At 36.5% G+C, this 57,671-nt stretch carries 25 protein-coding genes; all 25 read right to left on the reverse strand.

The window, feature by feature from the left end:
* On the reverse strand, positions 1-1,257 hold a 1,257-nt coding region (locus IPI59_16230; protein MBK7529031.1), incomplete at its 3' end, for a hypothetical protein.
* Positions 1,258-2,295: 1,038 nt separating this feature from the next.
* Positions 2,296-3,990 (reverse strand): T9SS type A sorting domain-containing protein, encoded by a 1,695-nt coding sequence (locus tag IPI59_16235; protein MBK7529032.1) that lies wholly within the window; start codon positions 3,988-3,990, stop codon positions 2,296-2,298.
* A complete protein-coding gene (locus tag IPI59_16240; GenBank protein ID MBK7529033.1) occupies positions 3,965-4,831 on the reverse strand; it encodes a M4 family metallopeptidase in 867 nt (288 codons plus the stop codon). Before IPI59_16240 ends, IPI59_16235 begins: the two co-directional genes overlap by 26 nt.
* A 155-nt stretch (positions 4,832-4,986) precedes the next feature.
* Complete coding sequence (locus IPI59_16245) at positions 4,987-5,619, reverse strand: hypothetical protein (GenBank protein ID MBK7529034.1); 633 nt, start codon at positions 5,617-5,619, stop codon at positions 4,987-4,989.
* A 1,475-nt stretch (positions 5,620-7,094) separates the two neighbouring features.
* Complete coding sequence (locus IPI59_16250) at positions 7,095-7,235, reverse strand: hypothetical protein (protein ID MBK7529035.1); 141 nt, start codon at positions 7,233-7,235, stop codon at positions 7,095-7,097.
* Between the two features lie 73 nt (positions 7,236-7,308).
* Complete coding sequence (locus tag IPI59_16255; protein ID MBK7529036.1) at positions 7,309-9,285, reverse strand: T9SS type A sorting domain-containing protein; 1,977 nt, start codon at positions 9,283-9,285, stop codon at positions 7,309-7,311.
* Between the two features lie 209 nt (positions 9,286-9,494).
* Positions 9,495-10,130 carry a hypothetical protein gene (locus tag IPI59_16260; protein MBK7529037.1) on the reverse strand — a complete coding sequence of 212 codons (636 nt, stop codon included), beginning with the start codon at positions 10,128-10,130 and terminating at the stop codon, positions 9,495-9,497.
* Between the two features lie 1,013 nt (positions 10,131-11,143).
* Complete coding sequence (locus tag IPI59_16265) at positions 11,144-11,719, reverse strand: cytochrome b/b6 domain-containing protein (GenBank protein MBK7529038.1); 576 nt, start codon at positions 11,717-11,719, stop codon at positions 11,144-11,146.
* A 146-nt stretch (positions 11,720-11,865) separates the two neighbouring features.
* Positions 11,866-13,023, reverse strand: a complete 1,158-nt coding sequence (locus IPI59_16270; GenBank protein ID MBK7529039.1) for a hypothetical protein — start codon at positions 13,021-13,023, stop codon at positions 11,866-11,868.
* Between the two features lie 2,083 nt (positions 13,024-15,106).
* The gene (locus IPI59_16275) at positions 15,107-15,355 is read right to left on the reverse strand and encodes a hypothetical protein (protein ID MBK7529040.1); all 249 of its coding nucleotides are present in this window, start codon (positions 15,353-15,355) and stop codon (positions 15,107-15,109) included.
* On the reverse strand, positions 15,352-16,149 hold the full coding sequence (locus IPI59_16280) for a cation transporter (GenBank protein ID MBK7529041.1): 798 nt from the start codon (positions 16,147-16,149) through the stop codon (positions 15,352-15,354). Before IPI59_16280 ends, IPI59_16275 begins: the two co-directional genes overlap by 4 nt.
* Before the next feature lie 212 nt (positions 16,150-16,361).
* Entirely contained in the window at positions 16,362-17,663 is a 1,302-nt protein-coding gene (locus tag IPI59_16285) for a TIGR00341 family protein (GenBank protein MBK7529042.1), read from the reverse strand.
* Positions 17,656-18,807 (reverse strand): Na+/H+ antiporter NhaA, encoded by a 1,152-nt coding sequence (gene nhaA / locus IPI59_16290; GenBank protein ID MBK7529043.1) that lies wholly within the window; start codon positions 18,805-18,807, stop codon positions 17,656-17,658. The genes IPI59_16285 and nhaA overlap by 8 nt, the downstream gene beginning before the upstream one ends.
* Before the next feature lie 3,315 nt (positions 18,808-22,122).
* A complete protein-coding gene (locus IPI59_16295) occupies positions 22,123-23,484 on the reverse strand; it encodes a hypothetical protein (protein MBK7529044.1) in 1,362 nt (453 codons plus the stop codon).
* A gap of 11,697 nt (positions 23,485-35,181) precedes the next feature.
* Positions 35,182-35,883 (reverse strand): hypothetical protein, encoded by a 702-nt coding sequence (locus tag IPI59_16300; GenBank protein MBK7529045.1) that lies wholly within the window; start codon positions 35,881-35,883, stop codon positions 35,182-35,184.
* A gap of 175 nt (positions 35,884-36,058) precedes the next feature.
* Positions 36,059-36,652: a hypothetical protein gene (locus IPI59_16305; GenBank protein ID MBK7529046.1), complete on the reverse strand. Its 594-nt coding sequence runs from the start codon at positions 36,650-36,652 to the stop codon at positions 36,059-36,061.
* A gap of 2,590 nt (positions 36,653-39,242) precedes the next feature.
* Entirely contained in the window at positions 39,243-41,291 is a 2,049-nt protein-coding gene (gene cadA / locus IPI59_16310) for a cadmium-translocating P-type ATPase (protein ID MBK7529047.1), read from the reverse strand.
* Between the two features lie 12 nt (positions 41,292-41,303).
* Entirely contained in the window at positions 41,304-42,593 is a 1,290-nt protein-coding gene (locus IPI59_16315; protein MBK7529048.1) for an efflux RND transporter periplasmic adaptor subunit, read from the reverse strand.
* Between the two features lie 6 nt (positions 42,594-42,599).
* Complete coding sequence (locus IPI59_16320) at positions 42,600-46,967, reverse strand: CusA/CzcA family heavy metal efflux RND transporter (GenBank protein MBK7529049.1); 4,368 nt, start codon at positions 46,965-46,967, stop codon at positions 42,600-42,602.
* 416 nt (positions 46,968-47,383) lie between these two features.
* Positions 47,384-47,638, reverse strand: coding sequence for a hypothetical protein (locus tag IPI59_16325; GenBank protein ID MBK7529050.1), 255 nt, complete (start codon positions 47,636-47,638; stop codon positions 47,384-47,386).
* A gap of 102 nt (positions 47,639-47,740) precedes the next feature.
* The gene (locus IPI59_16330) at positions 47,741-48,751 is read right to left on the reverse strand and encodes a DUF262 domain-containing protein (protein MBK7529051.1); all 1,011 of its coding nucleotides are present in this window, start codon (positions 48,749-48,751) and stop codon (positions 47,741-47,743) included.
* Position 48,752: 1 nt separating this feature from the next.
* On the reverse strand, positions 48,753-49,430 hold the full coding sequence (locus tag IPI59_16335) for a hypothetical protein (protein ID MBK7529052.1): 678 nt from the start codon (positions 49,428-49,430) through the stop codon (positions 48,753-48,755).
* 4,095 nt (positions 49,431-53,525) lie between these two features.
* Positions 53,526-54,761, reverse strand: a complete 1,236-nt coding sequence (locus IPI59_16340) for a TCR/Tet family MFS transporter (GenBank protein MBK7529053.1) — start codon at positions 54,759-54,761, stop codon at positions 53,526-53,528.
* A gap of 881 nt (positions 54,762-55,642) precedes the next feature.
* On the reverse strand, positions 55,643-56,413 hold the full coding sequence (locus IPI59_16345) for an aminoglycoside 6-adenylyltransferase (GenBank protein MBK7529054.1): 771 nt from the start codon (positions 56,411-56,413) through the stop codon (positions 55,643-55,645).
* Between the two features lie 284 nt (positions 56,414-56,697).
* Positions 56,698-57,666, reverse strand: a complete 969-nt coding sequence (locus IPI59_16350) for a PKD domain-containing protein (protein ID MBK7529055.1) — start codon at positions 57,664-57,666, stop codon at positions 56,698-56,700.
* Between the last annotated feature and the right edge of the window lie 5 nt (positions 57,667-57,671).

Genomic DNA, 57,671 nt, shown 5'->3' on the forward strand with positions numbered 1-57,671 from the left:
ATCGCCATCGCCAAAAATAAATATTTTACTAATCAAAGAATAACCAGCATAATTATTCAGGGGAAACGGAAGGTGCGCCCAAACATGTAAGCGTTTATTATCATCTATATTCTTGCTTTGAAAATATTCTTTTGCCAGCTTCATGCCGTAAAATATAGAGTTGGCAGCAGCACTTTTACCACTTAAAATACTATCATTGTAGCAATATTTTACCTCTTGAAACAAAGGTGCCCCACCCGCATCAAGTACACTTGCATCTACTATATTTATAGTGTCATTTATTTTATAACTAATACTACCAAGCGAATCTAATAAAAGTGGAGATAACCGATAAACTATAGTATCGCCAACTTTACAACTATCCGCATAAATGGCTTGGCAATCATTATAAAGTGTTGGCACAACCACCATACGATGATCAATAAAAGTGCTATCAAGTTTAGTAGTACAAAGTGTTGAACATGTGGTGGTATTTGCGATTGCATTAATGCTATCAGCTGCACATTTATAACACACATGAGCAAATTTGTAGGGAGTATGACTTTCAACTAAGCCTGTTAAAGCATTAACAACATAGGTGCCAGACTTTTCCCCTAAAATAAACCAAAAAGAATACGTAATTCTTTGTCGAATTGGGTCGACCTTTAAATCAGAATAGTTAAGCATGTACTGTATGGTTCGCGTATAAGCTTCGGCTGGGGTATTGCGTTCTTTTAGCACTAACATTGCCGCTTCCTCCTTGCTTAACATACCTGTGGTGTCTATATTTAGGTGGGGGTAGTAAGTGCCTACTAATCGCACAATTTTACCTTTATCATATGTTAGCATAATTCGACTACCCTCAACCTTGATACCTTTGTAATATTGCACATAGTTATGGTCTTCTTGAAATCGACAAGCTGAATAGATACTGCCTCCTGGCTGCTTGCCTTCAAAAACAAGGTTAACATCTTTTTGTATTGGAAACAATTTTTCTTCCCCAAATAAGTCTTGCCATTTAGTGGCAATACAATTTTTGTCAGTCGTGTCAAGTACGTACAAAAAGTTGAAAGTCGTATAGTTGTGACTACCACTTTTTAGTTTAGGGCATAAAGTTTTAGGTTGATTTTCAACAGTAATTGGTTGTTCAATAGCCTTTGTTTTGGTTTGCTGGGCAACAAGTAAGGTTTTTTTTGCACCAAAGGCTATACAGCCTGCAATTACCAAAGTAGTGCTTAAAAACAGCAATAAAAGGCGGGTGTGAAATTGGTTTTTCATGATTTTACCACAGTTGTTTGGGTTTTATAATTTTGCATAACGGAAAAGGCTTTGCGTTGGGCGGCCTACGAAGGACAAATTTACAATACATTTTTAAGTTTTATTAGAAAATTCTTCCCTTGAAATAACACTTCCGCCCGCCTAATCGTAAAGCCATTGTTATATAAATGTTATTTTATCTGCCTGCAAGTTTATACTTTCCAGATACTTTAGCACGACAGTCGGCACACTACTTCCCTTGCTGGCCGAGTTAATAGTTCCGGAAAACTACTAAGTTTTCAAGCGACCTACAAAATTGCAAATTTTCACCGTGTTTTCCTATAAATTTTTCTGATAATTTTATATAACGGAAAAGGCTTTGCGTTGGGCGGCCTACGAAGGACAAATTTACAATACATTTTTAAGTTTTATTAGAAAATTCTTCCCTTGAAATAACACTTCCGCCCGCCTAATCGTAAAGCCATTGTTATATAAATGTTATTTTATCTGCCTGCAAGTTTATACTTTCCAGATACTTTAGCACAACAGTCGGCAAACGACTAACCGTGCTGGCCGAGTTAATAGTTCGGAAAACTACTAAGTTTTCAAGCGACCTACAAAATTGCAAATTTTTACTGTGTTTTCCTATAAATTTTTCTGATAATTTTATATAACGGAAAAGGCTTTGCGTTGGGCGGCCTACGAAGGACAAATTTACAATACATTTTTAAGTTTTATTAGAAAATTCTTCCTTGAAATAACACTTCCGCCCGCCTAATCGTAAAGCCATTGTTATATAAATGTTATTTTATCTGCCTGCAAGTTTATACTTTCCAGATACTTTAGCACAACAGTCGGCAAACGACTAACCGTGCTGGCCGAGTTAATAGTTCCGGAAAACTACTAAGTTTTCAAGCGACCTACAAAATTGCAAATTTTCACTGTGTTTTCCTATAAATTTTTCTGATAATTTTATATAACGCCCAGCATGTACGTCATACCCGAAATGTAATGGAGGGTTGGCGTACATGCATTGTTATGCAAAGTTTTATTTAATCGTTAGCGTGTTAGTGTAACAAATTTGGTAGCAACTGTTTTATTTGTGGTGGTTAAGTGGCAAATATATATACCATCGGTTAATTGGGCGGTACTAACTGGTAGTTGGTGCAACCCAGCTTCATATGGTTGGTTGCTAACAATTTGTTGTACTTTTTTGCCCGATAAATTATAAATAGCTACACTAATGTTTTCGGCTTGGGGTAACATAAACTGCAAATATCCGGATTGGTTTGTAACCGGATTTGGATACGCTATTAGTTTTATTTCATTTGTGTTGTCATGCTGTTGCATTTGTTTATTGTTCAACACAAATTGGCATTTACTGCTTGGGTTAATGGTTTGTTGGTTGCTGCTTTCGTGGGTAAGGTAAAACGAAAAAACGGGGTTGTTTATGCTTAATTGGTTGGTGGTTGTTTTACCGCCACTGGTTAAAATGGTGGTTTTAATGGCTATGGGTTGCCGCTCGTAAGCCGCAAAGGGTATGTTTAGCAATTTGGCGGTGGCATAATTATCAATTCGCACCTCGCGTTGGGTTAGAAGCGTTATACCCTCGCCTTGCTGCCCAGTTTGTACCCAATTATTCCAAAGTTGGGGACTTAAAATTAGGCTAATTTCAAGGCTATCGTTGCTGCCTTGCACCCCCAAACCATTGGCTATTTGTTGGTAAACGATGTTTAAATTGGCTGCTGCTGCGTTGTTGTTGCAAATAAACATAACGCTTGGGTTGCCCGCCACGGTTGGCGGAACACCCATGCCAACACCCATCCCCGGATTTAAGAAGAACAAGTTTTTGGTAACAATATTATTGTTGTAAATAACATTGTGGGTTATGTTGTCGAATGTTTCATTCCGGATGGGGTCGGCTTCGGATAATAACCTTGCTAATAAACAAATTTCGTATTTTGGTTCGCCGTCTAAGGGGTCAATTTCGGGCAGTATCCAACAACTATCCGGATGGGCGTAAAAGGGTAGGTTGGGGTTTACAAAATTGGGTGGTGTCCAGGTTGTCCATCCGGTAAAAAAGCTGCTTGGGTTAATAGCAGGTATCGTTACAGGACTTGTTGCTATTTCATCGCCAAGATAGCAGGTGTAATCTCCGGCGGTAAAATACCAGTCTATCCAGTTAAAGTCCCAAAGTTCGCCGCTACTGGCCATGGTGTAGTAAAGGTGTAGTTGTGCGGGGTCGGATATAAGGTTGGGGTGGGCGTTGTAAATAGTAAAACCAATGCGATTGCTATAGGCAGGTTCGGGTGGGGCGCTGGCGGCCAAATAGCAACTGTCGTTTTGGGGGCAAACCCAAATATCGGGGCTGTTCCAAATATCGTTCCAACCCAACCAATCGTCGCATTCGGTATTGGGTTCAAAGCCTTGGTCGTTGTAGCAGTCGCGCATACGCAGGTCAATAAAACATAGGCTTTCGTCTTCGGTAAGTAGGGTGGTTTTGCCGCCGGGTATGTTTAACCCCAAACCAACGGCTTTTAACGCCCTTATGGTTTGTTTATGGGCCGTGCAGCTAATAGTTTGGGCAGCAGCAGCCATGGCTACGGCAAACTTTTCAAAAGAAGGTATTTTTATACTGTCTCGGCTCAAGGTGTCTAATCCCTTAATCAGCACCATTTCGGCGGTGTCAATGGTTAGGGGTTCAACGGTTATGCTATCGGTGGCGTAGTTAAATCCGGTGCCACCATCTGCCAATAAATAAAACCATTTGGCTACTATGCGGCATGGTTATAAATTGCTTGGGCTGTGGTATCCCAATTAGAAGCGGTATTGTTGTAATATAAGGCTTGCGGGGTAGGGTGTTTTCGGGGTGGGCAAGGTCGCGGGGTAATAGGTCGGTTTGGGCAGGTATTACTACCGCATCGCCTATAACCCAATCTACAATGCCAAAAGCATGTTTGCGTACTAAAGTGCTAAATATATCGGCTACGCCTTCGTGAATGGCACCTGCCTGATAGCGGAGTGTTGCGGTATCGTGTGTTATGTGATTACCCATACTAAACTTGTTAAATAATATGGCATGGGCGTATTCATGCGCTACTATATCAATAGAAACGGGGGCGGTCATAATTGTATCGTCCCCACTTCCAAAGCCGAAATGTTTTAACTTTTGATCCCAAAACACCTCATTTCCAAATGGGTCAAAAGGAGACTCAGGGAAATGTACTAACGCTTTCAATGGTGCTTTGTAATCAATGGCTTTTGTCGCAAAATAGTTTCGCGATGTTTGTAAGTTATGCCATGCTGTTGTGGCTATGGTGTTTTTTTTACTTATACTACTGTCGGTATAACACCAAAATATTTTTTGTACTTTTGGTCCACCATAATACTTGCTACCGTCGTAAATATTTATCGAATCATTGATGGTTAAATTAGTCGTGTCCGGTGCCATCCGGTAAACGATTTTATTCCCTGCATTACATTCATCTGCTAATATAGTTTGGCAACCGTTATACAATGTAGGCACACCTACCATAACGCCATCTGTAAATACCGTGCAAATATTGGTACTACAGGTATCTTGGCAATTAAACATTGTAGTTGCGTTGCCAACACATTTATAACAATCTGTTAGATACGTCCCACCCCAATCGGGTACATACTTTATAAATTTACCGTTCGTAGCATTAACAAAATAACCCCCATTTTTTTTTAATTTTTGGGATATAGAATGCATAATAAATGGTGTTACTAACTGGGGTTTATTAAGGGACGAACATTTTCTGAGCTATGCGCTTGCCATGCTGCGGTATTAAACCCTTCATAAATTTCGGCGTGGTCATAGGCTATTTTTACCGCTTCTTCCCTACTTATCATACCCGTTGTGTCTATGTTTAGGTGGGGGTAGTAAGTGCCTACTAATCGCACAATTTTACCTTTATCATATGTTAGCATAATTCGACTACCCTCAACCTTGATACCTTTGTAATATTGCACATAGTTATGGTCTTCTTGAAATCGACAAGCTGAATAGATACTGCCTCCTGGCTGCTTGCCTTCAAAAACAAGGTTAACATCTTTTTGTATTGGAAACAATTTTTCTTCCCCAAATAAGTCTTGCCATTTAGTGGCAATACAATTTTTGTCAGTCGTGTCAAGTACGTACAAAAAGTTGAAAGTCGTATAGTTGTGACTACCACTTTTTAGTTTAGGGCATAAAGTTTTAGGTTGATTTTCAACAGTAATTGGTTGTTCAATAGCCTTTGTTTTGGTTTGCTGGGCAACAAGTAAGGTTTTTTTTGCACCAAAGGCTATACAGCCTGCAATTACCAAAGTAGTGCTTAAAAACAGCAATAAAAGGCGGGTGTGAAATTGGTTTTTCATGATTTTACCACAGTTGTTTGGGTTTTATAATTTTGCATAACGCCCGGGCTTTGCGTTGGGCGGTTTACGAAGCACAAATTTACAATACATTTCCAACTTTTATTAGAAAATTCTTCCCTTGAAATAACACTTCCGCCCGCCTAACCGTAAAGCCATTGTTATATAAATGTTATTTTTATCTGCCTGCAAGTTTATACTTTCCAGATACTTTAGCACAACAGTCGGCAAACGACTAACCGTGCTGGCCGAGTTAATAGTTCCGGAAAACTACTAAGTTTTCAAGCGACCTACAAATTGCAAATTTTCACCGTGTTTTCCTATAAATTTTTCTGATAATTTTATATAACGGAAAAGGCTTTGCGTTGGGCGGCCTACGAAGGACAAATTTACAATACATTTTTAAGTTTTATTAGAAAATTCTTCCCTTGAAATAACACTTCCGCCCGCCTAATCGTAAAGCCATTGTTATATAAATGTTATTTTATCTGCCTGCAAGTTTATACTTTCCAGATACTTTAGCACAACAGTCGGCAAACGACTAACCGTGCTGGCCGAGTTAATAGTTCCGGAAAACTACTAAGTTTTCAAGCGACCTACAAAATTGCAAATTTTCACCGTGTTTTCCTATAAATTTTTCTGATAATTTTATATAACGGAAAAGGCTTTGCGTTGGGCGGCCTACGAAGGACAAATTTACAATACATTTTTAAGTTTTATTAGAAAATTCTTCCCTTGAAATAACACTTCCGCCCGCCTAATCGTAAAGCCATTGTTATATAAATGTTATTTTATCTGCCTGCAAGTTTATACTTTCCAGATACTTTAGCACAACAGTCGGCAAACGACTAACCGTGCTGGCCGAGTTAATAGTTCCGGAAAACTACTAAGTTTTCAAGCGACCTACAAAATTGCAAATTTTCACCGTGTTTTCCTATAAATTTTTTCTGATAATTTTATATAACGCTGGGCTTTGCGTTGGGCGGTTTACGAAGCACAAATTTACAATACATTTCCAACTTTTATTAGAAAATTCTTCCCTTGAAATAACACTTCCGCCCGCCTAATCGTAAAGCCATTGTTATATAAATGTTATTTTATCTGCCTGCAAGTTTATACTTTCCAGATACTTTAGCACAACAGTCGGCAAACGACTAACCGTGCTGGCCGAGTTAATAGTTCGGAAAACTACTAAGTTTTCAAGCGACCTACAAAATTGCAAATTTTCACCGTGTTTTCCTATAAATTTTTCTGATAATTTTATATAACGCCCGGGCTTTGCGTTGGGCGGTTTACGAAGCACAAATTTACAATACATTTCCAACTTTTATTAGAAAATTCTTCCCTTGAAATAACACTTCCGCCCGCCTAACCGTAAAGCCATTGTTATATAAATGTTATTTTTATCTGCCTGCAAGTTTATACTTTCCAGATACTTTAGTACGACAGTCAGCACACGACCAACCGTGCTGGCCGAGTTAATAGTTCCGGAAAACTACTAAGTTTTCAAGCGACCTACAAAGTTGCAAAGTTTCACTGTGTTTTCCTATAAATTTTTCTGATAATTTTATATAACGCCTTGGCACACCCGCAGGGCGGTAGCCTTGTCGGGTGTGCATTGTTGGGCGAAGTTTATATTTATATACATTAAAACAAATGCAACATCATGCTTTGTGTTTTAATAAATAATTATTATTGTTTAATTATTGTCCATGTTTTGGTTTTGTTACAGTATATTAACTGTAACCAATAAGCCCCCGGAGGAAAATCGTTTGTATTAAATGTTATTTCGCTATTTTCATTAAAATTGACCAGCTCGTTATATAATTCACTAACAAGCATACCTTGTTGGTTATATAAACGTACCTGAGCGGTTGTGCTGCTACTTGGGGCTTGACAACCAGTTGGTGGTAGAATAATAAATTTAAAGTTTAGCTGCTGTGTAAATGGATTAGGGCTAATTACACTCGGCCCTGTTCCACAATTATGGCAATCATCAACAGTTATATTTAGGTTTTCTACTGTAAAAGTATGTATTCCAATGCAATCGCCGTCTGTAATTGTAACAGTATAATTACCTGCTGACAAGTTCTGTATTTTAGCACTACTTGCCCCATTACTCCATGCGTAGTTATAAGTAGCTGTATCGTTTTTAAGGTGCAGTTCTATTTTTCCGTGACTACCACCATTATAGGTATGGGTTATAGTAGCATCGGCTTTAACTTGGCTTATTAACGTAATTGTCTGCGAACCAAAACATCCGGATATATTGTCCCAAACATCGAATTTATAGGTTCCGGCACTTAAATTATCTAAAGTTAATCCCAAAAAGTCGGTATAACCTGTATAAAATTCTAAACTATTTTTATACATTTTATAATAAAAACAGGTAGTTCCTGCCAAATAGCTATTGTCTAAATAAATAATTCCGTTATTGCTATCACAGTCGGGGTGGGCATACGAAGTGCTAATTAACATGCTGTCAATAGCGCATCCGGCTTGGGCGTTCACAAACAAGGTACGACTAAGTTCATAACAGTTAGTACCGTCATTAATGGTTAAGGTAATTGTTTTTAACCCCGCAGTTTCCCAATGAACTTCGTGAGGGCCAAATTGCGTAGTATTGGTTCCGGATGTTATAATGCCGCCATCGAAGTTCCATAAATAGTTAAAATTGGGTTGGTCTGTGGTATCTTCAATAGAAACAATAACTGGTACCATCAATAGTACGCCAAAATCATCTTCAGCAATGGTGCCGCTATCTAAGTTGCAGGTAATGTTTACATCTATGTCGCCTATTGGGGTTGGGTTATAACAAGTAGCCACGCTACACGGCACTAAGGGGCAATTAACAAAACTTACAGGTACCAAGGGTTTGTAGGCGCATAATGGAATTGGTTTTTTAGAAAACGCCACTACGGTATCAACTCCGGTATTGGCTGGGTCGTTGGTAATATCTACAATATTATACTTTGCAGCAGTATCGGCAGCACTACCATAGTACATAAGGGTGGGTTCGTTTACATGTTTTAATCGAAAAAAATGCCCCAATTCGTGCAAGGCTACGCTCTCGAAATTAAACTGGTTAAGTTTTAAGGTATCGGGCGAGCCATAATACCACGACTTGCCATTTTTGTAGTGGCTTTTAAATCGAATTACGGCATTATATATATATTTCACCGAATCAATACCCATAGTGCCTATGCGGTGTTTACTTGAATAGGCTGTAGTTTGCCCCAAAGTTGTGGTATCGGTAGTAAGTTTATTGCATACCGTATCGGAAAATGATACGTATAAAACTCCCTTTTCTACATCTTTAGCTTGTTTTATACATAGTGTTTTGGGCGTACAGCACTCTTCAATTTTTACGCCAGTAGCACAACGCCATTTTTCAACAGCCCGCCTAAATGCTGTTAATGCCTTGGTATTATTATAAAAGCTGGTATCGTACACTATTCTATAGCCCCCGTCTATTAACCCCGCTAAATGAATGTGTTTGGTTGTGCCGCTAATGGCAGTATTAGACAAAGAGTAGGGAATGACTAAACGCTTGGGCGATTTGGCGTAATCATCAAATGCATCTTTAATTGAAATATAGCCGCTTCCTATTGCAACTATTTTAATAGTAGTTGGAGTAGGTTTTACAGTTACTTCCGATGGTATATTCACCGTTATTAAGGTGTCTGTCCATGTAATTAAATTATTAGGAATAAGTACCGAGTCTATACCCCCATCATCGGCAGTCCGGAGATAAACTTCGCCTACACCACCATTAAACTTGCCCTTAATTTTTGCTATTGAGTGTTTGTTTAGCAGCCCCGCCGGAACCGTATCGGGACTAATACTTTCAATAATAGGTTTTGCTTGTTGTTTGCTATTTAGCGCACTTTTTTTTTACATTTCACCTCTTTGCGCTCAATATACAATTGTTGGGTGGTATTTACTATGGGGGGGTAAAATTTATCGGTGTGTGAGTCTTGTAAGGGTTTCGATTTGCTTTCCCATTCTTCAAGCGTCATGTTGTAAGCGAGTATTTGGCTTAGTTTTAATATTTTTGCAGGGTTAGCTACGGGGTGGGGTTGGGTTTCGGGTGTAAAAAAGAAAATGGCAAATTCATTATCGGTATAACCCGCATTATATTCGGTTTCAGCAATTATGGGTTCACCTTCATCAAAACATATCCACCCTCTTTGGTGCATAAACTCAATGGTGTCGCGGGCTTGCCCTTTAAATGTTTTATACACTTCAACCGATATAAGGTCGTATCTTAAAATACAGCCGTTTGGTTCGGTTTTCATTCTAAAAGGTTTACTGCTAATTACCCGCCCCTCAACAATGGTGGTGGCTTGGGTTGTCCATTGGGGTATAAGGGTTAGTGGGTCAACGCCGTTAAAAGGTCGGGGGGTGCAATAAACAATATCGGGCGCGGGTTGGGGGTTATTAGTTTGTGCCTGTAGGGTGTAGTGGCTAATAATTAAGGTTAAAACCACAAGGTTAAAAAATAAATTTTGCATAGGTGTAAATTGGTTTGATGTGAATAAAGAAAAAACGTTTAACCGGTTATATCGGGCTATTATTAATTTCGCCCAACGGAAAAGGCTTTGCGTTGGGCGGTTTACGAAGCACAAATTTACAATACATTTCCAACTTTTATTAGAAAATTCTTCCCTTGAAATAACACTTCCGCCCGCCTAATCGTAAAGCCATTGTTATATAAATGTTATTTTATCTGCCTGCAAGTTTATACTTTCCAGATACTTTAGCACAACAGTCGGCAAACGACTAACCGTGCTGGCCGAGTTAATAGTTCCGGAAAACTACTAAGTTTTCAAGCGACCTACAAAATTGCAAATTTTCACCGTGTTTTCCTATAAATTTTTCTGATAATTTTATATAACGGACTACGCATAAAAGTAGTAGCGCAGCTTTGATTAAATGTACTGAACTTAATGCTAACCCACCAAGCTGCACAAAACATTTTTTAATAAATTTCTGTGTTTAAAAAATTTTTGTGCGGCGCTGCTGCTATGAAACACTGAAATTGGAGAACCTTAGCGCTATTACTTTTTATGCGATGTTATAAGTAGTTTTTAGCCACATTAACTTCTTAGTCCTTTTATTGGTCTAATGTGCAGGTCTTCGTGTAAGTTCCCCACTGTGTATTGAGAGCGTCACAAGCAGCTGAAGCGTCATTCTCGTTCTTTGCTTCAACGTTTTGGTAATCTTCAAGTGAACTTCCATCAGATAAATTTTCCTGTATACAATGACAAGTGAAGTCTTTTGTGCACGATCCCGTTCCAACAACAAGACCAACAAAAAAAATGAAATTTCTAACCTTTGATTTCATAACGAACTATTTTTAGTAAATGTAATAAACGTGAATTACTTATAACGTTTTGCAGATTTGCGATGGGCGGGATTTTTACCACTGAACTTTATGCGGAGCACTAAACTTTCGGCTACCACTAAACTGTCTGCGGAGCACGAAACCCCGCCTATTGCAAATGTGCTGTTATGCCTTCGTGCTTTATTTTTGTTTTGTTCCACTCACTATTCTTGAAATTATACCTGGTTGCGTAGTAAATTCTGCAATCAAAACACCTCCCAAATGGATAATCAGGAAAGGTATCAGATAATAAATAGAAAGAACATGAATTTCCTCCATAATATTCTTCATATTTTTCGGGCCGAATTCAATTGTCAATCCTGTAATTAGCGAAATTGCCAAACCAGCATAAAAAATTAGATAAACCCAATACTGAAATTTTACTTTTAAAGAAAGTTGCTTATCTAAAGGGTTCGCAAATTTCATGTTGCCAAAAAAAGGAAGAGTCAGTCTTAAACAAAACAATCCTGTTAAAATATAGCCCGTATAGATGTGCCAATCCCACATTGGTTTCCTAATTTGTTTTGCAAGCACAATCACTTCTTCACGAGATAATGTTTTGTCAGTAGCGGCAAGATAATTTTGAATGATGTCGGCCACATGTTCTTTATTCATCCATGTTAATCTTAGAAAAATTGTTATTAACAAAAAAATCAGACAAAAGGCTATCGCCCAGTGCATTATTCGGTAAATAATCGTGTAGTTTCTATTTTCCATAAATTATTGTTTTATAGTAATCCGTTGTTTCGTCATAGCATGAGGCATAACGGGGGCATGGACGCTGTGCCGCCGTGCGTTGGCTTTGAGCGTTGGGCTTCGGCGGCATAGGCGACCATGCTTTGTTAGCGGTTTTTTATTCCGATTCAGGCGAACAACTCCTTTATTTTTTCTTCTATGTACTCACGAAATGTTTTCTGTTCTCCGGGGTCGAAATAAAAGTATTTTTCATACAGTATTTTCTTGCAATAGAACCATGCAATTATTGACGACAGTAAAAAAACTATGATATTGTGAGCCTTCCAAAGTGAAAATGTCCCAATCAAAACAACAAGTGCATAGCCGCTTGCCAATAAAATTATCACAAGTGGAACAGAAAATTGGAGAAAAATGTCGGCTATCGTTCCAATTATTTTTATCTTACCAAAATTAAATTTCCCAAAGTGCTTCCTCCATGCTATCCAAATGGAAAAAATAAGATTGGAAAAGAATATAGTTTTCAATGCTTGTATCCAAAACTCTTGACTATCCTTTGGTATCGGAATAGTTGTTTTAAAGGATGAGTTTGAAAAATTATAGTAGATAAATTTTGGGAAATATTGAGCACTAACATCGCAGACATACATCACGTTGTATTCAGGGCGCATTTGAAATGAGGCACCATAAAGTAGCCCTATCCATATTGCTGAAATGACAATGTTAAATTGAAGGACTGACAGTAAAAACCTGATTTTAAAAAAATATCTGAATAGTATTAAAATACTTGTTATGGTCAAAATTGGAAAATAATACTTCGTCCGAATTGTTTTTAAGTAAGTAAAGAAATTGAAATACAAGTCACTCAAACTACTGAATTTTGGTTTCGGTGGGCAGTAAATTTGCATTTTATCAAATTTAAATGCAAAATTATCGGCTCGAAACAAACGAATAGTATCGTTAATTCTACTATTTTTATTTATTTTTTTCAGTAATACTTGGTCGCATTTTAATTGCATGGAAAAGGTGTCAAGCCTGTCTCCATTTATTGTCATAATTATTTTATCCTCCGTTGGGGTGAAAAATCGCATGCTTTCTTTAAGTGTATGGATTGAGGTGTCTTCAATCACGCTTTTGATTAAAACCCCTTGGCTGAAATCAGCCGTTAATCCATCTTTCTTTCTTATAAAATCCCAGAAAACTTTCCCTTCTGCGCTTGTTCTAACCCAAGCCCCAAAAATTGTTTTTTCACAATCTTCTTTCTTTTGCCCCAAGATTGTATTCGATGAAAATAGAAGAAGGATGAAAATTATTATTATTTTATTCATTTTGTTTTATCTTTTTTGTTACCGCTAACGGAAAAGGCTTTGCGTTGGGCGGCCTACGAAGGACAAATTTACAATACATTTTTAAGTTTTATTAGAAAATTCTTCCCTTGAAATAACACTTCCGCCCGCCTAATCGTAAAGCCATTGTTATATAAATGTTATTTTATCTGCCTGCAAGTTTATACTTTCCAGATACTTTAGCACAACAGTCGGCAAACGACTAACCGTGCTGGCCGAGTTAATAGTTCCGGAAAACTACTAAGTTTTCAAGCGACCTACAAAATTGCAAATTTTCACCGTGTTTTCCTATAAATTTTTCTGATAATTTTATATAACGGAAAAGGCTTTGCGTTGGGCGGCCTACGAAGGACAAATTTACAATACATTTTTAAGTTTTATTAGAAAATTCTTCCCTTGAAATAACACTTCCGCCCGCCTAATCGTAAAGCCATTGTTATATAAATGTTATTTTATCTGCCTGCAAGTTTATACTTTCCAGATACTTTAGCACAACAGTCGGCAAACGACTAACCGTGCTGGCCGAGTTAATAGTTCCGGAAAACTACTAAGTTTTCAAGCGACCTACAAAATTGCAAATTTTTACTGTGTTTTCCTATAAATTTTTCTGATAATTTTATATAACGGAAAAGGCTTTGCGTTGGGCGGCCTACGAAGGACAAATTTACAATACATTTTTTAAGTTTTATTAGAAAATTCTTCCCTTGAAATAACACTTCCGCCCGCCTAATCGTAAAGCCATTGTTATATAAATGTTATTTTATCTGCCTGCAAGTTTATACTTTCCAGATACTTTAGCACAACAGTCGGCAAACGACTAACCGTGCTGGCCGAGTTAATAGTTCCGGAAAACTACTAAGTTTTCAAGCGACCTACAAAATTGCAAATTTTCACCGTGTTTTCCTATAAATTTTTTCTGATAATTTTATATAACGGAAAAGGCTTTGCGTTGGGCGGCCTACGAAGGACAAATTTACAATACATTTTTAAGTTTTATTAGAAAATTCTTCCCTTGAAATAACACTTCCGCCCGCCTAATCGTAAAGCCATTGTTATATAAATGTTATTTTATCTGCCTGCAAGTTTATACTTTCCAGATACTTTAGCACAACAGTCGGCAAACGACTAACCGTGCTGGCCGAGTTAATAGTTCCGGAAAACTACTAAGTTTTCAAGCGACCTACAAAATTGCAAATTTTCACCGTGTTTTCCTATAAATTTTTTCTGATAATTTTATATAACGCCCTGGGCTTTGCGTTGGGCGGTTTACGAAGCACAAATTTACAATACATTTCCAACTTTTATTAGAAAATTCTTCCCTTGAAATAACACTTCCGCCCGCCTAACCGTAAAGCCATTGTTATATAAATGTTATTTTTATCTGCCTGCAAGTTTATACTTTCCAGATACTTTAGTACGACAGTCAGCACACGACCAACCGTGCTGGCCGAGTTAATAGTTCAGAAAACTACTAAGTTTTCAAGCGACCTACAAAGTTGCAAAGTTTCACTGTGTTTTCCTATAAATTTTTCTGATAATTTTATATAACGGAAAAGGCTTTGCGTTGGGCGGCCTACGAAGGACAAATTTACAATACATTTTTAAGTTTTATTAGAAAATTCTTCCCTTGAAATAACACTTCCGCCCGCCTAATCGTAAAGCCATTGTTATATAAATGTTATTTTATCTGCCTGCAAGTTTATACTTTCCAGATACTTTAGCACAACAGTCGGCAAACGACTAACCGTGCTGGCCGAGTTAATAGTTCCGGAAAACTACTAAGTTTTCAAGCGACCTACAAAATTGCAAATTTTTACTGTGTTTTCCTATAAATTTTTCTGATAATTTTATATAACGCCCGGGCTTTGCGTTGGGCGGTTTACGAAGCACAAATTTACAATACATTTCCAACTTTTATTAGAAAATTCTTCCCTTGAAATAACACTTCCGCCCGCCTAACCGTAAAGCCATTGTTATATAAATGTTATTTTTATCTGTCTGCAAGTTTATACTTTCCAGATACTTTAGTACGACAGTCAGCACACGACCAACCGTGCTGGCCGAGTTAATAGTTCCGGAAAACTACTAAGTTTTCAAGCGACCTACAAAGTTGCAAAGTTTCACTGTGTTTTCCTATAAATTTTTCTGATAATTTTATATAACGTTTTGCGGCTTGGCGAAGGGCGGGATTTTTAGCACAAAAGTTCATACGAAGCACAAATGTTTGATTAACCACGAATGTTTCTACGATGCACGAAACCCCGCCTTTTGCCAAACCGCTGTTAGCAGTAGTGGTTCTTTGTTCTTCCGTCATTTTGATAGTTTTAGAATTTTAAATGCTCCTTGTCCAACGATGAAAAATACTATTGTCCCAACGATAAGGTCGGGATATTTTGAGTTTGTCAAGTAAACAAGTCCGCCAGCAACAATTACTCCGAGATTTACGATTACATCATTAGATGTGAAAATCATACTTGCTTGCATATGTGCTTCCTTGCTTTTGCTTTTTTGTAATAGATATAAGCAAAGTCCATTGCCGATAAGTGCAAGAATTGAAATAATAATCATTGTCTGAAATGCTGGAACTGCTTCCATTCCTAAAAATCGTCTTATAACTTCAATGAAACCGAAAACGGCAAGTGTCAATTGTAAATAACCTGCTGATTTTGCGATGTTCTTTTTTCGTGTCATTGTCCCACCAACTGCAAAGAGTGCAAGTCCGTAAACAATGCTATCGGCAAGCATATCCAAACTATCCGCCACAAGTCCCATTGAATTTGAAATAAAACCTGTCGTTAGTTCAAGTGCAAAAAAGAAAAAGTTAATCGCTAAAACCTGCCAAAGTAATTTTCTTTCTCTGTCTGTGTTCTCTGTTGTAGCTGTGTAATTGTCTACCGAAACGCTGTCAATAATAGAAGTGTCAAACTTTAAGTTGTCAAGTCGCTGAAAAATTTGGTCGTGGTTGTCTGTATGAAAAACGGTCAGTTGTCTGTTTGCAATATCAAAGTCTAACGAGTTGATGTTTGTCAAGTCGGCAAGTTTCATCCGTATCATTTGTTCTTCGGATGGGCAGTCCATTTTTGATATTTTAAATGTCGTTTTCTGCATTGTCTATCGTTGTCGGTTGGGTCGTCCTACCATTACTGCTAACGTCCGGCAGCTTGGCGATGTGGCGGCAATTTAGTACAAAAGTTTAATAGAAGTACTATCGCTCAACCTTGCACTTCTGCTTAATAGCAGCACTTCACCCGCCATATTGCCAAACTGCTTGTTACCTGCACACCCTTTTAAGATTGTTTATTGAATACTTTGCGGAACAACTAATTTTTATCAAGTTCAACCAATTTAATATTATTCGTACTTAATTTTTGAATTAACCATTTTTTGAGTTTTAAAGTATCTATTTCTTCTTTCTCTTGATGATGAAATAGCACTACTGTTTCAATCTTAGCACTATCAGAATTAGGAAATAGTAGAAATTTTCCAATTGATACGTTTTTAGCTTCAGGAAAAAGAATTCCTATCTCTTTGTAGGTTTCTGTATCATCGAACTTAAATTCTTTTATTTCATTCTGCAAATTGTTAATAATAATGTCCTTTTCGCTGAGTGCTTTGTTCTGAGTACCTAATTCGTTTAATATTTCTTTTTTCAAGTCCTGCGTACCTTGTTTAAATATTAGTGAAGTATTGAAAATTTGATACTGATTTAAACGATGATTCAATTGCTTTTCTTCCTCATTACTGAACCTTTTTGATAAAAAAGCCAGCTCTATTTTTTTAGGACTTGTATTATATTTTATTTCTTTGAAGATAATGGTATAACCATTAGCCGTAAATTCATTTTCAATAAATTTTGAAACATTATCATTAAACTGTTTTTCTTTCAGTAAGTTATAGGCTAAATAAAAACTGGGAACTATCATCAATAAGAGAAGGAAAGAAATCCCGTATCTTATTTGTTTTTCAAATCTTATGTTCTTAAATTGAACCGGTGTGTATTTTAGATATCGAACAATAAAATAAGTGGCAATACATATGAAAAAACAATTAATACTGTATAAATAAAATGCACCAAAGAAATAGGAATAATTACCCATTGCTAAACCATATCCAGCCGTACAAAGTGGCGGCATTAATGCAGTAGCAATCGCTACCCCGGGAATAGGATTGCCTTTTTCTACCCTTGTCAAAGCTATTACACCGACTAACCCACCAAAAAAAGCAATTAACACATCATAAATAGTAGGTGATATTCTGGCTAACAATTCCGGTTGAGCGTCTTTGAATGGACTAATAAAAAAATAAATAGCAGAAACCACTAAACTGACTATGGTTGCAATTAATAAATTTTTACCACATCTTTTAAGAAGTTCAAAATCAAATACAGCTAAGGCGAATCCAGCACCTACTATTGGTCCCATTAAAGGCGAAATAAGCATGGCGCCAATTACAACTGCTGTTGAATTAACATTTAAACCAACGGATGCGATAACTATCGCACATGCCAATATCCACAAGTTTGAACCCCTGAAAGAAATACTCTGCTTTATATTTTCTAAAACGGATTCTCTTTTTTCTTCGCCTTGATGCAGGCTGATGAAATCAAACATTTTATTACTCATCTTGTGAAATAGTATTGGTTAGCGTTATCTTTAAAAAAAAGTATCCTATCGTCCCGGCTATAAACGATGACATCAGAATAACTAATTTGGAATTATTTATGACTGTGTCATTGTCGAAAGCAAGCAAAGAAATGAAAATGGACATTGTAAATCCAATGCCTGCTAAAAGTCCTACACCAAAAATTGATTTCCAATTTAGGTCTGTCGGAAGTTTGCAAAGTCCCAATGAAACAGCTAAAAATGTCAAAAGGAAAATTCCCAATGGTTTACCTACAATTAGTCCCAGTGCAATACCTAAACTATTATTTTCAGTCAAGGTTTGGGCTATGTCGCCACTAAAAACTATTGCTGTGTTGGCTAATGCAAAAATTGGAAGGATGATAAATGCAACTGGCTTATGTAAAAAGTGTTGCAAAATGTATGAAGTTGATTTTTCGTCTCCGTTGCCAAATGGAATTGCAAAAGCCAAAAGAACTCCTGTAATGGTGGCGTGAACGCCTGAATGAAGCATAAAATACCACATTGCAACACCACCAATTAAGTAAGGAATTAGGTTTCTAATTTTCAGTCTGTTAAAAACCAAAAGCAAAGCAAAAATTCCTAATGCTATGAAAAGGTTTGTCCAAAGTAAGGTTTTGGTATAGAAAATAGCAATGATAATGATTGCTCCCAAATCGTCAATAACAGCAAGTGCTGTTAAAAATACTTTTAGAGAAGTAGGCACTCTGTTGCCTAATAAAGATAAAATGCCCAAAGCAAAAGCAATGTCTGTCGCCATTGGAATACCTGCACCTGATTGTGTCGCAGTTCCATAGTTGAAAAGTAGGAAAAGTCCGGCTGGTAAAAACATTCCACCAATTGCTCCAAAAATTGGCAGTAAAGCGTCTTTAAGTTTTGAAAGTTCACCAATGTAAATTTCTCGTTCTAACTCTAAGCCAATGAGTAAAAAGAAAATTGCCATTAGTCCGTCATTTACCCAATGTTCAATGCTGTGTCCTTGAAATTGTGTTTGCCAAAAATGGTGGTAGTCTGTCCCAAAAGTTGAGTTGGCAACTACCAAAGAAATAATAGTGCAAGCAATTAAAACAAGCCCGCCTGATTTTTCACTGTCAAAAAAGTCCTTAAATAATTTTGTTACTCTCATTTATTTTGTCTGTCTGTTGAATATTTGCAGGGTGTTTGTTAGGGTTGCAGGTAACGCCCGGGCTTTGCGTTGGGCGGTTTACGAAGCACAAATTTACAATACATTTCCAACTTTTATTAGAAAATTCTTCCCTTGAAATAACACTTCCGCCCGCCTAACCGTAAAGCCATTGTTATATAAATGTTATTTTTATCTGCCTGCAAGTTTATACTTTCCAGATACTTTAGTACGACAGTCAGCACACGACCAACCGTGCTGGCCGAGTTAATAGTTCCGGAAAACTACTAAGTTTTCAAGCGACCTACAAAGTTGCAAAGTTTCACTGTGTTTTCCTATAAATTTTTCTGATAATTTTATATAACGCCCGGGCTTTGCGTTGGGCGGCCTACGAAGGACAAATTTACAATACATTTTTAAGTTTTATTAGAAAATTCTTCCCTTGAAATAACACTTCCGCCCGCCTAATCGTAAAGCCATTGTTATATAAATGTTATTTTATCTGCCTGCAAGTTTATACTTTCCAGATACTTTAGCACAACAGTCGGCAAACGACTAACCGTGCTGGCCGAGTTAATAGTTCCGGAAAACTACTAAGTTTTCAAGCGACCTACAAAATTGCAAATTTTCACCGTGTTTTCCTATAAATTTTCTGATAATTTTATATAACGCCCGGCTTTGCGTTGGGCGGTTTACGAAGCACAAATTTACAATACATTTCCAACTTTTATTAGAAAATTCTTCCCTTGAAATAACACTTCCGCCCGCCTAACCGTAAAGCCATTGTTATATAAATGTTATTTTTATCTGCCTGCAAGTTTATACTTTCCAGATACTTTAGTACGACAGTCAGCACACGACCAACCGTGCTGGCCGAGTTAATAGTTCCGGAAAACTACTAAGTTTTCAAGCGACCTACAAAGTTGCAAATTTTCACCGTGTTTTCCTATAAATTTTTCTGATAATTTTATATAACGCCCGGGCTTTGCGTTGGGCGGTTTACGAAGCACAAATTTACAATACATTTCCAACTTTTATTAGAAAATTCTTCCCTTGAAATAACACTTCCGCCCGCCTAATCGTAAAGCCATTGTTATATAAATGTTATTTTATCTGCCTGCAAGTTTATACTTTCCAGATACTTTAGCACAACAGTCGGCAAACGACTAACCGTGCTGGCCGAGTTAATAGTTCGGGAAAACTACTAAGTTTTCAAGCGACCTACAAAATTGCAAATTTTTACTGTGTTTTCCTATAAATTTTTCTGATAATTTTATATAACGGAAAAGGCTTTGCGTTGGGCGGCCTACGAAGGACAAATTTACAATACATTTTTAAGTTTTATTAGAAAATTCTTCCCTTGAAATAACACTTCCGCCCGCCTAATCGTAAAGCCATTGTTATATAAATGTTATTTTATCTGCCTGCAAGTTTATACTTTCCAGATACTTTAGCACAACAGTCGGCAAACGACTAACCGTGCTGGCCGAGTTAATAGTTCCGGAAAACTACTAAGTTTTCAAGCGACCTACAAAATTGCAAATTTTCACCGTGTTTTCCTATAAATTTTTCTGATAATTTTATATAACGGAAAAGGCTTTGCGTTGGGCGGCCTACGAAGGACAAATTTACAATACATTTTTAAGTTTTATTAGAAAATTCTTCCCTTGAAATAACACTTCCGCCCGCCTAATCGTAAAGCCATTGTTATATAAATGTTATTTTATCTGCCTGCAAGTTTATACTTTCCAGATACTTTAGCACAACAGTCGGCAAACGACTAACCGTGCTGGCCGAGTTAATAGTTCCGTAAAACTACTAAGTTTTCAAGCGACCTACAAAATTGCAAATTTTCACCGTGTTTTCCTATAAATTTTTCTGATAATTTTATATAACGGAAAAAGGCTTTGCGTTGGGCGGCCTACGAAGGACAAATTTACAATACATTTTTAAGTTTTATTAGAAAATTCTTCCTTGAAATAACACTTCCGCCCGCCTAATCGTAAAGCCATTGTTATATAAATGTTATTTTATCTGCCTGCAAGTTTATACTTTCCAGATACTTTAGCACAACAGTCGGCAAACGACTAACCGTGCTGGCCGAGTTAATAGTTCGAAAACTACTAAGTTTTCAAGCGACCTACAAAATTGCAAATTTTCACCGTGTTTTCCTATAAATTTTTTCTGATAATTTTATATAACGCCCCAGGCTTTGCGTTGGGCGGTTTACGAAGCACAAATTTACAATACATTTCCAACTTTTATTAGAAAATTCTTCCCTTGAAATAACACTTCCGCCCGCCTAACCGTAAAGCCATTGTTATATAAATGTTATTTTTATCTGCCTGCAAGTTTATACTTTCCAGATACTTTAGTACGACAGTCAGCACACGACCAACCGTGCTGGCCGAGTTAATAGTTCCGGAAAACTACTAAGTTTTCAAGCGACCTACAAAGTTGCAAAGTTTCACTGTGTTTTCCTATAAATTTTTCTGATAATTTTATATAACGGAAAAGCTTTGCGTTGGGCGGCCTACGAAGGACAAATTTACAATACATTTTTAAGTTTTATTAGAAAATTCTTCCCTTGAAATAACACTTCCGCCCGCCTAATCGTAAAGCCATTGTTATATAAATGTTATTTTATCTGCCTGCAAGTTTATACTTTCCAGATACTTTAGCACAACAGTCGGCAAACGACTAACCGTGCTGGCCGAGTTAATAGTTCCGGAAAACTACTAAGTTTTCAAGCGACCTACAAAATTGCAAATTTTACTGTGTTTTCCTATAAATTTTTCTGATAATTTTATATAACGCCCGGGCTTTGCGTTGGGCGGTTTACGAAGCACAAATTTACAATACATTTCCAACTTTTATTAGAAAATTCTCACTTTGAAATAACACTTCCGCCCGCCTAATCGTAAAGCCATTGTTATATAAATGTTATTTTATCTGCCTGCAAGTTTATACTTTCCAGATACTTTAGCACAACAGTCGGCAAACGACTAACCGTGCTGGCCGAGTTAATAGTTCCGGAAAACTACTAAGTTTTCAAGCGACCTACAAAATTGCAAATTTTCACCGTGTTTTCCTATAAATTTTTCTGATAATTTTATATAACGGACACGGCTTGGCGATGTGGCGGTATTTGAAAATCGTCAGCCCGGAACCGCTGCTGAATAAAGTTACAAAAGTTCATTGTTAATTCTGTTGCTCATTAGTATTCCGTCGGCTGGAACTGAAGCTCAATAGCGAACAAAAAGTTGAGCATATATTCGTCGCCCCGCCATATTGCCAAACCGCCTGTTGTGCGAAGTATTATTTACGGATAGCCGCCTCAATTTTCTCCATTGAAATGTAATCGTCAAATAACACTTCTCCATCATTATATTTTTTCAAAATGAACTCGTATTCTCTTTTTGTAATGAAGTCGCCGTCGTGGTAGTGGTAATCGTTTGAAACTATAACAGAGTTTTCATTTGAAGTGTCTACCAATATGAGATAATTGTAGTTTGAAGAACTGTATCCTATATTGGTTCTGTAATAGATAAATTTTGAAACTCTATATTTTTTGGTCAGAGAACTATTATCTTTTAATAATTCAACTGAAAGTCCTGTATTTTGTGAAAGGATATTATATAATTTATCTTCATACTTTTGTAAAAAATGACTGTCAGAAAGTAAGTTTCCTAACTCCTTAGATTCATAAGAACTTGAGGAACAGTAAAGCACTATGATTTTGGGGGTTGAATTTTTTAATGTTTTGTCAAACTCGCTTGTCCACCTCGGAATAATATAGTTATAGTCATAAATGGTGACTTTTGGGCTTGCCAAATCTGTTTCCGAATCCATATCACCAACTAAATCTTGCACCTTAGTACGACTAACCATTTCTTGGTCGTTGAAAAAAACTTCTTTACGAAGTCTGTCAATTAATTTTTGTTCCTCCAATGGCTCACTTTTATATTTAATAGCTAAATATTCAATGGCTTTTTTTAGTTTCATTTCATTGTCATCCTCTTTAGGCTTTGAACTGAACAGTTCAACAAGAATTGATAGCATTAATGACAACGTTAAATAGAAACCGTAGATGGTAAACAAAATTGTCCCATAGATTAGGAAGTCGCCTTTTGCAAAAAAAAGTGAAATGAGTAAGATAAAGTAGGAGGCAAAGAAGTTTGTTAATGGGTTGCTTGAAATAGTAACCTTTGATTTGGATTTTACCCATTTCCCAATTCTGGCAACATTTGATATGTTTATAGAAATAGTCAAAGAAAAAAAGAACCATAAATAAATTATTATGCTTTTTGATTCAGTGCCGTTAGTCTGTAGAAAAGAAAAGAGTCCGATAAATGTAGCAAACAAGAAAGTGATTGCGATGAGATAAAACTGTCTCCAAAAACTTGATTTAACGTCAAAATCTTTTAGGAATAATGGGATGGCAAGTGTCAAACCGCTAAGACCTGCTGTGATTTGGCAAATGCTTTGAATATCTGTCTCTGATATAGCATAGGCGACTTTAATTACAACGAGAATAATTAACAATGCAGTAATAGTCAGCGAAGAAATAAAAGTGGCTGTATAGAACGATTTGTCGGAAATTATAAATCCCGATTTAAGTTTTTCTGGCAACGGCTGATGTTGCCCTTCGTTGTTATTTCGTCGTTTGTTAAATGCCATTAGGGTCTGTTAATATTTCGCACAACGCCCGGGCTTTGCGTTGGGCGGTTTACGAAGCACAAATTTACAATACATTTTTAAGTTTTATTAGAAAATTCTTCCCTTGAAATAACACTTCCGCCCGCCTAACCGTAAAGCCATTGTTATATAAATGTTATTTTATCTGCCTGCAAGTTTATACTTTCCAGATACTTTAGCACGACAGTCGGCACACTACTTCCCTTGCTGGCCGAGTTAATAGTTCCGGAAAACTACTAAGTTTTCAAGCGACCTACAAAATTGCAAATTTTTACTGTGTTTTCCTATAAATTTTTCTGATAATTTTATATAACGGTTTGGGCTTGCGTTGGGCGGCCTACGAAGGACAAATTTACAATACATTTTTTAAGTTTTATTAGAAAATTCTTCCTTGAAATAACACTTCCGCCCGCCTAATCGTAAAGCCATTGTTATATAAATGTTATTTTATCTGCCTGCAAGTTTATACTTTCCAGATACTTTAGCACAACAGTCGGCAAACGACTAACCGTGCTGGCCGAGTTAATAGTTCCGGGAAAACTACTAAGTTTTCAAGCGACCTACAAAATTGCAAATTTTTACTGTGTTTTCCTATAAATTTTTCTGATAATTTATATAACGGAAAAGGCTTTGCGTTGGGCGGCCTACGAAGGACAAATTTACAATACATTTTTAAGTTTTATTAGAAAATTCTTCCCTTGAAATAACACTTCCGCCCGCCTAATCGTAAAGCCATTGTTATATAAATGTTATTTTATCTGCCTGCAAGTTTATACTTTCCAGATACTTTAGCACAACAGTCGGCAAACGACTAACCGTGCTGGCCGAGTTAATAGTTCCGAAAACTACTAAGTTTTCAAGCGACCTACAAAATTGCAAATTTTTACTGTGTTTTCCTATAAATTTTTCTGATAATTTTATATAACGGAAAAGGCTTTGCGTTGGGCGGTTTACGAAGCACAAATTTACAATACATTTCCAACTTTTATTAGAAAATTCTTCCCTTGAAATAACACTTCCGCCCGCCTAATCGTAAAGCCATTGTTATATAAATGTTATTTTATCTGCCTGCAAGTTTATACTTTCCAGATACTTTAGCACAACAGTCGGCAAACGACTAACCGTGCTGGCCGAGTTAATAGTTCCGGAAAACTACTAAGTTTTCAAGCGACCTACAAAATTGCAAATTTTCACCGTGTTTTCCTATAAATTTTTCTGATAATTTTATATAACGCTTTGAGCTTTGCGTTGGGCGGTTTACGAAGCACAAATTTACAATACATTTTTAAGTTTTATTAGAAAATTCTTCCCTTGAAATAACACTTCCGCCCGCCTAACCGTAAAGCCATTGTTATATAAATGTTATTTTATCTGCCTGCAAGTTTATACTTTCCAGATACTTTAGCACGACAGTCGGCACACTACTTCCTTGCTGGCCGAGTTAATAGTTCCGAAAACTACTAAGTTTTCAAGCGACCTACAAAATTGCAAATTTTTACTGTGTTTTCCTATAAATTTTTCTGATAATTTTATATAACGCCTGAGCTTTTGCGTTGGGCGGTTTACGAAGCACAAATTTACAATACATTTCCAACTTTTATTAGAAAATTCTTCCCTTGAAATAACACTTCCGCCCGCCTAACCGTAAAGCCATTGTTATATAAATGTTATTTTTATCTGTCTGCAAGTTTATACTTTCCAGATACTTTAGTACGACAGTCAGCACACGACCAACCGTGCTGGCCGAGTTAATAGTTCCGGAAACTACTAAGTTTTCAAGCGACCTACAAAGTTGCAAAGTTTCACTGTGTTTTCCTATAAATTTTTCTGATAATTTTATATAACGCCAGGGCTTTGCGTTGGGCGGTTTACGAAGCACAAATTTACAATACATTTCCAACTTTTATTAGAAAATTCTTCCCTTGAAATAACACTTCCGCCCGCCTAACCGTAAAGCCATTGTTATATAAATGTTATTTTTATCTGCCTGCAAGTTTATACTTTCCAGATACTTTAGTACGACAGTCAGCACACGACCAACCGTGCTGGCCGAGTTAATAGTTCCGGAAAACTACTAAGTTTTCAAGCGACCTACAAAGTTGCAAATTTTCACCGTGTTTTCCTATAAATTTTTCTGATAATTTTATATAACGGAAAAGGCTTTGCGTTGGGCGGCCTACGAAGGACAAATTTACAATACATTTTTAAGTTTTATTAGAAAATTCTTCCCTTGAAATAACACTTCCGCCCGCCTAATCGTAAAGCCATTGTTATATAAATGTTATTTTATCTGCCTGCAAGTTTATACTTTCCAGATACTTTAGCACAACAGTCGGCAAACGACTAACCGTGCTGGCCGAGTTAATAGTTCCGAAAACTACTAAGTTTTCAAGCGACCTACAAAATTGCAAATTTTCACCGTGTTTTCCTATAAATTTTTCTGATAATTTTATATAACGCCTGGGCTTTGCGTTGGGCGGTTTACGAAGCACAAATTTACAATACATTTCCAACTTTTATTAGAAAATTCTTCCCTTGAAATAACACTTCCGCCCGCCTAACCGTAAAGCCATTGTTATATAAATGTTATTTTTATCTGCCTGCAAGTTTATACTTTCCAGATACTTTAGTACGACAGTCAGCACACGACCAACCGTGCTGGCCGAGTTAATAGTTCCGAAAAACTACTAAGTTTTCAAGCGACCTACAAAGTTGCAAAGTTTTACTGTGTTTTCCTATAAATTTTTCTGATAATTTTATATAACGCCCGGGCTTTGCGTTGGGCGGCCTACGAAGGACAAATTTACAATACATTTTTAAGTTTTATTAGAAAATTCTCACTTTGAAATAACACTTCTGCCCGCCTAACCGTAAAGCCATTGTTATATAAATGTTATTTTATCTGCCTGCAAGTTTATACTTTCCAGATACTTTAGCACAACAGTCGGCAAACGACTAACCGTGCTGGCCGAGTTAATAGTTCCGAAAAACTACTAAGTTTTCAAGCGACCTACAAAGTTGCAAAGTTTCACTGTGTTTTCCTATAAATTTTTCTGATAATTTTATATAACGGAAAAGGCTTTGCGTTGGGCGGCCTACGAAGGACAAATTTACAATACATTTTTAAGTTTTATTAGAAAATTCTTCCCTTGAAATAACACTTCCGCCCGCCTAATCGTAAAGCCATTGTTATATAAATGTTATTTTATCTGCCTGCAAGTTTATACTTTCCAGATACTTTAGCACAACAGTCGGCAAACGACTAACCGTGCTGGCCGAGTTAATAGTTCCGGAAAACTACTAAGTTTTCAAGCGACCTACAAAATTGCAAATTTTCACCGTGTTTTCCTATAAATTTTTCTGATAATTTTATATAACGGAAAAGGCTTTGCGTTGGGCGGTTTACGAAGCACAAATTTACAATACATTTTTAAGTTTTATTAGAAAATTCTTCCCTTGAAATAACACTTCCGCCCGCCTAACCGTAAAGCCATTGTTATATAAATGTTATTTTTATCTGCCTGCAAGTTTATACTTTCCAGATACTTTAGCACAACAGTCAGCAAACGACTAACCGTGCTGGCCGAGTTAATAGTTCCAAAACTACTAAGTTTTCAAGCGACCTACAAAATTGCAAATTTTCACCGTGTTTTCCTATAAATTTTTCTGATAATTTTATATAACGGAAAAGGCTTTGCGTTGGGCGGCCTACGAAGGACAAATTTACAATACATTTTTAAGTTTTATTAGAAAATTCTTCCCTTGAAATAACACTTCCGCCCGCCTAATCGTAAAGCCATTGTTATATAAATGTTATTTTATCTGCCTGCAAGTTTATACTTTCCAGATACTTTAGCACAACAGTCGGCAAACGACTAACCGTGCTGGCCGAGTTAATAGTTCCGGAAAACTACTAAGTTTTCAAGCGACCTACAAAGTTGCAAAGTTTCACTGTGTTTTCCTATAAATTTTTCTGATAATTTTATATAACGGAAAAGGCTTTGCGTTGGGCGGCCTACGAAGGACAAATTTACAATACATTTTTAAGTTTTATTAGAAAATTCTTCCCTTGAAATAACACTTCCGCCCGCCTAATCGTAAAGCCATTGTTATATAAATGTTATTTTATCTGCCTGCAAGTTTATACTTTCCAGATACTTTAGCACAACAGTCGGCAAACGACTAACCGTGCTGGCCGAGTTAATAGTTCCAAAACTACTAAGTTTTCAAGCGACCTACAAAGTTGCAAAGTTTCACTGTGTTTTCCTATAAATTTTTCTGATAATTTTATATAACGGAAAAGGCTTTGCGTTGGGCGGCCTACGAAGGACAAATTTACAATACATTTTTAAGTTTTATTAGAAAATTCTTCCCTTGAAATAACACTTCCGCCCGCCTAATCGTAAAGCCATTGTTATATAAATGTTATTTTATCTGCCTGCAAGTTTATACTTTCCAGATACTTTAGCACAACAGTCGGCAAACGACTAACCGTGCTGGCCGAGTTAATAGTTCCGAAAACTACTAAGTTTTCAAATTTTTCTGATAATTTTATATAACGGAAAAGGCTTTGCGTTGGGCGGCCTACGAAGGACAAATTTACAATACATTTTTAAGTTTTATTAGAAAATTCTTCCCTTGAAATAACACTTCCGCCCGCCTAACCGTAAAGCCATTGTTATATAAATGTTATTTTTATCTGCCTGCAAGTTTATACTTTCCAGATACTTTAGCACAACAGTCGGCAAACGACTAACCGTGCTGGCCGAGTTAATAGTTCCGGAAAACTACTAAGTTTTCAAGCGACCTACAAAATTGCAAATTTTCACCGTGTTTTCCTATAAATTTTTCTGATAATTTTATATAACGGAAAAGGCTTTGCGTTGGGCGGCCTACGAAGGACAAATTTACAATACATTTTTAAGTTTTATTAGAAAATTCTTCCCTTGAAATAACACTTCCGCCCGCCTAATCGTAAAGCCATTGTTATATAAATGTTATTTTATCTGCCTGCAAGTTTATACTTTCCAGATACTTTAGCACAACAGTCGGCAAACGACTAACCGTGCTGGCCGAGTTAATAGTTCCGGAAAACTACTAAGTTTTCAAGCGACCTACAAAATTGCAAATTTTCACCGTGTTTTCCTATAAATTTTTCTGATAATTTTATATAACGGAAAAGGCTTTGCGTTGGGCGGCCTACGAAGGACAAATTTACAATACATTTTTAAGTTTTATTAGAAAATTCTTCCCTTGAAATAACACTTCCGCCCGCCTAATCGTAAAGCCATTGTTATATAAATGTTATTTTATCTGCCTGCAAGTTTATACTTTCCAGATACTTTAGCACAACAGTCGGCAAACGACTAACCGTGCTGGCCGAGTTAATAGTTCCGAAAACTACTAAGTTTTCAAGCGACCTAACAAATTGCAAATTTTCACCGTGTTTTCCTATAAATTTTTCTGATAATTTTATATAACGGAAAAGGCTTTGCGTTGGGCGGCCTACGAAGGACAAATTTACAATACATTTCCAACTTTTATTAGAAAATTCTCACTTTGAAATAACACTTCTGCCCGCCTAATCGTAAAGCCATTGTTATATAAATGTTATTTTATCTGCCTGCAAGTTTATACTTTCCAGATACTTTAGCACAACAGTCGGCACACTACTTCCCTTGCTGGCCGAGTTAATAGTTCCGGAAAACTACTAAGTTTTCAAGCGACCTACAAAATTGCAAATTTTTACTGTGTTTTCCTATAAATTTTTCTGATAATTTTATATAACGGAAAAGGCTTTGCGTTGGGCGGTTTACGAAGCACAAATTTACAATACATTTCCAACTTTTATTAGAAAATTCTCACTTTGAAATAACACTTCTGCCCGCCTAACCGTAAAGCCATTGTTATATAAATGTTATTTTATCTGCCTGCAAGTTTATACTTTCCAGATACTTTAGCACGACAGTCGGCACACTACTTCCCTTGCTGGCCGAGTTAATAGTTCCGGAAAACTACTAAGTTTTCAAGCGACCTACAAATTGCAAATTTTTACTGTGTTTTCCTATAAATTTTTCTGATAATTTTATATAACGGAAAGGCTTTGCGTTGGGCGGCCTACGAAGGACAAATTTACAATACATTTTTAAGTTTTATTAGAAAATTCTTCCCTTGAAATAACACTTCCGCCCGCCTAATCGTAAAGCCATTGTTATATAAATGTTATTTTATCTGCCTGCAAGTTTATACTTTCCAGATACTTTAGCACAACAGTCGGCAAACGACTAACCGTGCTGGCCGAGTTAATAGTTCCGGAAAACTACTAAGTTTTCAAGCGACCTACAAAATTGCAAATTTTCACCGTGTTTTCCTATAAATTTTTCTGATAATTTTATATAACGGAAAAGGCTTTGCGTTGGGCGGCCTACGAAGGACAAATTTACAATACATTTTTAAGTTTTATTAGAAAATTCTTCCCTTGAAATAACACTTCCGCCCGCCTAATCGTAAAGCCATTGTTATATAAATGTTATTTTATCTGCCTGCAAGTTTATACTTTCCAGATACTTTAGCACGACAGTCGGCAAACGACTAACCGTGCTGGCCGAGTTAATAGTTTCGGAAAACTACTAAGTTTTCAAGCGACCTACAAAATTGCAAAGTTTTACTGTGTTTTCCTATAAATTTTTCTGATAATTTTATATAACGGAAAAGGCTTTGCGTTGGGCGGCCTACGAAGGACAAATTTACAATACATTTTTAAGTTTTATTAGAAAATTCTTCCCTTGAAATAACACTTCCGCCCGCCTAATCGTAAAGCCATTGTTATATAAATGTTATTTTATCTGCCTGCAAGTTTATACTTTCCAGATACTTTAGCACAACAGTCGGCAAACGACTAACCGTGCTGGCCGAGTTAATAGTTCCCGGAAAACTACTAAGTTTTCAAGCGACCTACAAAATTGCAAATTTTCACCGTGTTTTCCTATAAATTTTTCTGATAATTTTATATAACGGAAAAGGCTTTGCGTTGGGCGGCCTACGAAGGACAAATTTACAATACATTTTTAAGTTTTATTAGAAAATTCTTCCCTTGAAATAACACTTCCGCCCGCCTAATCGTAAAGCCATTGTTATATAAATGTTATTTTATCTGCCTGCAAGTTTATACTTTCCAGATACTTTAGCACAACAGTCGGCAAACGACTCACCGTGCTGGCCGAGTTAATAGTTCCGAAAACTACTAAGTTTTCAAGCGACCTACAAAATTGCAAATTTTTACTGTGTTTTCCTATAAATTTTTCTGATAATTTTATATAACGGAAAAGGCTTTGCGTTGGGCGGCCTACGAAGGACAAATTTACAATACATTTTTAAGTTTTATTAGAAAATTCTTCCCTTGAAATAACACTTCCGCCCGCCTAATCGTAAAGCCATTGTTATATAAATGTTATTTTATCTGCCTGCAAGTTTATACTTTCCAGATACTTTAGCACAACAGTCGGCAAACGACTAACCGTGCTGGCCGAGTTAATAGTTCCGAAACTACTAAGTTTTCAAGCGACCTACAAAATTGCAAATTTTCACCGTGTTTTCCTATAAATTTTTTCTGATAATTTTATATAACGGAAAAGGCTTTGCGTTGGGCGGCCTACGAAGGACAAATTTACAATACATTTTTAAGTTTTATTAGAAAATTCTTCCCTTGAAATAACACTTCCGCCCGCCTAATCGTAAAGCCATTGTTATATAAATGTTATTTTATCTGCCTGCAAGTTTATACTTTCCAGATACTTTAGCACAACAGTCGGCAAACGACTAACCGTGCTGGCCGAGTTAATAGTTCCGGAAAACTACTAAGTTTTCAAGCGACCTACAAAATTGCAAATTTTCACCGTGTTTTCCTATAAATTTTTCTGATAATTTTATATAACGGAAAAGGCTTTGCGTTGGGCGGCCTACGAAGGACAAATTTACAATACATTTTTAAGTTTTATTAGAAAATTCTTCCCTTGAAATAACACTTCCGCCCGCCTAATCGTAAAGCCATTGTTATATAAATGTTATTTTATCTGCCTGCAAGTTTATACTTTCCAGATACTTTAGCACAACAGTCGGCAAACGACTAACCGTGCTGGCCGAGTTAATAGTTCCGAAAACTACTAAGTTTTCAAGCGACCTACAAAATTGCAAATTTTCACCGTGTTTTCCTATAAATTTTTCTGATAATTTTATATAACGCCCGGGCTTTGCGTTGGGCGGTTTACGAAGCACAAATTTACAATACATTTCCAACTTTTATTAGAAAATTCTTCCCTTGAAATAACACTTCCGCCCGCCTAACCGTAAAGCCATTGTTATATAAATGTTATTTTATCTGCCTGCAAGTTTATACTTTCCAGATACTTTAGCACGACAGTCGGCACACTACTTCCCCTTGCTGGCCGAGTTAATAGTTCCGGAAAACTACTAAGTTTTCAAGCGACCTACAAAATTGCAAATTTTTACTGTGTTTTCCTATAAATTTTTTCTGATAATTTTATATAACGGGAAAAGGCTTTTGCGTTGGGCGGCCTACGAAGGACAAATTTACAATACATTTTTAAGTTTTATTAGAAAATTCTTCCCTTGAAATAACACTTCCGCCCGCCTAATCGTAAAGCCATTGTTATATAAATGTTATTTTATCTGCCTGCAAGTTTATACTTTCCAGATACTTTAGCACAACAGTCGGCAAACGACTAACCGTGCTGGCCGAGTTAATAGTTCCGGAAAGCTACTAAGTTTTCAAGCGACCTACAAAATTGCAAATTTTTACTGTGTTTTCCTATAAATTTTTCTGATAATTTTATATAACGGAAAAGGCTTTGCGTTGGGCGGCCTACGAAGGACAAATTTACAATACATTTTTAAGTTTTATTAGAAAATTCTTCCCTTGAAATAACACTTCCGCCCGCCTAATCGTAAAGCCATTGTTATATAAATGTTATTTTATCTGCCTGCAAGTTTATACTTTCCAGATACTTTAGCACAACAGTCGGCAAACGACTAACCGTGCTGGCCGAGTTAATAGTTCCGGAAAACTACTAAGTTTTCAAGCGACCTACAAAGTTGCAAAGTTTCACTGTGTTTTCCTATAAATTTTTCTGATAATTTTATATAACGCCCGGGCTTTGCGTTGGGCGGTTTACGAAGCACAAATTTACAATACATTTTTAAGTTTTATTAGAAAATTCTTCCCTTGAAATAACACTTCCGCCCGCCTAATCGTAAAGCCATTGTTATATAAATGTTATTTTATCTGCCTGCAAGTTTATACTTTCCAGATACTTTAGCACAACAGTCGGCAAACGACTAACCGTGCTGGCCGAGTTAATAGTTCCGGGAAAACTACTAAGTTTTCAAGCGACCTACAAAATTGCAAATTTTCACCGTGTTTTCCTATAAATTTTTCTGATAATTTTATATAACGGAAAAGGCTTTGCGTTGGGCGGCCTACGAAGCACAAATTTACAATACATTTCCAACCTTTATTAGAAAATTCTTCCCTTGAAATCACACTTCCGCCCGCCTAACCGTAAAGCCATTGTTATATAAATGTTATTTTTATCTGCCTGCAAGTGTATACTTTCCAGATACTTGAGCACAACAGTCGGCAAACGACTAACCGTGCTGGCCGAGTTAATAGTTCCGAAAACTACTAAGTTTTCAAGCGACCTACAAAATTGCAAATTTTCACCGTGTTTTCCTATAAATTTTTCTGATAATTTTATATAACGGAAAAGGCTTTGCGTTGGGCGGCCTACGAAGGACAAATTTACAATACATTTTTAAGTTTTATTAGAAAATTCTTCCCTTGAAATAACACTTCCGCCCGCCTAATCGTAAAGCCATTGTTATATAAATGTTATTTTTATCTGCCTGCAAGTTTATACTTTCCAGATACTTTAGCACAACAGTCGGCAAACGACTAACCGTGCTGGCCGAGTTAATAGTTCGGAAAACTACTAAGTTTTCAAGCGACCTACAAAATTGCAAATTTTCACCGTGTTTTCCTATAAATTTTTGATAATTTTATATAACGGAAAAGGCTTTGCGTTGGGCGGCCTACGAAGGACAAATTTACAATACATTTTTAAGTTTTATTAGAAAATTCTTCCCTGAAATAACACTTCCGCCCGCCTAATCGTAAAGCCATTGTTATATAAATGTTATTTTATCTGCCTGCAAGTTTATACTTTCCAGATACTTTAGCACAACAGTCGGCAAACGACTAACCGTGCTGGCCGAGTTAATAGTTCTGGGAAAACTACTAAGTTTTCAAGCGACCCAAAATTGCAAATTTTCACCGTGTTTTCCTATAAATTTTTTCTGATAATTTTATATAACGCCCAGGCTTTGCGTTGGGCGGTTTACGAAGCTACAAATTTACAATACATTTCCAACTTTTATTAGAAAATTCTTCCCTTGAAATAACACTTCCGCCGCCTAACCGTAAAGCCATTGTTATATAAATGTTATTTTATCTGCCTGCAAGTTTATACTTTCCAGATACTTTAGCACGACAGTCAGCACACGACCAACCGTGCTGGCCGAGTTAATAGTTCCGGAAAACTACTAAGTTTTCAAGCGACCTACAAAATTGCAAATTTTTACTGTGTTTTCCTATAAATTTTTCTGATAATTTTATATAACTGGAAAAGGCTTTGCGTTGGGCAGCCTACGAAGGACAAATTTACAATACATTTTTAAGTTTTATTAGAAAATTCTTCCCTTGAAATAACACTTCCGCCCGCCTAATCGTAAAGCCATTGTTATATAAATGTTATTTATCTGCCTGCAAGTTTATACTTTCCAGATACTTTAGCACAACAGTCGGCAAACGATCAACCGTGCTGGCCGAGTTAATAGTTCCGGAAAACTACTAAGTTTTCAAGCGACCTACAAAATTGCAAATTTTCACCGTGTTTTCCTATAAATTTTTCTGATAATTTTATATAACGGAAAAGGCTTTGCGTTGGGCGGCCTACGAAGGACAAATTTACAATACATTTTTAAGTTTTATTAGAAAATTTTTCACTTAAAATAACACTTCCGTCCGCATAATCGTAAAGTCATTGTTATATAAATGTTATGTTATCTGCCTGCAAGTTTATACTTTCCAGATACTTTAGCACAACAGGCGTCAAACGACTAACCGTGCTGGCCGAGTTAATAGTTCCGGGAAACTACTAAGTTTTCAAGCGACCTACAAAATTGCAAATTTTCACCGTGTTTTCCTATAAATTTTCTGATAATTTTATATAACGGAAAGGCTTTGCGTTGGGCGGCCTACGAAGGACAAATTTACAATACATTTTTAAGTTTTATTAGAAAATTCTTCCCTTGAAATAACACTTCCGCCCGCCTAATCGTAAAGCCATTGTTATATAAATGTTATTTTATCTGCCTGCAAGTTTATACTTTCCAGATACTTTAGCACAACAGTCGGCAAACGACTAACCGTGCTGGCCGAGTTAATAGTTCCGGAAAACTACTAAGTTTTCAAGCGACCTACAAAATTGCAAATTTTTACTGTGTTTTCCTATAAATTTTTCTGATAATTTTATATAACGTCTAGGCTATGTGCCGTGCCGCCGTTTAGGAGGCATGGACATCATAGCCTTTGTTCGATGAATTTTATTTCCAAAATTTAAGACGTTCAAGAATTGTTTTTCCTGGCTTTTGAGACGATAGTTGATCATTTTTAAGAGTTTGTTTATTATCATTTTGGTCTTGCACAGGTTGAATACCTTCTGCTTTTGCTACCTTTTCTCGGGCAATCAATTCTTTTAATCTTTCAAACCAATTTATTTTATCAATTGCAATATCCCTTATATCAAACTTTTCATCAGTAATTCTATATCGATGAAAGGTATGGTTTGGCTCTATTCCGAAAAAATTTTGTCCTATAATATTAGATATAGAATTTGTTACAAGTTCAAAGCCATCTGAATATGGTATATTAAATTCATTTCTCTCTCCTTTTTTCAGTTCCTTTATTTCACCATTATGTTCTAATTGTTTTATAGACAGCCAATAATTTTCATAGTAGGTTGCTTGAAAAGTCATAGATGTTTCATCCGCAACAAAAAAACCTGCCTTTCCTTCAAATGAGTTTCTTTTGATGTTTGCTATTGTCTCAATCATAGGGTCTGACACAAAAATCAAAGTCCCTGTGGATAAAAACGCAATATCAATGTATTCGTTATCTTCAAAGTCAATATTCATTGCTTCTTCCTGAAAGACTTCTCTTTCAAATTTCAATTTTTTCATCCAAAACTGGAATGAAATTTCATTAACCCTTTCCTTACTGTAAATCTTATCTGTGGCGATTGCCATGAATCTGAATCCCATTGTTTTTATTTTTTATCTTTTAATTTCATCGAACGGTTGCGAGCATGAGCAGTGCGGCTTCGGAGCCAACCAACTTTCACTCACTACAAATTTAGTAGGAACAACACACTTTCACAACCAAAAAACCAGCATTGCTTATGCTTGCTGTTAGGTGCTGCCATCACGGTTTTTTACATTTATATTTCCTCAATTTTGCAATTGAGTCTGACATTAAACAGGCATAAAATTTTCCATCTTTTTTGTAAAAGTCGGCTGTCATTAGGTTTCCATTTTTGTAAATAATTTTTTGCCTAACATTACCGTTTTTATAAAAATAATAACCCTCTCCGTTTAGTAAATTATTTTGGTAAAGAAAATTTGAGTAGAAAATAGGTATTTTTTGATTGCTCGAGTCTAATTTATAATATCCAAAGCTGCCATTCTTTTTCCCATTCAAATATGAAATTGTATTCTTTATTGAATTATATTTATCTCTGTGATAGATTACTTCATAATAGATTGTATCTTTTTGATATAATTTTTCAGAAATTAATTTCCCATGTTTTGAGAATTCAACGACTGACTTCATTTTACTTAAATCATGGAAAGTAACTACCTTATTTAATCTTCCTTTTCTATCAAATTGATAATAGTTGGAGTCTTGAATGGCTTTTATATTAAACATTTGATAAGTCTGATTTACTTTATAATTATTATCGGTCCTTTTAGAAATACATCCAGCTAAAATCAAGGAAAATATAATATATCTCATCATGATGGTAATTGCAGGTTTCGAAATGGTTATGAATAACGGTTCAAATGTATATTGATTTTCAGAAGTTTACAAACTAGCTGTTAACTACTTAAACTCAACGAAATGTTTCCGGCGGATTGGTTGCACCTAACGGAAAAGGCTTTGCGTTGGGCGGCCTACGAAGGACAAATTTACAATACATTTTTAAGTTTTATTAGAAAATTCTTCCCTTGAAATAACACTTCCGCCCGCCTAATCGTAAAGCCATTGTTATATAAATGTTATTTTATCTGCCTGCAAGTTTATACTTTCCAGATACTTTAGCACAACAGTCGGCAAACGACTAACCGTGCTAGCCGAGTTAATAGTTCCGGGAAACTACTAAGTTTTCAAGCGACCTACAAAATTGCAAATTTTCACTGTGTTTTCCTATAAATTTTTCTGATAATTTTATATAACGCAGGCTTTGCGTTGGGCGGTTTACGAAGCACAAATTTACAATACATTTCAACTTTTATTAGAAAATTCTCACTTTGAAATAACACTTCTGCCCGCCTAACCGTAAAGCCATTGTTATATAAATGTTATTTTATCTGCCTGCAAGTTTATACTTTCCAGATACTTTAGCACGACAGTCGGCACACTACTTCCCTTGCTGGCCGAGTTAATAGTTCCGGAAAACTACTAAGTTTTCAAGCGACCTACAAAATTGCAAATTTTTTACTGTGTTTTCCTATAAATTTTTCTGATAATTTTATATAACAGCTGGCTTTGCGTTGGGCGGTTTACGAAGCACAAATTTACAATACATTTCCAACTTTTATTAGAAAATTCTTCCCTTGAAATAACACTTCCGCCCGCCTAACCGTAAAGCCATTGTTATATAAATGTTATTTTTATCTGTCTGCAAGTTTATACTTTCCAGATACTTTAGTACGACAGTCAGCACACGACCAACCGTGCTGGCCGAGTTAATAGTTCGGAAAACTACTAAGTTTTCAAGCGACCTACAAAGTTGCAAAGTTTCACTGTGTTTTCCTATAAATTTTTCTTGATAATTTTATATATGGAAAAGGCTTTGCGTTGGGCGGCCTACGAAGGACAAATTTACAATACATTTTTTAAGTTTTATTAGAAAATTCTTCCTTGAAATAACACTTCGCCCGCCTAATCGTAAAGCCATTGTTATATAAATGTTATTTTATCTGCCTGCAAGTTTATACTTTCCAGATACTTTAGCACAACAGTCGGCAAACGACTAACCGTGCTGGCCGAGTTAGTAGTTACAGAAAACTACTAAGTTTTCAAGCGACCTACCAAAATTGCAAATTTTTCACCGTGTTTTCCTATAAATTTTTCTGATAATTTTATATAACGGAAAAAGCTTTGCGTTGGGGCCTACGAAGGACAAATTTACAATACATTTTTAAGTTTTATTAGAAAATTCTTCCCTTAAATAACACTTCCGCCCGCCTAATCGTAAAGCCATTGTTATATAAATATTTATTTTATCTGCCTGCAAGTTTATACTTTCCAGATACTTTAGCACAACAGTCGGCAAACGACTAACCGTGCTGGCCGAGTTAATAGTTCGGAAAACTACTAAGTTTTCAAGCGACCTCAAAATTGCAAATTTTACTGTGTTTTCCTATAAAATTTTTCTGATAATTTTATATAACGGAAAGGCTTTGCGTTGGGCGGCCTACGAAGGACAAATTTACAATACATTTTTAAGTTTATTAGAAAATTCTTCCCTTGAAATAACACTTCCGCCCGCCTAATCGTAAAGCCATTGTTATATAAATGTTATTTTATCTGCCTGCAAGTTTATACTTTCCAGATACTTTAGCACAACAGTCGGCAAACGACTAACCGTGCTGGCCGAGTTAATAGTTCGGAAAACTACTAAGTTTTTCAAGCGACCTACAAAGTTGCAAAGTTTTCACTGTGTTTTCCTATAAATTTTTCTGATAATTTTATATAACGGAAAAGGCTTTGCGTTGGGCGGCCTACGAAGGACAAATTTACAATACATTTTTAAGTTTTATTAGAAAATTCTTCCCTTGAAATAACACTTCGCCCGCCTAATCGTAAAGCCATTGTTATATAAATGTTATTTTTATCTGCCTGCAAGTTTTATACTTTCCAGATACTTTAGCACAACAGTCGGCAAACGACTAACCGTGCTGGCCGAGTTAATAGTTCCGGAAAACTACTAAGTTTTCAAGCGACCTACAAAATTGCAAATTTTTACTGTGTTTTCCTATAAATTTTTCTGATAATTTTATATAACGTTTTACGGCTTGGCGTTGTGGCGGTAAATTTAGCACAAAAGTTTAATAGTAGCACTAACGTTGAATACAGTACAAATGTTCAATAGTAGCACTTCACCCGCCATAACGCCAAACCGATGTTGGCAGCTGTGGTTTTTTCCGTCCGTTCGTATTTGTCTGTCGGGTTTGGTGTGTCGGCAGATTTAATTTTTTGCGAAGCGTGGAAAGATTTTTTTGTTTTTCTGTCGTGCGTTGGAAAAAGCAAGCTCTTTTGCAAACTTTGGCTTGTGTGTCGCCTTGTGCGGTTTGCAAATGTGCTTGCTTTTAGCGTTGGCTTGTCAAAACTTCATTCGTTGTATTCGTACTGCGTTTAAGATTGCCAATAATGCTACACCTACATCGGCAAAAACGGCTTCCCACATTGTAGCCAATCCACCTGCACCAAGTACCAACACAATAGCTTTTACACCGAATGCCAATGTGATATTTTGCCAAACAATTTTCTTTGTCTGTTTACCGATATTGATTGCCATAGGTATTTTACTTGGTTTGTCGTCTTGTATTACCACATCTGCCGTTTCAATAGTGGCATCGCTTCCCAAACCACCCATTGCAATACCTACATCGCTTAATGCCACAACAGGTGCATCATTTACACCGTCTCCGACAAAGGCAACGGTTTCATTTTTGGCTTTGATTTCTTTTACTTTGCTTACTTTGTCTTCGGGTAGCAAGTCGCCAAAAGCGTTTGCAATTCCTAATTGTTCCGCAACAAATTTCACAACCGAACTTTTGTCGCCACTCAACATTGTCGGTTTTACGTTGAGTGATTTTAGTTTGTCAATCGTGTTTTGTGAGTCTTGTTTTATGCTGTCGGCAACTGTGAGATAACCCACAAATTTGTTGTCGTAAGCAACGGCAATTATGGTGTAAACAATTTTACTTACATCAACATCGTGCTGAATGTTGAACTTGTTCATCAACTTAAAATTTCCTACTAATAATTGTTTTTCGTTTACTTCGGCTTTCAGTCCGTGTCCTGCAATTTCTTCGGTATTTTGTAATTTGATTTCATTGTTTGTTTTGCCGACATATTCGTGAATGGCGGTTGCTACGGGATGCGTACTCAATCGTTCCAAAGCGTCCACCATAAGTAACATTTCTTCTTTGTTGTAATCGGAATTAAAAACAACTTCCTGCACTTTGAAAACGCCTTCGGTCATTGTACCTGTTTTGTCCATTACTACATTTTGAACGGAAGCCAATACATCTAAAAAGGTACTTCCTTTTACCAAAATTCCGTTGCGACTTGCCGCACCAATGCCACCGAAATAACCCAACGGAATAGAAATTACCAACGCACAAGGACACGAAATTACCAAGAAAATTAAGGCACGATACAACCAATCTGTAAACTGATAATCTGCCACGAAAAAGTAAGGAACAAAACAAATAGCAACTGCTAACGCAACAACGGCAGGTGTGTAGATTTTTGCAAACTTGCGAATAAATAATTCCGTAGGTGCTTTTTGAGAAGTGGCATTTTGCACCAATTCTAAAATTTTGCTCAACTTACTATCGGTGTATGCTGTTGTAACCTGTACTTGTGCAACTGTATTTAAGTTTATCATTCCTGCCAAAACAGTTTCGCCTTTGGCTTTGGTGTCGGGTTTGCTTTCGCCTGTGAGTGCTGCGGTGTTGAACGATGCTGTTTCTGATAACAACACTCCGTCTAATCCCAATTTTTCGCCCGATTTTAATTGAATAATGTCGCCAATGTTTACGATTTCTGCTTTTACGGTTTGCGGTTGATTGTTGCGTAAAACGGTTACTTCATCAGGTCGTTGGTCAAGCAACGATTTGATGTTTGCTTTTGCTCTTTTTACCGCCAATGTTTGAAACACTTCGCCAACGGCATAAAACAACATTACGGCAACACCTTCGGGAAATTCGCCAATGGCAAATGCTCCAACGGTTGCAATCGTCATCAATAAAAATTCCGAAAAAATTTCGCCTTTGGCAATGCTTTCAAATGCTTCTTTGATAACAGGAACACCAACAGGAATATAAGCCACCACATACCAAACTATCCTTACCCAATCGGTAAACCATTCGGGTTTTAGGAAATTGTCTAACGCAATTCCCGACAACAAAACAACCAATGAAATGATTGCAGGTAAAAACATTTTTATCGTGCTTTCATTTCCGCTTGAATGTTCGTGTCCGTCATCATCGCTGTGGTCGTGATTGTGATTTTCTTTTTCTTGTTTGGTGTAGATTAAATCTTTTGCACCTGCTTTGATGTAGATTTTATCTTCCAACGTGCAACAAGTCATTCTGCCTTGTGCATCATAAGTATGCTTGTGATTTTTGTCTGTATTTATCATCGCTTTTATTTTTTAATGTTCGTGTCCTCCTGTGTTAGATAATTTGGCATTGACAAAAAATGCTCCTTTGATTACAATTTGAGCATTGGCAGGAATGTCCTGTACAAAAGTTATTGCGGTGTAGCCCATATTGGAAACGCCTTTTACAACTTCTATTTTTTCAAAATTGATGTTGCCGTTTTCTTCATTGCTGTGTTTATGGTCTTCACTTTCGTGGTTGTGTTCTTCGCTTTCTTCTTCGTGGTGTTCTTCCGCTTTTTTATCAGTAACAACAAAAATGTAGTCTTTCCCGTCTGCGTTTACAATGGCTTCATTGGGTACGGCAGGTGTTAGGGCATTGCTCAAACTCACAATTCCTGTAATGTTCATTCCGTCAATCAAACCTATTTTGTTTCCTGTAACGGTGCAATGCACGGCAATGGTTTTGCTCTCGTTTTCAAATGATGAACCAATGCTAAACACTTTTGCATCGTATTCATTAGTAGGATTATTGGTTAAGGTAAAATGAATGGTTTGCCCGATTTTCAAAAGCGGTAAATCTTTTTCAAACACTTGTAAATCCAAATGCAATGAACTGTTATCTACGATTTCGGCAACAGGCGAAGAAACATCTACATAACTGCCAATCTTTGCAAACAAATTGCTTATTGTTCCATTCAACGGACTTGTAACTACCAATGCAGATTTCAAGTTGCTGTTTGATACCGAATTTGGATTGATGCCCATTAGCTGTATTTGCTGTTGCAATGATGCTTTTCGGGTGCGAAGCGTATTGAGTTCTGCCGTTGCGTTTTGCAGATTTTTCAAAGCTCCTGCGTTTCCTGCATTGAGTTCATTTTGGCGTTGTACTTCCTGTTCTGCAAAAGTGATTTTACTGCCAATAGTCAAATATTCTTCCTGCAACTGTATAAACTGCGGATTGGCAATCGTAGCAATTACCTGTCCTTTCTTTACATAATCGCCAATTTGCACATTCAGCGTTTTGATAACTCCACCATACAAAGAAGTGGCATTTGCTTTGTTGTTGTTTGGAACTTTAAGCATACCATTTGCCTTTATAGTGGCTGTGAGTTCCTTGTTTTCTACTTTGCCCAACGTGATGCCAACGGCTTTTATCTGCTCTTGTGTAAGCGTGGCAATGGTTGGCGTTTCTTCTTCGTGGTTGTGTCCGTCAGAAGTACCTGTTTCTTTTGTATTTTCGTCATTATGCGAATGATTGTCTTTGCTACCGCAACTGCTTATCACAAGCAAAGTGCATAGTGCCAAAGGAAAAACGATTGAATTTTTTATATTGAATTTCATACCGAATTATTGATTGATTATTGAATAAATATTGATGACCGATTGATTGACCTGCTGAATACTTTTTAGGTAATTCAACTGAATGTCTGTTGCCGTTTGCAAAGCATACAAATACTCCACATAGCTTATATCGCCTGTGCGATAACCTAATTGAGCCGATGAAACAATATCGTTTGCATTAGGCAAGGCTTGTTGCTGATAGTAATTGAACTCCTGCAAATCCTGCTGATACTGCTGTATGGCATTTTGAAACTGTGTTTCCAACAAAATTTGCTGTTGCTTGGTGTTGGCTTCAATGGCTTGTTTTTGATAGTCCAAAGATTTTATCCTTGCTTTTGTAGCTCCGAAAGTCAATGGAATAGAAACACCAACGCTTACATAACTGAACCGATTGCCCGAATTAAAATACTGCTCCTGTCCGTTTATAGTTTGAAAACCTATTAAAGACTGATTAGTGTAACCAATCGTAAAATCGGGCAAACCCTGTGCTTTCTCTACCTTTTTTGTTTGTTCTGCAATGATTATATCTTGATACAACGCCTTAATTGTCGGGTGGTTTGCAATGGCTGTGCTGTCTAACAAAGTGCTTACCTGCAAAGGCTTAAAATCTGTATCATTGGCAACTTCAAACGGTTCTTTTGTATTCATCAATGCCTGTAAATTTTGATAAGCATTATTGAGATAAACTCCATTTTGTTTCAGCAATAAATTGATTTCGCCTTGCTTGGCTTGTGCTGTACTGATTTCTACTTTTTTGGTGTCGCCTGTTTTGTAACGCAGTTCTGCCACTTTGATAAAATCATTGTACAAACTATCCAAATACAACAACTGCTTTTGATTATTCTGCAAATACTGAATTTGATAGAAATAAGTACGCACTTGATTTTTTAACTCCAATACGGTTATTTCACTTTGTAATTCTTTGCCTTTTACTTCGGCATTTATCAGTTGTTTTTTAGCACCGAACAAAGTCGGAAACGGTATCGTTTGTGCTACTTGAAAAGATTGGTCAAACTTTATACTGTTGTATTGTCCCAACTGTGCATTAAAATCTAATTTCGGTAATTCGCCCGATGTTCTTTTCAGACTTTGAGCCGATTTTATTTCAAAATCTTTCGCTTTTATATTTCCGTTGTTTTGCAATGCAATGTTTATCGCTTCATCTACACCAATTATTTTTTTGTTTTGAGCATTTGCATTGAAACTTAAAACAGAAAGCAACAACACAATTACGGTTGTAACGGATTTCATTTTTCCTTTTTTTCTGATGTTGATTTTTGAATTGAAAATGATATACAGCAAAGGCAGTACAAACAGCGTAAGGAAAGTAGCCGTAATCAATCCGCCAATAACAACGGTTGCCAATGGTTTTTGTACTTCTGCTCCTGCACCTGTGCTTAATGCCATAGGCAAAAAGCCCAAACTTGCTACGGTTGCCGTCATTAGTACAGGTCGCAACCTTTCCTTTGTGCCGTCAAATACTCGTTTGAAAATGTCTTTAACTCCGTCTTTTTCTAATTGGTTGAAAGTTCCGATTAAGACAATTCCGTTTAATACTGCTACACCAAACAAAGCAATAAAGCCGATACCTGCCGAAATGCTGAAAGGCATACCACGCAACAGCAACGCAAACACGCCACCTATGGCACTCATTGGGATTGCGGTAAAAATCAGACTTGCCTGTTTGAGTGAACGGAATGTAAAGTACAGCAATGAAAAAATGAGAAACAGCGAAACAGGTACAGCAATCATCAGGCGTTTACTTGCTTTTTGCAAATTCTCAAACTGTCCGCCATAAGTGAAATAATAACCTGTCGGCAATTTTACCTGTTCGTTCAATTTCTGCTGAATATCTTCTACCACACTTTGTACATCTCTACCCGATACATTGAAACCGATTACAATTCTGCGTTTGCTACTTTCACGGCTGATTTGCGAAGCACCTAATTTGTAGCTGATAGTTGCCACCTGCGAAAGCGGAATTTGATTGCCTGTATTGGTCGGTATCATCAAATTACTTACATCGTCTATATCGGTTCTGTAAGTGCTGTCTAACCGAACTACCAAATCAAAACGCCTTTCGTTTTCAAAAACCTGTCCTGCTACTTTACCTGCAAAAGCCGTACTTAGTACATTGTTTACATCTTCTACATTGATGCCGTAATTGGCAAGCCGTGTTCTGTCGTATTCAACGTTAATTTGTGGCAATCCGCTAACTCGTTCCACTTGTGGCGAAGTTGCTCCGTTTACCGTTTGAATTACTTTACTAACCTTGTCTGCATACACGGCAAGACTATCCAAGTTTTCCCCGAAAATCTTAACCGCTACATCTTGCCGTATGCCTGTCATCAGTTCGTTGAAACGCATTTGAATTGGCTGGTTTTTTTCAAAGAATACGCCCGGAATTACTTCCAATGCTTCATTTATTTCATCGCCTAATTCTGTATAGCTCTTTTTTGTTTTCCATTCATCCTGCGGTTTCAAAATGACCATTAAGTCTGTGGCTTCGGGTGGCATTGGGTCTGTCGGCACTTCTGCTGCACCTGTTTTGCCAACCACCATTTTTACTTCATCAAACTGTTTGATAATCCTTGATGCCTGCATAGATGTTTCAATGCTTTGGTTTAAAGAACTACCCTGTGGCAATATGCAGTGAAAAGCAAAATCGCCCTCTTGTAATTGTGGTATAAATTCGCCACCCATTCTACTAAAAAGGAACAAGGTCAGCGCAAAAACCGTAACTGTAACACCCACTAACCAATACTTAATCTTAATCGCTTTTTGCAATAAGGGTTGGTAGATGCCTTGCAGGTAGTCCATCATTTTGTCTGAAAAGGTTTTCTTGTGCGAAACTTTCTTAGACAGGAACAAAGCACACATCATCGGTATATAGGTCAATGATAAAATCAATGCGCCCAAAATGGCAAAGCCAACTGTTTTCGCCATTGGCGTAAACATTTTGCCCTCAACACCAACCAATGTAAGAATAGGAATGTACACGATTAAAATAATGATTTCGCCAAACGCTGCACTGTTTCTGATTTTGGAAGCCGATAAAAAAACTTCGTTGTCCATTTCCTGCTGTGTCAGCTTGTTCATTGATTTTCGCAAACCCAAATGGTGCAAAGTGGCTTCTACAATAATAACTGCACCGTCCACAATCAAACCGAAGTCAATAGCTCCCAAACTCATTAAGTTGGCACTTACTCCGAAAACATTCATCAATCCCAATGCAAAAAGCATTGACAACGGAATGGCAGAAGCCACAATTAAACCTGCTCGTAAATTCCCCAAAAACAACACCAATACGAAAATGACTATCAATGCACCCTCAATCAAATTCTTTTCTACCGTGCTGATTGCTCTGCCAACTAAATCTGTTCTGTCCAAATAAGGCTCAATCACAATATCATCAGGCAAAGATTTCTGAATGACAGGCAATTTTTCTTTGATACGTTTTACTACTTCATTGCTGTTTTCGCCTTTGAGCATCATAACGACACCACCAACGGCATCTACTTCGCCATTGTAGGTTAAAGCTCCGTAGCGAACCGCACTGCCAAAACGAACTTCGGCAACATCTTTTATAAAAATCGGAATACTGCCGTTAGTGTTTTTTACAGCTATGTTTTTTACATCTTCCAACGAAGTAACCAAACCAATACCCCGAATGAAGTAAGCATTTGGTTTCTTGTCAATGTACGCACCGCCTGTATTTTGATTGTTCTTTTCAAGAGCATTGAAAATATCGGTAACACTTACACCCATTGCCTTTAAGCGGTTGGGATTTACGGCTACTTCGTATTGTTTCAGTTCGCCACCAAAACTGTTTACTTCGGCTATGCCTTTTGTTCCATTGAGCTGTCGGGCAACAATCCAATCCTGCATAGTACGCAGGTCTTTTGCGTTGTATTTGCTTTCACTTCCTTTTTTCGGGTGCAAAATGTATTGATACACTTCACCCAAACCTGTGCTTACAGGTGCAAGTTCGGGTGTGCCGATGCCTTGCGGAATGTTCTGTTCGGCTTCTTTCAGTTTTTCATTGACAAGTTGTCGGGCAAAATAAATGTCCACATCATCGTCAAACACAACTGTAATAACAGAAAGCCCAAACCGTGAAATGCTTCGGGTTTCTTCCAAGTCGGGAAGATTGGCAATGCTTTGTTCAATGGGAAATGTAACCAACTGTTCCACTTCCTGCCCTGCAAGCGTAGGGCAAACGGTAATAATTTGCACCTGATTGTTTGTAATATCGGGTACAGCATCAATGGGTAGTTTTGTGGCACTCCACACTCCCCAAATGATGAGCAACAAGGTCATTATACCAATGACGAGCTTGTTCTGAATACTAAATTTTATGATTTTATCTAACATTATTTATCAGTTAAATGAATAAATGAAACGACTAATTGCGGTGCGTCAGCACCGTAATTATTTTGTTTTCCGCCTTAGCGGAATTTCAATAATTCATTAACTGATTTTTGGCGGTCGCCAAATGTTTCCGTAGAAGTTGGAAACGAAAGAGAACTCCCGATTTGGGAATGTGAGTTTTGAAACTACTACGAGTTTTGCAATTTTAATACTGAAAGGCGTGAACTTCGGGTTTGCTGAAACGCTGCAACAAGTACAAGTGCAAAACGGACTGCAAATATCGTTGGTGTCGTTCTTGTGGCTGTGAGATTGTGAGTTGTCCGAAAGTTCGGTGTTAGTCTTGCAGTCGTTATACGCATCGCTACACGGCATTATTGACAATGCCAAAATGTAAATGCTGAATATGACTGTAAAAAACTTCATTTGGTGGCAAAGTTAGTAAAATTCTGAAACGCTGTATTCAAAGCGTTGGAAAAAAGTGGCTCTTTTGGTTTTGTGAAGCGTTGGCGTTGTGTGTCGGGCAAAACCAAATGTGCCACTTGTGCGGTGGCAGAAAAACAAAAAAATGTGCGTTGGGCAAAAACTAAATCTTTGTCTTGTGTCATTGTCTGCTCGTTTTTTCTGTCCGTTTGGTCTTGGTGGTGTCGTCCGTTACCATTGCTGCCAACGGTCAAGTATAAGAGCAGTAGCGGATTTCGAGGCGATTACCTCTCCGCCACCGCCAAAGTTCATTAAATGCACAGACCTCGATTTTACCATTTCACCCGCTATTGCTCTTATACAATGTTGGCAGCTGGTATTATTTGAGTTCGTATAAATTCACTCCTGTTCACTCTTGAAGTTCGACTGTTTGTTCCTGCATACATACTTGAATAATATTTGGCATAAATGTTAGTTTCTTTATCCTCATTTTTATTTTGCAAAATAAGCTCTTCCTGTTCATTTAGCTTTTCAATTATGGACACTATCGATAGGCCTGAAAAGCAAAGTTCACATACAAGACTAAAGAAGTTAGATTTTCTAAACCAAATTGAATCTAAAGGAAGTTCACTATCTAAAATGTCAATTATAACATTCGAAACAAGGTCTCTATTTTGTTCAAAATTTGGATACTCATTATTAAACTTTGATATGTAATTTTCTACTTCATTGTCTTGTGTGAAATAACCACCTTCTTCTAATGTTGATAAGACTAATAAAATAAAGTGTAAATCAGCCATCCGGGTTAATTCACTTTCACTAAAAATAGGAACTTTGTGTTCAGCTGACTTAATAATGTTTAAAATTTCTTTTGCACACGAAATAAACTCACCATTGTATATGGCATTATTTATTTCTATCGCGGTAAGAGTGAAGTTTGTGGAATTTATTCTTTTAAATATTTCAATAATTATCTCAGGCTCAACATCCTTTAAATCCCGTATTGTTACATCATAGTTTAAAAAATCTCGTTGAGATTGTTCCGGCAAGTCCTTGAATTTTGGTATTCTCTTTTCAAAGCCATCAGCACCTTCAATGTATTTTTGAATCGTTGTAAGTCTTTGTTGCCCGTCTACTACAACATTTTGAGTAGCTAAAGTTGTTAAGTCAATACCTTTTTGTGAAATATATATTTCAGGAAAAGGATAACCGTCTAAAATAGTTTGTATAAAATTTTCCATATGGACTGGAGTCCACACGAATTCTCTTTGGAACTCAGGTTGTAGAATTAATTCTTTTCGCTGAATTTTCCCAATTAAATCAGAAATTGACTTTTTATCTGGAGTTGCTGGAATTTGCTTTGCCATATTATAAACTTTTTAATTTTTTTAAAATCTCTTCAATTGAAGAGCGATAGTACTTTTCAGCATATTTCTGGTTTTTGAATAACCCTGCTTTTACGATGTAGTTACCTACTTCTGACTTGGAGTGGCTTATGCTTTTAAAAAAGTCGTCCCAATCCTTTTTTATTTCTTTAAATGCCTGTGTGTTTTGGGGTAACAGGTCAGGCCTCATCCACCCTCGAATAAAGTACTTAATAAATTTAAGATATTTCTTATACTGCTCTGTATTGAGTCTGATTTCCTGATTTTTAATCTTGTACTGATATTCACTTACTAAGTCAAAATACTTTTCAAAAAGAGTTTCATTAAAAATTACAACATCAATATCGCTGTCAAGTGAGAATTTTGTGAATTTATAGGGACTGAATCCGAATTTTGAAGAACCAACTATCATAACCTCATAAAATTCGACTTGAAAATTGTCTGCTATTCTTTTTCTAAAAAAATAGTAATCATCTTCTCTTTCGTTAAAGACGAATGGCAAACCGTGAAAATAGCTTTTCTGAGTGAAGATTTTTCTTTGGTCTTCACCATCAAGGTTTATTACGCTATCTTTATATTCCTCGATTGTCATTTTTGCTGTTACGTTTTTATACTTGCTGCCAACGCCCGGGCTTTGCGTTGGGCGGCCTACGAAGGACAAATTTACAATACATTTTTAAGTTTTATTAGAAAATTCTCACTTTGAAATAACACTTCTGCCCGCCTAACCGTAAAGCCATTGTTATATAAATGTTATTTTATCTGCCTGCAAGTTTATACTTTCCAGATACTTTAGCACAACAGTCGGCAAACGACTAACCGTGCTGGCCGAGTTAATAGTTCCGGAAAACTACTAAGTTTTCAAGCGACCTACAAAATTGCAAATTTTCACCGTGTTTTCCTATAAATTTTTCTGATAATTTTATATAACGGAAAAGGCTTTGCGTTGGGCGGCCTACGAAGGACAAATTTACAATACATTTTTAAGTTTTATTAGAAAATTCTTCCCTTGAAATAACACTTCCGCCCGCCTAATCGTAAAGCCATTGTTATATAAATGTTATTTTATCTGCCTGCAAGTTTATACTTTCCAGATACTTTAGCACAACAGTCGGCAAACGACTAACCGTGCTGGCCGAGTTAATAGTTCCGGAAAACTACTAAGTTTTCAAGCGACCTACAAAATTGCAAATTTTTACTGTGTTTTCCTATAAATTTTTCTGATAATTTTATATAACGCCCGGGCTTTGCGTTGGGCGGCCTACGAAGGACAAATTTACAATACATTTTTAAGTTTTATTAGAAAATTCTTCCCTTGAAATAACACTTCCGCCCGCCTAATCGTAAAGCCATTGTTATATAAATGTTATTTTATCTGCCTGCAAGTTTATACTTTCCAGATACTTTAGCACAACAGTCGGCAAACGACTAACCGTGCTGGCCGAGTTAATAGTTCCGGAAAACTACTAAGTTTTCAAGCGACCTACAAAATTGCAAATTTTCACCGTGTTTTCCTATAAATTTTTCTGATAATTTTATATAACGGAAAAGGCTTTGCGTTGGGCGGCCTACGAAGGACAAATTTACAATACATTTCCAACTTTTATTAGAAAATTCTCACTTTGAAATAACACTTCTGCCCGCCTAATCGTAAAGCCATTGTTATATAAATGTTATTTTATCTGCCTGCAAGTTTATACTTTCCAGATACTTTAGCACAACAGTCGGCACACTACTTCCCTTGCTGGCCGAGTTAATAGTTCCAAAACTACTAAGTTTTCAAGCGACCTACAAAATTGCAAATTTTACTGTGTTTTCCTATAAATTTTTCTGATAATTTTATATAACGGAAAAGGCTTTGCGTTGGGCGGTTTACGAAGCACAAATTTACAATACATTTCCAACTTTTATTAGAAAATTCTCACTTTGAAATAACACTTCTGCCCGCCTAACCGTAAAGCCATTGTTATATAAATGTTATTTTATCTGCCTGCAAGTTTATACTTTCCAGATACTTTAGCACGACAGTCGGCACACTACTTCCCTTGCTGGCCGAGTTAATAGTTCCGGAAAACTACTAAGTTTTCAAGCGACCTACAAAATTGCAAATTTTTACTGTGTTTTCCTATAAATTTTTCTGATAATTTTATATAACGGAAAAGGCTTTGCGTTGGGCGGCCTACGAAGGACAAATTTACAATACATTTTTAAGTTTTATTAGAAAATTCTTCCCTTGAAATAACACTTCCGCCCGCCTAATCGTAAAGCCATTGTTATATAAATGTTATTTTATCTGCCTGCAAGTTTATACTTTCCAGATACTTTAGCACAACAGTCGGCAAACGACTAACCGTGCTGGCCGAGTTAATAGTTCCGAAAACTACTAAGTTTTCAAGCGACCTACAAAATTGCAAATTTTCACCGTGTTTTCCTATAAATTTTTCTGATAATTTTATATAACGGAAAAGGCTTTGCGTTGGGCGGCCTACGAAGGACAAATTTACAATACATTTTTAAGTTTTATTAGAAAATTCTTCCCTTGAAATAACACTTCCGCCCGCCTAATCGTAAAGCCATTGTTATATAAATGTTATTTTATCTGCCTGCAAGTTTATACTTTCCAGATACTTTAGCACGACAGTCGGCAAACGACTAACCGTGCTGGCCGAGTTAATAGTTTCGGAAAACTACTAAGTTTTCAAGCGACCTACAAAATTGCAAAGTTTTACTGTGTTTTCCTATAAATTTTTCTGATAATTTTATATAACGGAAAAGGCTTTGCGTTGGGCGGCCTACGAAGGACAAATTTACAATACATTTTTAAGTTTTATTAGAAAATTCTTCCCTTGAAATAACACTTCCGCCCGCCTAATCGTAAAGCCATTGTTATATAAATGTTATTTTATCTGCCTGCAAGTTTATACTTTCCAGATACTTTAGCACAACAGTCGGCAAACGACTAACCGTGCTGGCCGAGTTAATAGTTCCGGAAAACTACTAAGTTTTCAAGCGACCTACAAAATTGCAAATTTTCACCGTGTTTTCCTATAAATTTTTCTGATAATTTTATATAACGGAAAAGGCTTTGCGTTGGGCGGCCTACGAAGGACAAATTTACAATACATTTTTAAGTTTTATTAGAAAATTCTTCCCTTGAAATAACACTTCCGCCCGCCTAATCGTAAAGCCATTGTTATATAAATGTTATTTTATCTGCCTGCAAGTTTATACTTTCCAGATACTTTAGCACAACAGTCGGCAAACGACTAACCGTGCTGGCCGAGTTAATAGTTCCGAAAACTACTAAGTTTTCAAGCGACCTACAAAATTGCAAATTTTACTGTGTTTTCCTATAAATTTTTCTGATAATTTTATATAACGGAAAAGGCTTTGCGTTGGGCGGCCTACGAAGGACAAATTTACAATACATTTTTAAGTTTTATTAGAAAATTCTTCCCTTGAAATAACACTTCCGCCCGCCTAATCGTAAAGCCATTGTTATATAAATGTTATTTTATCTGCCTGCAAGTTTATACTTTCCAGATACTTTAGCACAACAGTCGGCAAACGACTAACCGTGCTGGCCGAGTTAATAGTTCCGGAAAACTACTAAGTTTTCAAGCGACCTACAAAATTGCAAATTTTCACCGTGTTTTCCTATAAATTTTTCTGATAATTTTATATAACGGAAAAGGCTTTGCGTTGGGCGGCCTACGAAGGACAAATTTACAATACATTTTTAAGTTTTATTAGAAAATTCTTCCCTTGAAATAACACTTCCGCCCGCCTAATCGTAAAGCCATTGTTATATAAATGTTATTTTATCTGCCTGCAAGTTTATACTTTCCAGATACTTTAGCACGACAGTCGGCAAACGACTAACCGTGCTGGCCGAGTTAATAGTTTCGGAAAACTACTAAGTTTTTCAAGCGACCTACAAAATTGCAAAGTTTTACTGTGTTTTCCTATAAATTTTTCTGATAATTTTATATAACGGAAAGGCTTTGCGTTGGGCGGCCTACGAAGGACAAATTTACAATACATTTTTAAGTTTTATTAGAAAATTCTTCCTTGAAATAACACTTCCGCCCGCCTAATCGTAAAGCCATTGTTATATAAATGTTATTTTATCTGCCTGCAAGTTTATACTTTCCAGATACTTTAGCACAACAGTCGGCAAACGACTAACCGTGCTGGCCGAGTTAATAGTTCGGAAAACTACTAAGTTTTCAAGCGACCTACAAAATTGCAAATTTTCACCGTGTTTTCCTATAAATTTTTCTGATAATTTTATATAACGGAAAAGGCTTTGCGTTGGGCGGCCTACGAAGGACAAATTTACAATACATTTTTAAGTTTTATTAGAAAATTCTTCCCTTGAAATAACACTTCCGCCCGCCTAATCGTAAAGCCATTGTTATATAAATGTTATTTTATCTGCCTGCAAGTTTATACTTTCCAGATACTTTAGCACAACAGTCGGCAAACGACTAACCGTGCTGGCCGAGTTAATAGTTCCGGAAAACTACTAAGTTTTCAAGCGACCTACAAAATTGCAAATTTTCACCGTGTTTTCCTATAAATTTTTCTGATAATTTTATATAACGGGTTGCGGCTAAAAGAAGTGGCGGCTTTGGAACACTAAACTGTCTAAACGCACAATGTTTATTAGTTGCACAACTGTTTATATTCGCACTTCGCCCGCCATTTTTTTTAGGTGCTGTTAGCGGTTCGTTGTTTTCTGTCTATATGGTCATTACTTGTCCACCGATTTTATCAGTCTATTTGATTTTTTAAAACTTTTAAGAAACAAAATTAAACTAATTAATGTCAATATTGAAGCAATTAAAAAAGGAATTCCTGGAAAATAAATCTCGGATTGTTTTCCCGTAAAGTAAGAAAAACTGCTTGTCATTAACGGTGGTGCAATCAGAGTTGTCAAGCCCATTAAACTGCCTAAAGCACCTTGAAGTTCACCTTGTTCGTTGTCGGGCATTGCAGAAGACATAATACTTTGAACGGCTGTGCCTTGAATTCCACCAACTATGAAAAGTAATAAAGCGGTAAAGAGCAACCATTGCCACGGTGTAAAAGCAAACAGAAAAAAGCCCGTCATCATAAGTACAAATCCTAATACTGCCATTCGTTTGTCGCCCAATTTTTTTGCCAAAATACTGACTAACCATAACTGAACGATAATTGATAGAATGCCTATAAATGCTAATGAGTAGCCAACAAGAGAGGTGCTCCACTTAAATTTTTCAATGGTGAAAAATGCCCAAACACTTTCCATACTGTGATTAGCGATGGAAACAAAAATCATTGATAGCACTAAAGTTTTTATCAATGGGAATTTCTGTAAGTGTTTGAGGGAACCAAATGGATTAGCTCTTTTCCAGTCAAATTTCCTGCGGTTATTTGCTTTTAACGATTCCGGGAAAAAGTAATAGCCGAAAATAAAATTGATAAAACTTAAAATAGCAGCAACAATAAAGGGTGTATGAGTTCCGAATTGTCCCAATGTTCCGCCAATTATGGGTCCAATTATAAACCCCAAACCAAAGCCTGCGTTTATAAATCCGAAATTTTTAGTTCTATTATCGTCTGTGCTAATGTCGGCAACACAAGCAGATGCAACGGAATAGCTTGCTCCTGTTATACCTGCAATTGTCCGCCCAACAAAAAGCCACAAAATACTTGCTGAAAAAGCAAGAAAAATGCAGTCGATGCTAAACCCAAACAATGAGCTTAAAAGTACTGGTCGCCTGCCATATTGGTCGCTTAAATTCCCTAAAACTGGTGCAAAAACAAATTGCATAATTGCATAAGCAAATGAGAGCCAGCCTCCGTATTTGGCGGCTGTGCTGATGTCTGAATGAAGTAGATTAATTAGTAGTTGTGGTAGAACTGGAAAAATTAGTCCAAAACCTGCGGTGTCAATTACGACAACTATTAATACAAATATGAGTGTTGATTTATGATTTGATTTCATTTTTATGAAGCGATAAATTATAGCATTACTCTGAAAAGTATAATGCAGTTTGTTAATAATAAATTCAATTAAGAAGAGTCTCAACCATGTACGTCTTCAAACTAAAGTGGACTTTTCCTAAGAGAGTATTTAGTTAATAATTCAAAGATAAATGATTTTTTCTTGGGTGTTTTCATAATAATTCAAATTTAAGGATTTTGAAAACACTCTCTTAGTTTTGAACTAAATCAGTCCACTTTTTGCTGACGATTTACATCAACCAGATTTGGTTAAGAAAAAAAGCGTAGAACGCTATGAAAATATTATTGCCTCATAATGGCACAAATATAAACAAAGTTTAAGACGTCAATGTCGAGTTGCGAAAAATAATTAACAAGACCAACGAAGTGTTAGTTTTTTTGTCGGGCGTTTAATGCTTGTACATTTACAATGACCGCTAACGGAAAAGGCTTTGCGTTGGGCGGCCTACGAAGGACAAATTTACAATACATTTTTAAGTTTTATTAGAAAATTCTTCCCTTGAAATAACACTTCCGCCCGCCTAATCGTAAAGCCATTGTTATATAAATGTTATTTTATCTGCCTGCAAGTTTATACTTTCCAGATACTTTAGCACAACAGTCGGCAAACGACTAACCGTGCTGGCCGAGTTAATAGTTCCGGAAAACTACTAAGTTTTCAAGCGACCTACAAAATTGCAAATTTTCACCGTGTTTTCCTATAAATTTTTCTGATAATTTTATATAACGGTCAAGTATAAGCGTAGTGCGGGTTTTCGGAGCAATACACTGTCCGCCAACACGAACTTTGATAGATGGCAAAATACTAAATTTTAGCCACTTCGCCCGCATTACGCTTATACAATGTTGGCGGTAGTTTATTTATTCAATTCTCCTTAATACCCCCTTTAATTTTGCTTCAACTCCAAGATTATCAAAAAGTTTTTCAGTCAATGTTAATGTCTTCTTGAAAGCTGTTTTAATATCTGTCGGATCTAATTCTGATGTTGTCTGCTGAAATAACGAATACCAATCTGGATCTATGTCTTTTTCCAAGCTTTTTGTTGGACTTTCCCAATGTTTGGTTTGGTATGTTTCAATTCTTATTAACCAAAGTAAATATTTTTGAACATTTGATAAGCTTTGGTAAGCGTGAGCAAATTCCTGTCGTTTAATTAAGTTGCTTGTTGTAAGTAAAACATTCAACAATGATTGGCTCAACCACAGGATATTTTCATTTGTTGTTCGATCAGGTACTTTAGTTTTTATTTCTTTGAGCGTGTTAGTCAATAAATCTTCTTTATCTACTAAAATCATCTTGTCAAAGTCGCTAAACTCTACCAATCCGTCCCACGATTTGATAACTTCCATTTGGTCGTTTGTCAAAAAATGAAACTCCCCCCTTATCATATTTTCAAAAATGGCAACTTCACTTCCAAACTCGTTGGTAAAATATAATGCCAAAGGATGAATTTGGCTTACCCAATTTTCAGCGGAAAATTTTTCTTTATCCTTCAAGAAGATGTAGAATTCAATATCTGAATATTTGTCCCCTTCATTTTTGGTAAATGACCCATACATAAATACGGCAGAAATATTTTTATCATTTTGAGCTATTGACTTTGTTTTGTCAATCATCTGTAACTGTATCATTTTCTAATTTTTTAATATTAACAATCGTCCTTTCTACTTAGCGTAGTAAAGGATATTTCAATTCTTATTCTATCTTACAGTTACTTATAGCTTCATTTTCTTGAATGTTTTTCGTTGTTAATCGTTTCTTCAAATTACCGCCAACGGTTTGCAGCTACAAGAAGTTGGCGATTTTCACCACAAATGTTCATGCGGAGAACCAATGTTTGATTAACCACAAATGTGTCTGCGGAGCACTGAACCGCCAATTTCTTGTAGGTGCTGTTATGGGATGGTTTTTCTCTTTATTGCCAAACGAGGTCTAGTTTTACAGTAATTCCGTTTTGGGTTTTTGTCACACTTGTTGGGTATGGGTTACTACCACTTGTATAATTGTTCATTACAAAACCAACATATCCAATATTGTCATCTGCGTCTGGAGTATCATAATCCCAAACATCAATAAATCTCGAAACATTAAAGTCCGTAATTTCAAATGGAGTTGTAAAGTTCCAACTTATAGGAAGCATAGAAGAAGTAACATCATTAATCCTGGAAGATGTTCCGTTTACCAACACATTACTAGCTTGGTCAATAATATTAAAGAACACATCAGGTCCGCTTGAAAAGTCCCAACTCGAACCATTGCCATCAACAAAAGGCATATTTGTAATTGTCACCTTAGTGATTTTAACTTTAGTTGGAGGTGCTGCAATATTTACAATTTTTGAAATTTGATTATTTCCAGCTGCGTTTGTTGCTGTCAGAATAACTGAAAATGAACCGCCTGTTGTGTATGTTTTATTGGGATTTACAGCAGTTGATGAAGTTCCGTCTCCAAAATCCCAACTATAGCTTGTCGCATTAGTAGAAGTATTGGTAAAGCTAACATTTGAAGGTGCTGTTCCTGCACCAGTAAAAGTAAAATTAGCAGTTGGCAATTGTGATTGTGTTGATTGTTGAATTAACACTTGCTTAGAAGTTTGACTTGTTCCACCTTCACCATTGGCTGTTAATGAAACAGTATAAGTTCCACCAACATTATATGTTTTTGTTGGATTTGGGTCAGATGAAGTTGTGCCATCTCCAAAGTCCCAACTATAACTTGATGCGTCTTTAGATTTGTTTTCAAATAGTACTGCACAAGGAGCTGTACAGCCACCACCAGTGTATGCAAAATCTGCTGTTGGTTTGGGTTTTGGTTCATCCTTTTTGCAGGAATTAATTGTAATGATGCCAAGTATGGCAACGAATAATAAGAATAATTTTTTCATTTTAT

This window comes from Sphingobacteriales bacterium (assembly GCA_016706405.1).
Classification (GTDB): domain Bacteria; phylum Bacteroidota; class Bacteroidia; order Chitinophagales; family UBA2359; genus BJ6.

What these genes read in the sequence shown, in the direction of transcription:
- IPI59_16240 (MBK7529033.1), bottom strand. Translation starts at nt 4,831, where the DNA reads ATGTTTAATTGCCAAGATACCTGTAGTACCAATATTTGCACGGTATTT.
- IPI59_16245 (MBK7529034.1), bottom strand. Translation starts at nt 5,619, where the DNA reads ATGAAAAACCAATTTCACACCCGCCTTTTATTGCTGTTTTTAAGCACT.
- IPI59_16250 (MBK7529035.1), bottom strand. Translation starts at nt 7,235, where the DNA reads ATGCACACCCGACAAGGCTACCGCCCTGCGGGTGTGCCAAGGCGTTAT.
- IPI59_16260 (MBK7529037.1), bottom strand. Translation starts at nt 10,130, where the DNA reads ATGCAAAATTTATTTTTTAACCTTGTGGTTTTAACCTTAATTATTAGC.
- IPI59_16265 (MBK7529038.1), bottom strand. Translation starts at nt 11,719, where the DNA reads ATGGAAAATAGAAACTACACGATTATTTACCGAATAATGCACTGGGCG.
- IPI59_16270 (MBK7529039.1), bottom strand. Translation starts at nt 13,023, where the DNA reads ATGAATAAAATAATAATAATTTTCATCCTTCTTCTATTTTCATCGAAT.
- IPI59_16275 (MBK7529040.1), bottom strand. Translation starts at nt 15,355, where the DNA reads ATGACGGAAGAACAAAGAACCACTACTGCTAACAGCGGTTTGGCAAAA.
- IPI59_16280 (MBK7529041.1), bottom strand. Translation starts at nt 16,149, where the DNA reads ATGCAGAAAACGACATTTAAAATATCAAAAATGGACTGCCCATCCGAA.
- IPI59_16285 (MBK7529042.1), bottom strand. Translation starts at nt 17,663, where the DNA reads ATGAGTAATAAAATGTTTGATTTCATCAGCCTGCATCAAGGCGAAGAA.
- nhaA (MBK7529043.1), bottom strand. Translation starts at nt 18,807, where the DNA reads ATGAGAGTAACAAAATTATTTAAGGACTTTTTTGACAGTGAAAAATCA.
- IPI59_16295 (MBK7529044.1), bottom strand. Translation starts at nt 23,484, where the DNA reads ATGGCATTTAACAAACGACGAAATAACAACGAAGGGCAACATCAGCCG.
- IPI59_16300 (MBK7529045.1), bottom strand. Translation starts at nt 35,883, where the DNA reads ATGGCAATCGCCACAGATAAGATTTACAGTAAGGAAAGGGTTAATGAA.
- IPI59_16305 (MBK7529046.1), bottom strand. Translation starts at nt 36,652, where the DNA reads ATGATGAGATATATTATATTTTCCTTGATTTTAGCTGGATGTATTTCT.
- cadA (MBK7529047.1), bottom strand. Translation starts at nt 41,291, where the DNA reads ATGATAAATACAGACAAAAATCACAAGCATACTTATGATGCACAAGGC.
- IPI59_16315 (MBK7529048.1), bottom strand. Translation starts at nt 42,593, where the DNA reads ATGAAATTCAATATAAAAAATTCAATCGTTTTTCCTTTGGCACTATGC.
- IPI59_16320 (MBK7529049.1), bottom strand. Translation starts at nt 46,967, where the DNA reads ATGTTAGATAAAATCATAAAATTTAGTATTCAGAACAAGCTCGTCATT.
- IPI59_16330 (MBK7529051.1), bottom strand. Translation starts at nt 48,751, where the DNA reads ATGGCAAAGCAAATTCCAGCAACTCCAGATAAAAAGTCAATTTCTGAT.
- IPI59_16340 (MBK7529053.1), bottom strand. Translation starts at nt 54,761, where the DNA reads ATGAAATCAAATCATAAATCAACACTCATATTTGTATTAATAGTTGTC.
- IPI59_16345 (MBK7529054.1), bottom strand. Translation starts at nt 56,413, where the DNA reads ATGATACAGTTACAGATGATTGACAAAACAAAGTCAATAGCTCAAAAT.
- IPI59_16350 (MBK7529055.1), bottom strand. Translation starts at nt 57,666, where the DNA reads ATGAAAAAATTATTCTTATTATTCGTTGCCATACTTGGCATCATTACA.